The sequence below is a fragment of the Chrysosporum bergii ANA360D genome, from assembly GCF_029891735.1.
Lineage (GTDB): Bacteria > Cyanobacteriota > Cyanobacteriia > Cyanobacteriales > Nostocaceae > Umezakia > Umezakia bergii.
This window is the reverse complement of the sequence record NZ_JANQDH010000090.1, coordinates 57672-115342: the sequence shown is the minus strand read 5'-3', so window position 1 is coordinate 115342 and position 57671 is coordinate 57672. Positions and strand designations below refer to the sequence as shown.

Below are 57671 nucleotides of genomic sequence, written 5' to 3'. Positions count from 1 at the left end.
GGTCTATCACCTTGGAACCTGAAGGAATACGCTTAACCGGCATTTCTTGGCGTAATTCTCATAGTCAGCGTCTCTTGAAAGTGGAAAACAAAGCCGGGACAATGCAAAACCGCGTACCGGCGGACACCTTAATGATGCTGTCTGGCGGAAACTTAAAACAGTGGTGGGAAGACTATGTTTCCACATCACAAAAAAATCCCCTCTCCCCCATATCACCAGAACAGTTGCGAGGTGGGGTTAAGTCCCTGACTGAATTAGATTTAGATCGAGACTTTCTCAGTTGGATGCAAGGTGAATTTTCTGTCTCAGTGATTCCCAACACTGGGAATAATGATTCTGCCCAGGATTTTCGGGCCGGTTTGTTATTCCTGGTACAAGCCAAGGACTCATCCAACGGTAAAAGCCTACGTAGAAAAGCTGAAGCATCTTTGAAAAAGCTGGATGAGGTAATGAAAAACCAATACCAGTTTCAAATCCAACCCAGTAGGGTGGCTGGTCAACAGGTTGTTAACTGGATGACCCCCTTTAACACTTTAACCGCTAGCCGTGGTTGGTTAGATGATGATATTGCTTTTTTAGTAGTGGGGGCTCCCATCACAGATAAAATTCTCCCGAAACCTGATCAAACACTAGCTAGTACCTTGCCATTTCAACAAACCGTTCCCACAGAACCCAATCCCAGCAATGGGCAGTTTTTCTTAGACATGGAAACGGCTGTCAAAAACTTTACACTTAGTAGTTTATTTCCTAACCAACAAACTTTTCTAGATGCAACACGCTCCATCGGGGTAACGTCTGCTGTCAGCGATAATCGCAGTACTCGCTACAACATTTTTATAGTCCTCAAAAAAAGTAATAGTTCAGCAGTTGCACCTTTTCCTCCCTTGAGTGCTGAGTCAGTAATGCAGAAACTAAATTAAGAGCGTGTCTGATCAGTCTCTAAACAGATAGGATCAGAAGAGTCAGCATCGTTATTTTAATCAATCAATGGGAGAGAAAAGTTTATGAATCTGGTTGCACTCCAGAACTGGTTAGACAATGCCAGTTTTGCTGTACTATTTCTGACAATGCTGGTGTATTGGGGAGGAGCAGCTTTTCCCCATCTCCCTACCCTTGCTACTTTGGGTACTGGGGGAATGGCCATTGCTAACTTGTGCATAGCTACACTTTTAGGGGCGCGATGGATAGAAGCTGGCTATTTTCCCCTCAGTAATCTCTATGAATCTTTATTCTTCTTAGTTTGGGGTATTACCGCAGTACACCTATTTGCTGAGAACACTAGCCGGAGCCGACTAGTAGGAGTTGTTACCGCACCTGTAGCCATGGGTATAACTGCCTTTGCCGCCCTCACCCTACCCTCAGAAATGCAATCAGCAGAACCATTAGTACCCGCACTCAAGTCTAATTGGCTGATGATGCACGTCAGTGTAATGATGTTAAGTTATGCAGCTTTGATGGTGGGTTCACTGCTGGCCATCGCTTTTCTGATTGTTACTCGCGGTCAAGATATTCAACTACAGGGCAGTTCTGTGGGTAATGGCGGTTATCGTAGCAACGGCTACCGCCTGCACAAAGGAGAAAAATTAATTTCTCAGACTGCAACACCGCCAATGGAAAACAATGGTTTTTCTTCCTGGGAAACTAATCACAATGGCAAAGGTAATACTGCTGTTTTAAATCTAGTCACCACTGGTCAATCTTCCACAATAGTACCAGCCAATGAACCACTGTCACCACAGCGCCTGAGCTTGGCGGAAACCTTAGATAATATCAGCTATCGCATTATTGGATTAGGATTTCCCCTGATTACCATTGGCATTATTGCCGGTGCAGTGTGGGCTAACGAAGCCTGGGGTTCTTACTGGAGTTGGGACCCTAAAGAAACTTGGGCGTTAATTACTTGGTTAGTTTTCGCAGCCTACCTCCATGCCCGAATTACTCGCGGTTGGCAAGGTCGTCGTCCCGCAATTTTAGCTGCTAGTGGATTTGTGGTGGTGTGGATTTGCTATTTGGGTGTGAATCTTTTAGGTAAAGGTTTGCATTCCTATGGTTGGTTTTTATAAAATCCCACCCCTGGTATTTCCTCAATTCACCCTTAGCCTGTCTAGAGGAGAAGTATACCCGGAGAAAAGCCCTCCCGGTAACTTCTTTCTGCCACAAGGAGGGGAAAACAACCGATGGAAATTAAATATTATTTTCTGAGAAATAGAATTTGTCAATGGTATGGACTGTCTTACACGCCAAAATACATCGCACTATTCGCTCGCGCCACTTATTTGACCATGATCACAGGCTATTAGTGGCGGTATCTGGGGGTCAAGATTCTCTATGTTTAATTAAATTACTGTTAGACTTACAACCAAAATGGGGATGGTATTTAGGCATTGGCCATTGCGATCATCGCTGGCGTAGCGACTCGGCAGCTAATGCCCGTCATGTGCAACAATTAGCAGAAAGTTGGGGTATATCTTTTTATTTAGAAACAGCAACACAACCATTAAACAGTGAAGCAGCAGCCCGTAATTGGCGGTATCACGCTTTAATTGCCATGGCGCAAGCCAACAATTATCAGTATATCGTCACAGGACATACAGCAAGCGATCGCGCGGAAACTCTGTTGTACAACTTAATCAGGGGTACTGGGGCTGATGGGTTACAAGCACTAACTTGGAAAAGACCAATAACCAGAGATATTTTACTGATCCGCCCTTTATTAGAAATCACTCGTCAACAAACCGGAGAATTTTGTCAAGAGTTTGATCTTTCAGTTTGGGAAGATTCCACCAATCAAGATATAAAATATGCCCGCAACCGCATTCGCCAAGAATTAATCCCATACTTACAAGCCAACTTTAACCCCAAGGTGGAATCAGCCCTGGCTCAAACAGCAGAACTTTTACAAGCCGAAGTGGAATATTTAGAACAAGTAGCCCATCAGTTGAAACAAGAAGCCATAAACTGGGAATTAGAGAATGAGGGAAACTGGGCTAACTTGAGGTTAAATCGTCGGGTATTAAAAAAAGCACCACTGGCGCTGCAACGTCGCGTCATGCGACAGATATTACAACAGATATTAAATGATGCTCCCACTTTTGACCATATTGAAAAATTAACGGACTTAATTACAGCACCCAACCGTTCACAAACCGATCCATTTCCAGGGGGTATCATCGCCCAAGTCCATGGCGATGAGATATGGCTGACAAACTAGTCACTCTCACTGAGATATAAAACCATGGATAATGTGACGCATTTCATTAATAGTTTGGAGTTGCTGATCATGAGTTTCTTCAACTTGAGCCAAAGATTCGGCAATTCTTTGTATTGTATGCCGTAATTCATTTATACTATCCTGAATTGGTTGTAATACCTCTTGATAAAGACTTATACGACCCCAATATTCAGCAGTTGCTGTTCGTAAGGATAGCAAGTTAGTTTCTATGTCCTCACATTCTTGCTGCTTTTCATCTTGTTCTTGGCTTTGATTATTAATGATTCCTTGTTCCATCTCAATACCAGCAAGCATTTGGGAAATTTCAGCTTCTAACTTTTCTATTTCTTGGGAATGTTGTTGTCGCTGAGTTTTCATCTGTAACAAAATCGGTTCAAAATCAATTTTGTGAGTTTCTTCTATATTAGTAACAGGGTGTCCTTGTCTCCGTAGGAGTATATTTTCATGCTGCTTAATTAACTTTTCCCGTTCTAGCAAATTGCGGCGTTGTCCCACCAAAGTTTCATTTAACATTTGGTAAAGGTCTTGTTCATCCGCCAGTTCCATTTGCAAATTATTTTTTTCATAGTCCGGTGCTGCGTTGATTTGATTTTGCAGTTTTTCTATAGTTTCTTGTTTATATTTTAGTTCTTGCTCCTGATCCTGGACAAAGCTAGAATCTGTTTCCAACTTATGCCTCAAATCTTGTATTACTTTTTGTAGTTCTTCTAAAGACATCTTTTCTAAAGCTTGAAAATCAACTTGCTGCCCAAGTACGACATCACCAGAAGTTGCAGCTAAAGAACGAATTTTTTGGTGTAACATCTCTTGATGTTGCAATTGTTCTATGAAGATTTCCAGATAATCTTGCTTACTGGCAAGAGTAGCGGTTTTTACTTTTAATTGAGCCTTTTGCTGTTCCAACAAATCGCGTCCCTGTTGCCAGGCATTGCGGCGATCGCTTAAAGTTTGGCATAAGCTGTCAATTTCTGCTTGTTGTTGAGTAGCTAAAGTTTTTTGCCGCTCTACTTCTTGCCAATTCGAGTTTAAACCAGCTTGCTGGCTTTCCACCAATTCCAAAGCCAGATTCAAATCTTCCCTAACAATTTCCGTAGGTGCAACTCTATTACACAAGCGGTCAAGTAACTCCCCCATCACCCGACTGTGTTCCTGATCCAAGACCTGACCGGGTAGCGAATCTGCTTGCAACTCTTCTAAGCGGCGTTGCTCACCCCGCAAATGTTCCCAAGCCCCCCGTAGTTCCTGACGGTTACGCTCAATATCCGCCTGTAATTGGCAAATTTGCTCCCATTTAGTCTCAACTTCCTGTTTTTGTAACTCCAAACGTTGGACTTGTTCCTCCATTTGTTGTAACTGTTCTAAACGAGCCTCCATCTCCATTTCACGGCGATTCATCACCTGCGCCTGAAATGTCAGTGACTCTTTCCACTGATCAATTTCCTCTTCCTTGAGCTTAAATTTTTCCAACTGACGGGAAAGATTTTGCAAAATGTTAACCAATGGCCTTCCAGCCTCTTGAATGCGCAGCACTTGGCGATTGGGGTTAAGTTCCACCAGCACCAGTGCGCCATCACTCAACTTACTAGCATCCTCAGCCGCTATTAGTTCTTCCGACACAGTACCCCAATTCTGGTCGGTTCGCTGACAAGCTAGCAGTTTCAGTTCAGTTTTAGCTCCACCACCGAGCAAGCCGCCCTTTTGCCTTTGTACTTCTGCTAAATACAGCACACCGTTTGCCCTCTTGTATACTTCATGGCGATTTTTGGGTATACCCCCGGTTAATTTTGCTAATTTATTTTAATTTTACCTAATCTTAGCAATTGACACTCCTCCGCGTAAACCCACGGTGATTCTACATTCTACGTCAGAATTTGCCCTAGCAGGTTTTCACCAACCAGAATAGAGATTCCAACTCCTATAGCGTTACCAAGAAATAGTTAAAACGACTGAGGCGTTTACGCCTCAACTGGCCTTAATCCCTTGCCTAAAGGACGGTTAAGTTTTTCCGCCACCCTCCAAAACTCAACCTCAAGGGTTCTCAGCCTATTTTCTTATAAAGACAGACAAAACTATTTATAAACGTGATATGGGCCTTGATATTTGTAGCAATAATTGAGTGATACCCTTATATTTTGTGCTGATAGCAGCCATTATGGCTTCAGTGTTATTACTACCTTTTCCCCAAGTGGTTACAAAACTTTATAGTTTGTGATTAGACTTGTTATAAAGGAAATCAAATGTTGATTAGTAATACCTGATTAAACAAGCACAGTTAACAACAAAGTCAATACAATCATTAGGAGAAACTTTAAGCTAAATGCAGGGAAATTTAAATGAAATTGATATTCGCAGCATCCTGCAATTGATTTCGTTAGGACAGCGAACAGGACAACTTTTAGTGGAAGCCTGCTTTCACAATACTGACAGATACACAAATGATCAGACAGCCAGACATAAACAGTTTTGGTTCGTTTTTTTTATCAATGGTCAAATTATCTACTGTCAACAGGGCGAGACTAATTTGTCACGCATTGACGATTACTTACGATATTACCGCATTGAGACGCGACTTGATCAACAGCAACTTGCTTGCTTAGGGTTTCAGAATGTACCAGAATATGGCTATATATGGGCATTGTTAGAACGGAATCTCATTAACCCCAAGGTAGCTCATAGTATTATCCACAGCTTGGTGTATGAGACTCTGTTTGATTTGTTGAGTTTACATCACGGTAGTTTTACATTTCGGCAAGGTACCACCCTCACCCCGCAATTGACCAGCTGGGAAATTCCCCCTTTGATATACAAAGTTACTCAGGCCATACAAGAATGGAAGCAGCTTTATCCACATATTCAGTCTGCCGAACAATTACCCATCCTAGCTGAGTTAGTTCAACTACAATCCTCACTCCCCGCGGCGGCAATCAAAAAATTACAGCGATGGGCAGATGGTAAGACAACCCTGCGTCAACTAGCTCGCCATCTCAACCGAGATATTTTGACCGTTGCCAAGGCAATATATCCATATTTACAACAGGGTTGGCTACAACTAGTCGATTCAGGTAATAATAATTTTACCATACACAGAGAAGATTCCAGAAATGCTCACAAGTATAAAACACGAGTAGTATGTATTGACGACACCAGAACAGTTTGTGAAACTGTAGAGTCTATATTACAACCACAGGGATATGAAGCCATCGGCTTGACCAATCCCTTAGAGTCTATCAGTCTCATTTTTCAACTCCAGCCAAACTTAATCATATGTGACATTGCCATGCCAGAATTAGATGGTTACGAAATTTGCGCCATGTTACGCCACTCCACCGCATTTCAGGATACACCCATTATCATGCTAACTGGTAAAGATCAATTCATAGATCGAGTCAGGGCGACAATGGTGGGAGCAACAGATTATCTCACCAAGCCCTTTGGGGATGCTGAGTTACTCATGCTCATAGAAAAATATATCAACCCACAACCTTATCAGGGAACACCAATACAAAACTACACAGACTAATTTGAGAAAATCTTGGGCAAAACGTGTTATCAAATAATCAATTATCCTCAGCACCAGGTTATTATTATAAATACATCAGTGAAAAGATCAAATTAATTTATACAATTAACTATTTTCGGGGGATTAGGGAATGTTCCAACCAGGAACCTCTACATCAGGAGGCAGATAGGGATTTATGAGTACAGTTTTAATTGTGGAAGACAGTATTGCACAACGGGAGATGATTACAGACCTCCTGAAAGCAAGTGGTTTAATGGTTACCCATGCCAATGACGGAGTAGAGGCATTAGAGGCAATTCAAACTGCCCCTCCGGATTTAGTGGTATTGGATATTGTTATGCCCCGGATGAACGGCTATGAAGTTTGTCGTCGGTTAAAGTCTAACCCGACCACCCAAAATGTACCTGTGGTCATGTGTTCTTCTAAGGGTGAGGAATTTGACCGCTACTGGGGTATGAAGCAAGGTGCAGATGCTTACATAGCCAAACCGTTTCAACCAACCGAATTGGTGGGAACAGTCAAACAACTGCTGCGAGGATGAAAAGAATATGGTGAGCAAACCCAACTTTTTAAGTGGTAGCGGTGAAGATCAGTTTCGTCCGGAATTACAAGTAGAAAGCCCTGAAGGTGAGTTACACTTGCGGTTTTATATCCCCTCCCGTCAGGAATTTGCACTACCGGCCACCGGTATCCGAGAGGTAATGGAGCTAACGCCTGATAGAATTACCCCCATTCCTAATGCTTCTCCTTTACTTTTGGGTACTCTAAATTTACGGGGTCGAGTAATTTGGGTGGCTGACTTGGGTCAATTCCTGGGTGAACCAACCGGGCTAAACACAGATAGATCAGAAATTCCAGTGATTGCTATTGAAGACCAAGATACAATCATGGGTTTAGCCGTGGAAGAAATTGGTGGTATGGACTGGCTGGATATCCAGAATCTAATGCCACCAACTAATTTACCGGACACGATGACTCCGTTTTTACGTGGAGAGTGGTTAATAAATGCTAATAATCAACAGTGCTTAAGACTGATCGATCAAATGGCAATTTTGCAAAGCACAAGATGGGCAGGATGAAATTGGGAGGGAGCAAATGCCAGCTAGTTTAAATGATCATTTAGAGACATATAAGCAGGCTCGTACAGCCTATGCACAACAGAACTACGAAGTAGCAGCCAGGTTAGTGGATCAAGTGGTGCAAAATGTACCAGATGACCCTAACTGCCATTTATTACGGGGTCACGTCTACTATGTGTTGCAGCAGTACCATGTAGCACAAGAAGAGTACAAAAAAGTTTTGCAGTTGTCTGATGACCCAGAAATTATTGGTTTTGCCAATGATGGTTTAAAAAACATCAACCAATACCAAGAACCACAAGAGTCCAATATTGAGCCTGCTCCCGCGGAAGAAAATCAGCAGCAGGAGCAAGGCAATTTTGCAGAAACTGATAATCATCTGCAATCTGTTAACCCAGATTTAGAAAATTTGGCGTTGTTTGACAACTTAGATAACAATAGTTGGGAATTAAGTTCAATTAACGGGCTTGATGAATCTGTAAATATAGATGATCTATCTTTAACTAATCCATTTGAAGTACCCATAGACAGTATTTCCTTGGATGAAAACCCAGATTTCATCAAACCTTCCAGTAAAGATCCTTTTGCTTGGAATCAAACCCAAAGCGAGCAAGAATCTGATGGGAACACAGACAATGGGCAAATTGAATTAGAATTACCCCTGTTCTGGGAAGAAAAAATTGACCCAGCCAGCCCAGATGAGCCAGAAATTGACCATGATGAATCTCAGCAAACCACACTCACTTATAACACTAATCACAATATAGTAAAGCAAGCTATCGCAGAAGTAAATTTTGCCGAGGGTGATAATATTCGGGCATATCAACCCGAACAAGAGCAAAACATGGCAAACTTTGCCGGGGAAGAAAGTAACCAAGAATACAAAGATTTACTGGTAACTGGAGAAAATCCCGAAAATGCTTCTTCACTAACAAATTTGAGTGATAATTCCTCCGGATCTGAATCTAGTAATTGGTCAGATAAAATTAAAGTTCAAGAAAATTTAACAACACCATCGCCAAGCCTAGACAATCTATCCGCACCACAACCCCAGGAAATTCCCAGTGATGAAAATTTAGATATAAATCACTTTGGTAATGATGATGATTTTGATTTGGAGACATTTAAAGCTGCTTTTGGAGATGAAGATACAAACCACAAACCCAATGAAGACAATCATCACACTAATGTGGAGTTTTTAGATGACTTTGACGAATTTGATGATTTAGCCAACATTTCTGGGTTTGACGTAGAAGAAACATCAGCCAGTTTTAATGATGTGAGTATGATTTCCGGTTCCCTCAATTCCAGTGGGCAACTGCAAAGTAGCCATAAATACCACCAAGAAACTAGCGATAGTGAAACTCTGCTTTTCCGCGGACTTACTACGGAGGAAAACAATAGCGAAGATGAACTGTTTTCCATCACCGACTCACAAAATAGCCCTTTTACAGCAACAGATTTATCGGATCTGGAACCCAAAGTAGGCATTGAACAAGGCTGGTTAGCACCCTTAGAAAATGCCCCCCTGGATGTGAAACCCTGGTTCGTGGCTGGTACAGTGGGTATTTTTTCAGCCTTAGTTGTAGCTGCGGTAAGCTTTACAGCTACTAACTTTTCTCCAGCCGAACAACGAGAGTCAGTGCGAAATACAGGCTGGGCAATGTCACTAGCTGCCGGTATTGCTGGGTTCGGTACAGCAGCCTTTATGGGCAGCATAACACTCAAGCAAATTCGCCGCACCACAGAGGATCTGGAAGCTCAGTTTGAAGCAGTCCGTCAAGGTAATTTTAATGTGGAAGCCACTGTTTATTCCCAAGACGAACTGGGGCGCTTGGCCACCGGCTTTAATGAAATGGCTCAAGCAGTTTTAACAACTACCCATCAAGCCCAACGTAAAGCCAACGAACAAGAAGAAGCTAAAGAAAACCTGCAACGCCAAGTAATTCGCCTACTGGACGATGTAGAGGGCGCTGCCAGAGGTGATTTGACAGTCCAAGCCGAAGTAACTGCCGACGTACTAGGCGCAGTTGCCGATGCCTTTAACCTGACAATTCAAAACCTCCGGGACATTGTTCAACAGGTAACAGTGGCGGCAAAAGAGGTAACAAAAGGTGCAACTAATTCAGAAACATTTGCTAGAGCTTTATCTAGTGATGCCTTACGACAAGCAGAAGAGTTAAAAGTCACCTTAAATTCAGTCCAGGTGATGACTGACTGCATAAAAAGAATAGCAGAGGCAGCGCGAGAAGCGGAAATCGTTGCCGGTGATGCCAGTGCCATCGCTGTTAAAGGTGGTGAAGCAGTGGAAAATACCGTAGCAGGAATTTTAGAAATTCGGGAAACTGTAGCGGAAACCACCCGTAAGGTAAAGCGATTAGCTGAATCTTCTCAAGAAATTTCTAAAATTGTGGCGTTAATTTCTCAAATTGCCTCCCGCACCAACTTACTAGCACTTAATGCCAGTATTGAAGCAGCAAGGGCAGGTGAGGCAGGACGCGGTTTTGCTATCGTAGCAGATGAAGTGCGTCAGTTAGCAGATAAATCTGCCAAATCCTTAAAGGAAATTGAACAGATTGTTCTGCAAATCCAAAGCGAAACAGGCTCAGTCATGACCGCCATGGAAGAAGGTACACAACAGGTAATTAAAGGCACAAAATTGGCAGAAGAAGCCAAGCGATCGCTAGATAATATTATTCAAGTAGCGAACCGCATTGACACTCTCGTGCGTTCCATTACCAGTGACACCGTAGAACAAACGGAAACTTCTCGATCCGTAGCCCAGGTAATGCAATCTGTAGAACTTACAGCCCAAGAAACCTCCCAAGAGGCTCAACGGGTCTCAGGAGCTTTACAATTTTTAGTGGGTGTTTCCCGCGACTTGATCTCCTCCGTTGAGCGTTTCCGCGTGGAAACACCAGAATCTAAGTAATTAATTAGTCATTAACCAATGACCAAAGACCCAAGACCACTCAGAACTCAGCACTTAGAATTTGTATTATGCTGCAGGAACAACAACAGCGGATTTTAGGTTACTTCATAGAAGAAGCCAGAGACCATCTGAATACGATTGAGCAAGGCTTACTGAACCTCGAAAGTACCTTGAAAGACCCGGAAATGATCAACGAAGTTTTCCGGGCTGCTCATTCCATCAAAGGAGGTGCAGCTATGCTGGGGCTGGATAGCATTCAGCGTACCTCCCACCGTCTGGAAGATTGTTTTAAAGTTCTTAAAGAAAATCCGGTTCAGGTTGACCAACAATTAGAATCTTTATTTCTTGGTGTATCTGATACCCTCAAGGTCTTATTAGAACATTTGAGTGGTCCTTTAGGTCTATCACAAGAGGCTGCTAATACTCTGATGTTAGAAACTGAGCCAGTCTTTAAATGGTTAAATGAGCATCTGGAACTGCTGGTAGAACAAAACAGAAGTGGGGTAGCAACAAGAAATACAACAACACAAGCAGAATTAAATGAGCAGGATACTTTCAGCACACTAACTGAACTGTTCCTGCGGACAGATATTTCCCACTGGGAACAAGAAAAGGAAAATACATCAGTAAAACTCACAGAAAATTCCCTACCTGCGCTGACTCATCAAAATTGGGATGAATTTAAAACCGATGTTTTACAAACACTGCGGGAAATGTTGCAACTGTTTAAAACAAATACAACACCCGAATCTCGGCAAAATCTTCAGCAATGTTGTCAAAAGTTAGTCAAACTCGGACAAAAGCGGAATTTGCCACATTGGTGTAAATTATGTCAAGCAGCAGCAAATGCCATCAGTAATCCGGAAAATAATTATCTCAGCCTGGCTAAAATTGTCATTACTGAAATTAAACAAGCTCAAGAATTAGTTATTCAAGGACAAGAAACCAGCATAGGCATTAGTCAGCAATTAGCAGGATTTTTACCCGCGGACTACTTGTATCCTCTGACAGCAGATGAGGAATTACCTTCCACCACAGATAATTTTGCAAGTCAAACCGATATACAGCCAATAGACAGTATAACCAGCTTAAGTCAACTCTCAGACCAACTTCACCCCACGGAGGATACTTCAGCTTTTGGGGAAATATTCTCCCTGGGTCAGGAAGAAGAGGTAGATATTAGTAATAATGATTTATACTCAAATACCCCATTAGTAGGATTGTCTGAATTGAATACTCTGGCAGATTTATTTGCAGATGAAATGCCAGAATTAGATCAACATTGGGAACAACAGGAAGTTTTAAATGTTAGCGCCGCTAGTGAATTAGAAATAAATGTTAGTAAGCCTAATGTTGACGATATTGATAGCGATTTTGATGATTTATTATCAGCAACAAGTAATGCAAATAGTCGAGATATTCCCCTAGATAACTACAGAGAAGCCCAAGCTAGTACACTAGAGTCACAGTCTTTGAGTTTAGATGATTTGTTTGATGATTTTGCTGACCTTGAAGAGCAACCACATTTGTCTAACCATGATTCAGAAATAAGTGATTTATTTGATATAACTCCTACACAAATAATAGAGTTTACGCAGGCAGAAGAGGACTTTTGGAACCAGGAAAGCATAACAGCAGAACAAGGGGAAGTTGTTCCCGTAGTTGATCAAGATGTAGCAAAAGCCTTAGAGGAAAGTTTGTTGGCTTCCGTAGGTGGTGACGCTTGTAGCAACATTGAAGAGTATATACCCACTCTGACAACAAGTGTTAATAGAGAAAATGACGATGCGGATGATTTATTTGCAGATTTAGCAGCATCTAATTTTCTACTTTCTATCGATGACAATGATGAAAACCTGACTCTACAGAAAATGAGTAGCTTTTCCCAAGAGCCAGAAACTTTAGATGTAACACCAGAATTTACAAAAGAGTCATCAAAAACAGATAGTCTGGACCAAAATTCCCCAATCATATTAAATGAGGACATAACCTCTAGAGATAATTTAACTTATCTTCAAAGTCATGAAGATGATCAATTATTGGTTTTAGACACTGATACTTCTACCCTAGATGAATTTGCTGAGTTAGAAGCTATATTAGACAGGCAAATAGTAGTAGGTTCTGATGCCAGTTCCCTCCCAGAAGATGATTTTGCTGAACTGGAGGCTTTGCTAAATAGAACCGGACTGAACCAACTAACTCAACCATCCTACGCACCAGAATTTGAATCAATTATTAACCAAACTGCCGACTATACCATCACATCATCGGATGTGGATGATGAATTTAGCGATTTAGAGAAACTACTGGCACAAGCAGATAAAACTATATCCCAGTCATCACCAACCCAACCAAGAGCAAACACCAGCAAAATCTCCCCTAGTTCAGATCGTTATACTGCTAGATTTGAGGAAACAATGAAAGTCCCAGTTAAGCAACTGGACGAGATGAGCAATTTAGTTGGGGAGTTGGTGGTCAACCGGAACACCTTGGAACAGGATTATGAACGGCTACGGCAATCTTTAGATAACTTGCTGATTCAAGTCCAACATCTGTCCGACGTGGGAGCAAGGATGCAAGAATTGTATGAGCGATCGCTATTGGAAGCTTCTCTCTTAGCTAGTCGCAAAACCAAAGAACCTCAAGGACATCTAACAACTGACCAGAATAATGATGATTCCCATACAGACAGGGGATTTAGTGAGTTAGAAATGGATCGCTTCACTCCTTTTCACACCTTATCCCAAGAAATGATTGAATTTATTGTCCGGGTGCGCGAGTCAGCGAGTGATATTGATTTCGTCACAGAAGAAACAGAAACAGTAGCGCGACAGTTCCGCCAAGTGACAAACCAGCTGCAAGAAGGGCTAACAAGAGCGCGAATGGTTCCTTTTTCCCAAACTATTGATCGCTTGCGGCGAGGAGTGCGGGACAATGCCATCAAGTATGGTAAACAAGTAGAGTTGGTGATTTCAGGTGGAGATGTCTTGATTGACAAGATGATTTTAGATCATCTCACCGACCCATTTACCCATATGCTCAATAATGCCATCGCTCACGGTATTGAAACCCCAGAGATCAGGGAGAAACGCGGTAAACCCAGGGTGGGAAAAATTACGATTCGCGCCTTCCACCAAGGTAATCAAACGGTCATTTCTGTCGGTGATGACGGTGCTGGTATCGATCCAGAAAGAATCAAGGCAAAAGCGATGCAAATGGGGATGATTACACCAGCTCAGGCAAAATCCATTTCCCACAAGGAAATCTATGACCTGCTGTTCCGTCCTGGTTTTAGTATCAAAGACAAAGCAGATGAAATCGCCGGGCGTGGTGTCGGAATGGATATAGTCCGCTCCGCAATTAGCGAAATTCGCGGTACAGTCAGCACAGACTCTGCTGTACGTAAGGGAACTACTTTTACCATTCGTTTACCGTTGACTTTGAGTATTTGTAAAGCCTTATGCTGTGTTTCTGATAAAGGGCGGATTGCTTTCCCTATGGACGGGGTGGAAGATACTTTAGATATACCAGTAACTAGTATTCAGTATAACCAGGATGGACAATCATATATTTCTTGGCGTGATACAGTACTGCCTTTGCGACCTTTGAGAGAACTTTTAACTCTCAATCGCCAACTGAGTCGCGGTAATGTTTATGGTGGCAACCGAGATGATGATATGATTTCGGTGGTGGTAGTGCGATCCGGGAATACTTTAATTGGCCTTCAAATTGACATGGTGCTGAGTGAACAAGAAATTGTCATCAAGCAATTTGAACCACCCGCACCTAAACCCATTGGTGTTGCTGGTGCTACCATCTTGGGTGACGGTCATATTATGCCCATTGCTGATGTACTAGAAATTATTGACATCTTCCACGGACGGATTTCTAAACAGAATAGCAGTAATCTTTGGCTGCAACCAGAAACGGTAGAAAAAGTTGATCCTACAGTCCTAATTGTGGATGATTCCATTACAGTGAGGGAATTACTCTCACTGACATTTAATAAAGCTGGTTATCGAGTTGAACAAGCCCGCGACGGACAGGAAGCCTGGGAAAAACTGCGTTCTGGTTTACCTTGCGATATCGTATTTTGTGACATTGAAATGCCCCGTTGCGATGGACTGGAATTACTCTCCCGCATCCAAAAAGATGCTAACCTCAACCACCTTCCCATTGCCATGCTCACTTCCAGGGGTGCAGACAAACACAGACAAATGGCAATTCAACTCGGTGCTAGTGGTTACTTTACCAAGCCTTATCTGGAAGAAGTATTACTGGAAGCAGCAGTACGGATGCTGACAGGAGAAAAATTAGTTAGTTCTTAAACTGACAATACTCGACTGATCTTTTTTTACCATTTACTTGAGTAGGATGGATTCATAGCTCTTGTAACCCTGTCATACTTAAGTGTTTTTTCTACTGACAGGATACCGTTACCTAAGCTCTCTTACTTCTCAGACATCCTCTTAGCCCCTAACATTTGTAAAAGTTTATCTACATTATCTATATCGCCGACAATGCGCCGAATTGGTTGCGGCCAAACCTTAACAAGTGTGGGAGTTGCAGAAACTTGGTCAATTTCTGCTAGTTCGGGATTAGTTAAAACATCAATAACTTTCATAGTATAAGGATACCCCAGCGATCGCTCTAAAAGTTGGTGCAGATTCTCCAGGATCCGTTGAGTATTCATACTATGTCCAGCAACAAACAGGCGCAAAACATAGCATTCTGTGTTTAACTGTGACTTTTGTCCAGATATTACTTGTGGATGATGTTTAGGTTTGCTTTGCCATTGGTCTAAATTGACAATTAAATCATGGTCTTCCCACAGTTGGGGAAACGCAGCGCGATAGGTACTTAATACCATGCGATCGCACAACCCCTCTTGCCAAGGTGCTGTTTGCCAAACTACCTGAGTCCCAAAAATGGCATTAAGTATAGCCTGTTGTCGAATTACAGCTGGATAGGCTTCCGCAAAGGTTCGCACTTGGTGGCTATGTGGATCTAACCAGTGGTCAATGGTAGCAGTATAACAAGGAACTAAAAAGTGTGGTGCTTCTGGTAAATCTAAGATTTCCTGCAAAGCAGCACACAAATCTAAATGCCATCGACCCTGCTTGTTAGGGTCGATGCAGTAAATTAAATCTCCTCCTGGTGTAAAAAGAGCAACACCTTTGCACAACTGGGGTTGAGATAGTTTATCTGTGATCAATTGAGTTACAGGGGTAAAAAAACAATTTTTTTTACCCTATATTCTAACTAAACTCGTCCCCTGAGAAATTGTGCCATTTCGTTAGGAGTTGGTGACATTTCTAAAGCCGTTTCTTCGGTGATGCGACCTTCTTGGTAAAGATTGTACAAGGATTGATTCATGGTAATCATGCCGTCAAAACTGGCTTGCTTCATCAACTCAGTAATTTCATCATACTTACCATCTTTGATCCATTCTTTGATGGCCTCAGTATTAATCAAAATATCGTGGAATGCCGCCCGCTTTCCATCACTTGTGCGGCATAAACCTTGAGCAATTACCGCCACTAAAGACTCGGAAATTGCCACCCGCATTGCATCTTGTTCTTCACCAGAGTAAAGATTGAGAATCCGCTCAATGGTTTTCACCGCACTATTAGTATGTAGGGTTCCCATGACCAAGTGACCAGTTTGAGCGGCTTTCAGAGCAGTATTAACGGTTTCTTTATCACGCATTTCCCCCACTAGAATCAAATCTGGATCTTCCCGTAAAGCCGCCTTTAAAGCGTTATCAAATTTGCGGGTGTGCATTCCTACTTCCCGTTGCTTAACCAAAGATTTACGGCTTTGGTGGACAAACTCAATAGGGTCTTCAATAGTGATGATGTGTTTCGCCATCTCTCTATTGATATAGTCAATCATGGCGGCCATTGTGGTGGATTTACCAGAACCCGTTGGCCCAGTAACTAAAATTAATCCTTTGTGGTGATGGCAAATCTCCCGAAAAACTGTCGGTAATCTCAACTGCTCCATAGACAAGATTTTCAGGGGAATTAACCGCAGTACCATGGCAGAGCCTTTGAGAGAGTCAAAAACATTAATCCGCACCCTGGCAAAATCGTACTGAGTTGCGCCATCAAATTCCAGATGGTCTTGAAAACGCTGAATTTCTGACTCTGTTAATATCTCCCGCAACCAACTCATAAAGGTTTCTGAGTCTGTTTCTAGATAATCTGTGGGTTGAATTTCCCCACGGTTGCGGAAACGGGGGACTTCACCCACTCCCAAATGAATATCAGAATATCCTGAATCAAAAGCTTCCTTGATAATCTGCTCCAAAGTGATTTTAGGAACAGTTGCAGAACTAGGCATGGGTGGGGGACTACTCTGACGTTGGCTGGAATTTTGATGGGCTGACATCTCCAACTTTTGTTTAGAGTCCGGTGGCTTGACTAACGGTGGTGGAGGTGGTGGTACTGGCGGGACATCCAGGCGGGGAACAGGATTTGGATTGGGATGGGACGAAGCCCTTGATTCTGTCATATAAATTTACAATCTCCAATTGAACAGTTGAAAAGCTAATCTGAGTCCTATTGACGGTTGCAATACAGGTTTATTCATTTATTACACTTACATCCCCTCAATACCTACAGTAAATATAACTATATATTTCAGGTAAATGAACATTATTACTGTCCAGGATCAAGATAAATAAATTTTCACTCTTTTCTCAGAAATATGAGAACCGAAGAAACTTGTTATAAGAAATGTTAAGCATAACTGAGTTACAAGCTAAGAAATCCCCTGTGATGGCAAAGCCCTATTAATCTGTATTCCTGAAGATAGATGCCATAAACCATCTTGCCAATTAACTGTCAAGTTCAACTTACATCCATAATTATTAAAAATTAATTGTAAAGTTTAGTAAAAAAATGCTCATTTTATGAAAAACATTCTATATACTGAAATCTCATCAAACAATTCAGTCAACGCCCTGACGGGACGATATATGACTGAAATAACAACCTTATTGTATATTTTGGGGAGGAAAGTCATGGTGTCGGCTCAAACCTCTAATTTAGGAAAGACCTACTACCTAATGACGGTTAAAAGTTTTTTGATTTGGACTTTTACATTGGCAGTATGCTTGTTGGTTGTCGGTTTTCCATTGGTCTTTTTGATGGCCACTGTAGGATGCTTGTTGTCAATTGTGTTACAATCTGTAATGCCTGCCAGTGCTGTTTTGCTGGTATCAGGCGGTTTAATCTTGTTTAATGTCATGGCAGTAATTATCGCTGCGGGGGTATTGACTTTGAAGGGTGTACACCCAAACGAGGTTAAATGGTTGAACTGGTTACATGGAGAAGTTGAACAAACCCAGACTACTACATATGCAGCTTGTCCTTTAACTTGCGAGATCAAGTCATAGTTAATCCTGGGCAATTCGACAAACAGAGCATCTGCCCGGTTAATCCGGGTTTTTTCATAGTTAATTTTTGCTATTGTAAGCAGGGAGAATCTAATTCTTCTTGCTTCGGTTTTCAGAATTAAACCTATTGTATATTATAGCATTTCTTAAATACGTGAGATACAAATGTAAATGATCCTCTTGTCACACAAGCATCCTGCTTGTTAATCATGTACCTCACTAACCAGCGAAAACCGCTATAATGTATCAAAAAATGACTAGAAAAAAAATTAGCATTATTTTGGGTACGCGACCGGAAGCAATTAAACTAGCCCCGGTAGTTCAAGTATTTCAGCAGTCGGCAAAATTTGAGTCGCAAGTAATTTTAACTGGACAGCATCGGGAGATGGTTGAGCAAGTCATGCAGTTATTCCATCTCAAAGCTGATTATGATCTACAAATTATGCAGCCTCAGCAAAGTTTAAATGATATTACTTGCCGCAGCTTACAGGGACTAGAAGCATTATTTCAAAAAAGTAAACCGGATTTGGTCATAGTTCAGGGAGATACTACCACGGCTTTTGCCGCAGCTTTGGCGGCTTTTTATCAAAAAATCCCCGTTGGTCATGTGGAAGCTGGGTTAAGAACTGATGATTTATTTAATCCATATCCAGAAGAAGCAAATCGACGGCTAATTTCTCAACTCACTCAGTTACATTTTGCCCCCACTGTGTGGGCGGCTGAAAACTTACAACGTTCCGGGGTTTTGGGGGAAATTCACATCACAGGTAACACAGTAATTGATGCACTATTAAATGTAGCTGCAAGTCAACCGATTTGTAATATACCGGGTTTAAACTGGAACTCACATCGCATATTGTTGGCAACAGTCCACCGACGGGAAAATTGGGGAGAACCATTGCAAGCCATCGCCCAAGGATTTCTACAAATATTAGACAAATTCCCAGATACAGCCCTACTGTTACCTTTGCACCGTAACCCCACAGTGCGGGAACCATTACAAGCAGTTTTAGGCAATCATCCCCGAATTTTCTTGACAGAACCGCTAGACTATGCTCAATTGGTGGCAGTGATTGGGCGATCGCATTTTTTATTAACTGATTCTGGTGGTTTGCAAGAAGAAGCCCCTAGTCTGGGAAAACCAGTGTTAGTTCTCAGAGATACCACAGAAAGGCCAGAGGCTATAACTGCTGGTACTGCCAAACTGGTGGGAACTACCACTGAGAACATTGTTCAAGCTGCCGAGGAGTTACTTAGTAACTCCAAGGTTTATGCAGCCATGGCAAATGCCATTAATCCTTATGGTGATGGTCATGCAGCCGAGCGCATCTTAGAAATTGTGGAAAATTATTTTCAACTCCCTTAGATTAAGTTCTAAATATAGCACTGCGGGTTTGGGGTCCGACAATGCCATCAACAGCTAAATTATTCCGCGACTGAAATTCTCGCACTAGGCGATAAGTGGTGCGTCCATAATACCCAGTGGGTTGCACACCTAATGCTTTTTGAATTTCCTTGACTTCCGAACCGCGGGAACCTAAGCTCAAATTAACTAACCCGGCAGTACCAGGACTAGTAACATTGCTGACATTAGACATCTTCGGTTTACCATCAATCCACTTAGCAAAAACAAATCTCTTGGGAGACAGACGAGCAAAACCATTGATAATTTCTGTAGTTGTTATTTTCGTACCATTAGGAATACATCCCACAATGGGCGATTGGAGGTTAGCATCTTCACGGATACGTAAACAACTACCGTTAGTTCTCACGTATGATGTTGATGTTGATATCGAAGCTGTCTGAGCGTGGGTAATTGTAGCAAACAGTACAGTAATACCAGCCAAGGCTAACCAAGCAGAAGATTTGAGAAAACTTATCCAGTGGAATTGCAACCTGGGCTGATGGTCTGCTGTCGATGTAATTAGCGTCCTGGTTTGGAAAAGTTTTTTCCACTCAAATTGAAAGTCAGGAAAATTGTATTCAGTGTTTTCATTCGCTTCTTCATTGGCCATATATATATGCGAGTAAGCCATGTAATCCATAATGCACTCCATGATCAGGATACTTGATTTTATTGTATTTTAAATTACAGTTATGATTTATTTTTAGCTAGTAACAAAAGTTTATATTACGGTTTTCTGACCTATTCCACAGACTCACCCGAAAGTAAATGTAAGCTGCTCTACTTTTTAGCTCCCGTGCGACATACTCACCGACCTTCTAGGTCGGTGATTCTTGACGCTTCACCGCAACTTGCTACCAAAGCAGTCTGACACTCGCTCCCCATCCGTTTAAAGTCCTACCCATGTCCCATGCAGACCACTTGTATACATAACACATAAAAAAAGCAGTTTTAGAAGTACAAGCTTCCCATCCCATTCTTTTGGTCATGAACTTGGGGCTGATTGAGAATTTGGGTTGCTTATTACTCCTTGAGTAGCTGTTCTTCTTCACCTGGTAAACCGAAAATAGATTGATATAACCTTACATACTGCTTGGCTGACTCATACCAACTGAAATTCTGGCTCATACCACGTTTTTGTAATTCCTGCCATTGAGGTTGGAAACGGAAACCTTCCCAAGCTCGAATCATACAGGTAAATAGGTCTAGTGGTTCATAGCGGTCAAAGCAATAACCAGTCCCTGCGGCGTTCATGGGGTCGTGGTGTAATACCGTGTCCACTAATCCACCTGTACGGCGGACAATGGGGGGACAACCATAACGCAAAGCCATCATTTGACTGATACCGCAGGGTTCAAATCGGCTAGGCATCAGGAAGCTATCAGCGCCAGCATAAATCCGCCGAGATAAGGCATCGTTATACAGCAGATAAGTTGCCATACGTCCGGGATAACGGGATGCTAACTGCCACATTTGGGTTTCGTAGTAGCGATCGCCTGTTCCCAATAGCACAAATTGAGCATCTGTGTATGCCATGAAGCGGTCAAGGATCTGCAAGACTAAATCAATACCTTTTTGCTCTACTAAGCGTGTCACCATACCAATTAAAAAGGCTTGGCTGTTAACTTCTAAACCCACTTCTTCTTGCAGCGCAATTTTGTTGGCCTTACGTTTATCCAGAGTGTCAATGGTAAAGCTTTGGCTAATAGCTTTATCTGTCGCCGGGTCGTAAACATCAATATCTATCCCATTGATAATCCCCGATAACTTACCACTGATGAAAGACAGTAAACCTTCGATGCTTTCACCGTAGGCTGGGGTTTTAATTTGTTCGGCATAGGTGGGAGAAACCGTATTTACCCGGTCGGCATATTGTACCGCAGCTGCCATGGTGTTATGTCCTTGCATATACCAAGGACACCAAGTGATTTTTTCTAAGTACCATTTCCACGGGCCTTGATAGGCCAGGTTATGAATGGTAAAAACAGTGGTGATATCCGGGTCTTGGTGCATCCACACCGGAATCATTCCTGTGTGCCAATCATGACAATGTATAATTTCGGGCTTCCAATAGTTCCAGCAAAATTCAGCTGCTCCGTTGGCAAAAAAAGTGAACCGCCAATCTTCATCATCACCGCCATAAATCTTGCGGGGTAAAAAGGCAGAATGTCCAAATAAGTACAAAGGAACATCAGTACCAGGTAAAACGGTTTCGTAAACGTCAAAGTCCTGGAACATGGCATATCCTTTCCAAATAGGTGCTTCTGGAACCTGCATTTTATCTGGTAAGAAGCCGTAATAAGGTAAGAATATGCGGACATCATGCCCCATTTTTCTCAATATTTTGGGTAATGCTCCCACAACATCCCCCATTCCTCCCACTTTCGCCACGGGAGCGGCCTCTGCTGCTACGAATAGAATCCGCATGGTAGTTTTTATTTCCCTGGTTCCGCTGATTTGTTTTCAGTTTGTAATTGACAAACAGTAAATAATTAATTTTTCACTGCTTACTGCTTACTTATCTAATCACATCTGCCTACCCAATAGATGAGGAAACCCGTTGAATTTCAGTAAATATTTCCGCTAAAATTTCATTTGCCCCTTGTTCTCTGAGCAATTGTGCTAGGTCTGCGCCTAATTTCTCCGCATCTTCAGCCGCACCAGTCACAGAATCTTTCACCAGCTTTTGACCATCCACGCTGGCAACTATGCCAGTCAGCGTTAAAGTATCACCATTAATCTCTGTATTTACCCCTATCGGTACTTGACAACCACCTTCCAGAACCCTCAAAAATGCTCTTTCTGCTAAACAGCGATCGCGGGTTTCGCTGTGTTCAATGGCTTTGAGCATGGTGATCATTTCCTCGTCATCAGCACGACATTCTATGCCTAAAGCTCCTTGTCCCACCGCGTGCAGGGAAATTTCTGGAGGGATAATTTGATGAATGCGGTCCCCCATGCCCAGCCGTTGTAGTCCGGCTGCTGCTAAAATTAAAGCATCATATTCCCCTGCATCCAGTTTGGCTAGGCGTGTATTTAAGTTTCCACGTACATCTTTAAATGTAAAGTGAGGAAATTTGTGCCTTAACTGTGCTAATCTTCTCAGGGAAGATGTGCCAATTACCGCACCTGCTGGCAGGGTTTCAATTTGCTGGTCTTTATATTTTTCATGTACTACCAGGGCATCTGCTGGGTTTTCCCGTTCTGTAATCACTGCCAGAGTTAACCCTGGTGGTAAATTGGTTGGTAAATCCTTCAAAGAGTGAACAGCAAAGTCAATGTCATGATTGAGCATTCCCAATTCTAATTCTTTAGTAAATAGTCCTTTATCCCCAATTTTGGCTAGTGCTACATCCAGGATTTTGTCGCCTTGGGTAGACATGGTATGGACTTCAAAATTAATCTGAGGAAAGCGTGTCTGGAGTTGTTCTCGTACCCAGTAAGTTTGAACCAGGGCAAGTTGACTTTTACGAGAACCGATGCGGATGGTGCGAGCAGGACTAGAAATAACTGAAGTCATAGAACAATTAGGTCAAACCAGGCGAGCAACTTATTTTCATCTAGACTACCCCAGTGGGTGAGCCTCCGGATCGCTATTTTCTAATTTAGGTAAACTTTATTTCGCTTTTTTAACATTTATTTACATTTCTTTTGCATAGGAAAACAGTTAATACAGATAAAAGTAAGCATAAAATACACAAATGCCGAGTCAACAAATAAGCCAGAAAAAAGGCAAACTAGCCACCAGATAGAACCGATATTTTTACAGTTATGTTATGAATAAATTGATATGTTATTGACTAAAATTTAACTTTTTGACTTTATGAACCGTTCCGCTTGCCTAATCTTTAATCCAGTTGCGGGTCAGGGTAACCCGGAATTAGAATTGGAAATGATTAGGTCATTATTAGAGCCGGAAATTGACTTGGATATTTATCTGACCAGCGCAGAAGTTGACGCTGATCAACTGGCTCAAGCAGCTGTAAAACGGGGTGTAGAAGCGATTATTGCTTGCGGAGGAGATGGAACTTTGTCTGCGGCGGCCAGTGCGATAATAGGTACGGGTATCCCCTTTGGGATCATTGCCCGAGGAACAGCCAACGCCTTTGCTGCTGCTTTGAGAATACCTAACACAATTGATGCTGCTTGTATGACAATTGTGCAGGGAGAAACTCGATATGTGGATGCAGCTTATTGTAATGGTAAGCCTATGGTACTACTAGCAGGTATCGGTTTTGAAGCCGAAACTGTAGAAATGGCAGACCGGGAGGCGAAAAAACGCCTGGGAATGATGGCTTATATTTTAGCAGGGGTACAACAACTAGGCAATTTACAGAGTTTTCAGGTGGAAATAGAAACTGAAGATAAGATTATTAAAACCAAAGCTTCAGCAATAACCGTGGCTAATGCAGCCCCTCCTAGTTCGGTTTTGGCTCAAGGTCCAGCCGGGATTATTTATGATGATGGACTACTAGACTTAACTATTGTGGCTCCAAATAGCAAGGCTGGAGCGATCGCCGCTACAATTCATTTATTACAAACAGCTTCCATGAGTAGCGCAGTGGAACGAGACGATATTGGCTATCTGCGAGCAAATCAGTTTAAAATAAAGGCTGAACCACCCCAAAAAGTGGTTTTAGATGGTGAAATGATCGGCAAAACTCCCATTGAGGTTTATTGTGTCCCAGCAGGGTTGAAAGTTTTTGTACCTTTTGATCAGGCTCTTAGTCCTACGGAAAAACTAGAGGGACTTCCTAATTTAACTGTGGAAACGAAGCAATTATAGGTGACTGTCAAGGGAGTAAGTAATATTGAAACTCGTTTCTGATCCAGCGATCGCTAAAAAAATTAGCAAAATGCAGCAAAGGGTAAAATGGCAAGACCCGTTGATTTTAAACCGGGGTATTGACCAAACTCGGCTGGTTATGGCGGATGATCACCCTGATGATGGCAAGTTTTCTTTTTTGGTTGTGGGTGATAGTGGTACTGGTAGCCATTGGGGATATAATCCCCAGCGACAGGTTGCAGAACAAATGCTACCCCATCAGACGGAATGTAGTTTTATGTTACACACGGGTGATGTAATTTATTTGGTGGGTTCGAGTGAGTATTACCAAAAAAACTTTATTCAACCTTACCGGGAGTTTCTGGTGGGTGGAAAACATCCAGAGCAGATTAATTACGACAAGATGGTGTTTAACTTCCCGATTTTGCCAGTACCGGGAAATCATGATTATTATGACTTACCATTGGTGTTAAGTTTGCTTTCTTTAACCACTTTACCCCTACGTCGTTTATTGCGATCGCAACTAGAATTAGATGTAGGCTTACATGGCTCCGGTAAGGGTAGAGCCTATGCTAAGGCATTTTTAGACTATCTCAAAGCCTTTCATATTCCAGGGGATTTAGCCCAACATTTAGATACTTATTACACTGCTCATACAGATACAGGGCGCTGTCTTTTGTACCAGCCAGGGCGCTTTACCCGCTTACCTAATCGCTATTACACTTTTTGTTATAAAGGAATTGACTTTTTTGCTTTGGACTCCAATACATTTAATCAACCCCCACCATTACCGAAAACAAGGGACGGTAGGGAACAGCGTCAAGTTTTGCAAAAACGCCGTCAACATTTTGAGGAGGAAAAGCAGGAAATTATGGAAACCTCAGCCGGGCTAAATCCTGACAACCCCAGTGAAGCAGAAAAACTAGATGATTTACAAAATCAGATATCACAAATTGAAGAATTGATTGTGGATATCGACAAGCAGTTAAACCCAGTGGAAAAAACTGTAACTGATGTTGAACAGTTGGAATGGTTAAAACAAAGACTTATTAAATCCTGGAATACCGCAGATGTGCGAGGTAGGGTGATTTACTTTCACCATCCGCCTTATGTGACTGAGGCGACAAAATGGCAACAAGCACAAACTTTAGCAGTCCGTCATCGTCTCCGTCGTGTACTAGATGCAGTGAAGGTATCTGTAGGTGATTTGACCCGCGGACGGCCTGTGGTAGATTTAGTTTTAAATGGTCACGCCCACTGCTTAGAACACCTGCAAACTGTGGATACAGGACACGCCGACTCTCATATTCACTGGGTAATTTGTGGCGGTAGTGGGTATAGTCTACGTCGCCAAAGAACCGAGGGAGCAGATTTAATGGAAACTGTGGGAGATAAAAGTCAATTAGTGGCGCGATCACATTTGTTTGTTGGTCGTCATGGTCAGGGTTCTCAAAAGAAACGACCTTATTCTAGTTTACGCATTGATGTTACAGACCATGCCCATCCTCAATTTATTCTCCGTCCCTTAGTGGCCGAATGGTATCAAGGGCAATGGCATAATTACGAAATGGCTTCTTTTGTTATTTGAGCATAGTTGTAATAATTGACTATTAGTTATAGCATTTCTTAAACACGTGAGATACAAATGTAAATGATCGTCTTGTAACACAAGCATCCTGCTTGTTAATGATGTACCTCACCAAGCATGAAAACCGCCATAAAATAATATTTCCTAAATAATATCTCCTAAATCAGGAAAATATTTATTCAAAACAGTAATTATTGTGAGTGTAAAATCATGTTGTAGTATTTGCATCAAAAATATTACCCTGTATCACATCCAAATTGAATTTTTTACTATTTTTATTTTTGACATGATGATTTTTCTGCGGTGGTAAAAGTTTTTCTCCCTTATATTCTGGGAATTCTAAAACCCTTCTCAAGCCAATTTTTAGATATTCTTCTTGTAATTCAATACTGATAGATTTTCTACCTAAACGTTTGGCTACTGCAGCAGTTGTAAAAGTGCCTGCAAACGGATCAAGTACTAAATTTCCTTCATTACTACTTCCTAAAATAATTCTTTCTAGCAATGACTCGGGTTTTTGTGAAGGATGATTTTCATATTCTGCCATTCGATATCTCACACGGGGAAAATACCAAGCATTACCGGGTACTTTTTGTGTATTATAAGGAGTAGGTATAGATTTTCTATAATCTATTAATTTACGTTCTGCGCCTGTTTTTGCGGCAATTTTAATATCATCGGCATTAAAAATATAATTGTTTTTATTTTTGACACAATGAAGAATTGGTTCATAAATTGAACCAAAGTATTTTGTTGCTTGTACTCCGGAACTATCATAATGCCATATTATGCGACTGAGAATAGTTAATTTTTTTCTCAGGTAAATGTCAAAATAAGGCATTGCTTGAGTGCTTGTCATAACATAAATTGTGCCATTTGGTTTGAGAATGCGGATACATTCATCCAGCCATTTATATGACCAATTTAAATATTCCGCTTCCGATTCCCATTGATCATGAAAATCACTAAATTTTTTACCTATATTATAAGGAGGATCAATAAAAATTAAATCAACTGAATCAGAAGAAATATATTTTGATAAAGTGCTGATAGCATCACCATAAAATATAGTATGTTCTTGATTATCATATTGTTCAATCATTGTTTTTCATGGTGGTGTATATAAAACACTGAAAGTGTGACAAATTAGACTATGACCCTTGTTGTTTCAGTTCATCACTATTGGCACAAAATTAAAGTTCACCATTTTTCTTTTCTTGCTTGGCTGCTTGCAAATTTTGGGAAATTTCCTCCTGGCGTTCTTCTCTTAAGTATTCTTGTAAAAATAATTGAATGTGTAACTTTTCTTTAGTTGAAAAACATTTTATTGCTTCAACTAAATCACTAAAGGTCATAATTGTCAATACCTTTCATTACTATATTTAACATTTTATCCTAGACTAAAACCCCTCTTCCTCCTCTGGATCGCCTGGTGCGCCCGGTGCTTGAAGCAAAAAAAACGGCAGAGAACGGAAATTCCCCACCGCTTATTAAACTTTTACTTTTACAAGTGATTAACTACTACTCAACGCCTTGAGTTAATAATTCTCGACGCTCTTGGGTAGTAACTTGGACAACGCCATTTTCATCAATATCAACTAAGGCAACATCGCCATCTTTGATACGACCTGAGAGAATTTCTTCCGCTAGGCTATCTTCTAGCAGACGCATAATTGCTCGACGTAATGGCCTTGCGCCGTAGCTGGGGCTGTAACCTTCTTCAATCAAGCGATCTTTGAAGCGATCGCTCACTTCCAAAGTGATACCCTTTTCAGTGAGGCGACCAAATACTTCTTTGAGCATGATGTCAGCAATTTCTGTTACTTCTGCCTTACTCAACTGACGGAAGACGATAATTTCATCTAGACGGTTGAGGAATTCCGGACGGAAGTATTGCTTGAGTTCTTCGTTCACTAAGGAGCGAATGCGGTTGTACTGAGTCTCCGTCGCATCATCTGCGAATTCAAAGCCAATACCGCCGCCGCCTTTTTCAATTACCTTAGAACCAATGTTAGAGGTCAAAATCAGCAGGGTGTTCTTAAAGTCCACGGTGCGACCTTTTGCATCAGTTAACCGACCATCTTCTAAAATTTGCAGCAGCATATTGAAGACATCGGGGTGGGCTTTTTCGATTTCATCGAACAGCACCACGGTGTAAGGACGGCGACGCACCGCTTCAGTTAACTGACCGCCTTCGTTATAACCCACATAACCAGGAGGCGAACCAATCAGCTTGCTGACGGTGTGGCGTTCCATGTATTCAGACATATCCAGGCGAATCATAGCTTCTTCCGATCCGAAGAAGTAGGAAGCCAAAGATTTCGCCAACTCAGTTTTACCCACCCCTGTGGGACCGGAAAACACAAAACTAGCGATGGGTCGATTGGGATTTTTCAAACCGACACGAGCGCGGCGAATTGCCCGTGAAACTGCCTTCACAGCGTCTTCTTGACCTATTAAGCGCTGATGCAAGGTGTCTTCCATGTGCAGCAGCTTTTCCGATTCTGACTCTGTGAGCTTGTTTACTGGTACCCCTGTCCAGGAAGCGACAATGTGGGCAATATCTTCTTCAGTGACTACGGGTTCTTCACCTTGGTTGTGAGAAGCATTGGTTTTGCTTTGGGCGATGGCGCGAATTTCCGCTTTAATTTCCATTTCCCGGTCGCGGAGTTCCCCTGCTTTATCAAAGTCTTGGGAGCGTACAGCGTCGTCTTTTTCTTTTAAGATTTGACGTAGTTCTTTGTCTAACTCCTTGGCTGCTGGTGGCAATTGGGAGTTAATCAAACGCACCCTAGAACCAGCCTCATCGATTAAGTCAATGGCTTTGTCTGGGAGGTAGCGATCGCTGATGTACCGGTCTGACAGTTTAGCCGCAGCCACCAAAGCTTCATCAGAGATTTTCAGTTTGTGGTGTTGTTCATAGCGTTCCCGCAGCCCGTGTAAGATTTCAATTGTCTCATCAACTGAGGGTTCACCCACCATTACTGGTTGAAAGCGTCGCTCTAGGGCTGCATCTCGTTCGATGTGCTTGCGGTACTCATCCAGAGTTGTGGCCCCAATACATTGTAATTCTCCTCTAGCCAAAGCTGGTTTGAGGATATTTGCTGCATCAATGGCACCTTCTGCCGCACCCGCACCGATGAGGGTGTGTACCTCGTCAATCACCAGGATGACATTACCCGCCGAGCGGATTTCATCCATGATTTTTTTGAGGCGTTCTTCAAATTCACCCCGGTACTTAGTACCTGCTACCAGCAAGCCTATATCTAGAGTGACTACCCGCTTATCTTCTAGGATGTCGGGAACGTCTTTATTGGCAATTCGTGACGCTAAACCCTCGGCGATCGCTGTTTTCCCCACTCCTGGTTCACCAATCAGCACGGGATTATTTTTTGTCCGGCGACCCAGAATTTGGATCACCCGTTCTATTTCTTTAGCGCGTCCTACAACTGGGTCTAGCTTGTTGTCTGTCGCCATTTGGGTTAGGTTAGAACCAAATTCATCCAAGGTTGGTGTTTTGGTGCGTCCCGATGGCCCTGTGGCTGAAACCTCTGCTGTTTCTCCCAGCATACGAATTACTTGGGTTCGTACTTTCGATAAATCCACCCCTAGGTTTTCTAGCACCCTGGCTGCCACACCTTCCCCTTCCCGGATCAGGCCCAACAGCAGATGCTCGGTGCCAATGTAGTTATGCCCTAATTGGCGCGCTTCTTCTAAGGATAGTTCTAAGACTCGCTTTGCCCGTGGCGTAAAAGGAATTTCCACGGCCACAAAGCCCGAACCCCGGCCTATGATTTTTTCTACTTCAATGCGGGCATCTTTGAGATTGACACCCATTGATTTCAACACTTTAGCCGCAACTCCCGTGCCTTCCCCGATCAGACCCAGGAGGATCTGTTCGGTTCCAACGAAGTTGTGACCTAAGCGGCGGGCCTCTTCTTGGGCCAGCATGATTACTTTAATGGCTTTTTCTGTGAAGCGTTCAAACATGGCATTTTTCCCATCACCTGCGTCGTGCCGGTATGCTGATTTTAGCACAGGCTCTGCTTTTGGATGCCTGTATAAAGATTATACGCTACCAAAAACTTTAGACTCACATAATGGGGTAAATATTAATATTTATTACTTTTTATCTGGCTGCTGTACTGAAGAGCTTTAGTCTATCAAGCTTTCTGGGCTTGACTACTGGGCAACATCCCGCTATTTTTTATGCTTTATTTAGGTGTTTTTACATAATAAATTATAGCACATTTATTGTCCTGTAGTCAAGAATATTGTTAATTGATAATTTTTTTAAATTTCATTTTTTGATTAATTAAATATTTAAATCTAGGAATTTTTGCTCATTAGAACTTTTTGAGGATTTTTCCCCATATCCAGGATATTTACAAATCTTAATCATGAAAAGACTGTTTTAAGCGCTGGCTCACAGTACTATGCCAACTTGCCAGAGTTTTGGTAAATTGAGGATGTTGCAAATCGGAAAGCCACAGCACTAAAGCATCTTCGCCGTTATCTTGGTAATAAAGCCTACGCCGCCCGGCTATTTTAAAGCCAAATTTTTCATACAAAGATATAGCCGCCACATTAGAGGCGCGGACTTCCAGAGTGGCTCGTTCTAGCCCGCGATCGCTAGCGGTTTTGAGTAGGGAATATAATAGAGCTTGTCCCAAGCCTTGACGTTGATATTGGGGATGAATAGCTAGGATAGTAATGTGAGCTTCCTCTAGAATCGCCCAAAAGCAACCCATTCCTATTAATTTTGGCAAAGCAAAACGAGAAGACAAACCCAGTAATTCACTGTTAGGACTGTTTAACTCTCTTTGGTAACCTTCCATTGTCCATAGACCGCCAAAACAGGCTTGATCTAGTTCTAAAATGGCATTGATATCCTCTAAGGTCAAAGATTTAAGCTTTAAGTCTAATAAAGTCATGATCAAAAGAAGACATAAAGAAAAGCCGTGCTTTGAGGACGGGGCTGTAAACCCATCCCTTTGGTAAACTGAGAATCGGGACAACTCACGCCAAACCCAAAACATTTTCAACTTTGAGCAAGGACAATTTATAAAAACTATGGTATCGACTCACCCCACTGGGGTTCAATATACTGGTACTCAGTATTTACCTGAAAAACGCACCCCAAAAGCAAATGTTTCTCCCAATCAAGAACTTTTGCCTTTGACTGCTAAGGTTAATAGTCAAGACATCCTAGAAATTGGTGGGTGTGATGTCACAACCCTAGTCCAGCAGTTTGGTTCACCTTTGTATATCTTAGACGAAGCAACCCTGCGTTTAGCTTGTCAGCAATACCGAGAGGCATTTAAGCAATATTACCAGGGTGAATCTCAGGTACTATACGCTTCAAAAGCCTGGAGTTGCTTGGCTGTTTGCGCCATTGCTGCATCTGAAGGTTTAGGAATAGATGTAGTTTCCGGAGGCGAACTCTACACAGCTGTGACTGCGGGTGTTAGCCCAGATAAACTTTACCTCCACGGTAACAATAAATCTCGTCAAGAACTAGTTTTAGCCATAGATTCTGGTTGCACTATTGTGGCGGATAACTGGGAAGAACTGCATACCTTAGTGAAAATAGCCGAACCAGAAGGAGAATCATCTGCTCCCATACGGATTATGTTGCGGTTAACACCAGGAATTGAATGTCATACCCACGAATACATCCGCACGGGACATTTAGATAGTAAGTTTGGCTTTGATCCCAATGATTTGGACGAAGTATTTACTTTTGTTAGTCAGCAACCTTCCTTAAACTGTGTGGGGTTACACGCTCACATTGGTTCACAAATTTTTGAACGCCAACCCCATCAGGATTTAGCTGCTGTTATGGTGGAGTGGTTACAAAAAGCCGCAAACTATGGTTTAAGTCTGACGGAATTAAACGTTGGCGGTGGTTTAGGAATTAAATACACGGAATCTGACGATCCCCCCACTATTGAAGCATGGGTTAAGGCTATTTGTGATGTGATTCAAGCAGCCTGCACGTCAAAAAATCTACCCTTGCCAAAATTGCTCTGTGAACCAGGGCGATCGCTCATTGCCACAGCCTGCATCACAGCCTATACTGTTGGATCATCAAAAGTTGTACCCGACATTCGTACCTACGTGACAGTTGATGGTGGTATGTCTGATAATCCCCGACCAATTACCTACCAATCAGTTTATCGGGCAGTGGTTGCTAATAAACTATCTGCTCCTCTGACAGAAACTGTGACAATCGCCGGTAAACATTGTGAATCTGGGGATATTTTGATTAAAAATGCCCAACTGCCAAAAACTGAACCGGGGGACATTCTGGTGGTTATGGCAACCGGCGCGTACAATTACAGTATGGCATCCAACTATAATCGCTTACCCAAGCCCGCAGCTGTTTTAGTAGCCAATGGCGAGGCTAACTTAATTTCACGCCGGGAAACTTATCAGGACTTGATTCGACAGGATTGTCTACCAGATAGATTAAACCTGGACTAGTCACCAGCTTAAAGGTTGAAATTGGCCAGTTTCCCCACTTGTCGCCATTTGGCATTTTTCCAGGGTAACGACTACCTTGAAGTTAGAAGCTAAAAAAGCCTATTTTTTCCTGAACCCTTTCTTGACTCAAGGTTTGTTGTATACGCATCTCCAAAATTTACCTAGTTTTTGAGTAATTGCATCACTAGTGTGTACTTGCTCTTTCAGGAGAGAAAGGGCGGGAGAAATAGGCTAGTACAGTCACTGTCCGAGGAATTTGTTACCAAGGTCTAACGTAAACCTTTGAGGCATAACAACCACAGCGAAATGGCAGAATATTATTGAGGCATAACAAAGAGTAATCCAGATGTCATGAAAGATTTACCGCAGCAATGGCTGACAAACCTGGGATGGTCGCAGTCCTTGCTGCTGGGAATGCTGGATATCTTGTTAGTGTTGGTGCTGACATACATGATACTAGTTATTATTAGTGAGCGCCGAACACTCTGGATGGTGCGGGGCTTTATTATCTTGATGTTAGCCTCGGCAATTAGTGGCAGAATGGGTCTACTACTGCTTAATTTTGTCCTGGAAAAGTTGGTGATTGGCTGTGCTGTGGCCATGGCCGTTGCTCTCCAGTCAGAGTTTCGCCGCTTTTTGGAACAAGTTGGGCGTGGTGAATTCCAGCAGTTATTTAAGCCATCCAGTTTAACAATCCCTAAGTCTGATAGTGTAATTGATGAAATTGTGGATGCGGTGAAAGAACTTTCTAAAAACCGCATAGGAGCTTTGTTGATTGTGGAAACAACCGCTCCAATTCACGAGCGGGATTTTTCCGTACCTGGAGTTAAGCTAAATGCTGATGTTTCTAAAGAACTTATACAAACAATTTTTCAACCAAAAACCTTACTACATGATGGGGCTACTTTGATCCGTGGCTCGCGTATTGTTTCTTCAGGTATAATATTACCACTTTCGGGACGTACAGCCTCCCGCCAGTTAGGAACACGCCACCGGGCAGCTATGGGAATTACTGAGCGGGTGGAAAATTGTATCTGTGTCGTAGTATCAGAAGAAACGGGTTCTATTTCCATAGCGGAACGAGGAACTCTCAATCGACCACTGACTATTAGAACACTCAAAGAGTGTTTAGAGGCTCGATTATCCCCAAATGTAGACCGGGAAGCAGTTGCTCCTAGTATATTAGGTTTGGGTGTTCAGATGGGTCGTAAGGCTATCATACTAGTTTCACGTTTACTCGGATTACCATCGACCGCTTCTCGCAATAAAAAATGACAGCACAACCAACTAAACTGCAATTTTTACCCCCTGACTTAAAACGAGAACTACTGCCAAAACACGTTGCAGTGATTATGGATGGCAATGGTCGATGGGCTAAACGTCAAGGTCTGCCCAGAATTATGGGACATAAGCGAGGAGTGGATACCCTCAAGGATTTGCTGCGCTGTTGCAAAGACTGGGGAATTGCAGCCCTCACAGCTTATGCTTTTTCTACTGAAAACTGGAAAAGACCCCAGGAAGAAGTAGATTTTTTGATGACTCTGTTCCAAAAAGTTTTACGCCAAGAACTACGGGAAATGATGGAGGAGAATGTACAAATCCAGTTTGTGGGGAATTTACAGGCTTTACCGCCATCGCTCCAAGCTGAAATCTCCCGATCAATGGCAGAAACTCGCCATAATCAGGCTATTCGGTTTACAGTAGCTACTAACTATGGCGGAAGGCAGGAAATTTTACAAGCTTGCCGAGCGATCGCGGAAAAAGTGCAGCAAGGCCTGCTTAAACCTGATCAAATTGATGAAGAATTATTTGAGAGTCACCTTTACACCGCGGGGATTACTGACCCAGACTTATTAATTCGCACTAGTGGGGAAATGCGGCTTTCCAATTTTCTCCTTTGGCAAATGGCCTATGGGGAAATTTATATCACTGATGCTCTTTGGCCTGACTTTGACCGGCATGAGTTTCACCGCGCCTTATCTGCCTACCAGAAACGAGAGCGGAGATTCGGTAAAGTCTAAATTAATATCGTATATTCCATACTTATTTACACACACAATTTTACCAGACCATCCCTAGTTTTTCTTCTATCAAATCACCATAATCTTATGGTGATTTTCTTGCTATTTGATTTATTGATCTGTAATATTCATGACTAAAGGTAAAATACTAAAACTTGATTGGTTAACTGTAGATTAAAATTGAGGAGCCTGCAAGTCTCTATGTGGCTGGATAATTGGAATCAATGGAAAGGTAAGTCTTTAAAAAGCTGGATATGGCTGTTTCTAGTGGTAGTTAGCTTAAGTAGTGTTATCAGTGCCTGTTCTGGTTATGGTGGTAGCAGTTCAAAAAAAGAACTGACCTTTGTCAGCTATGCCGTCACCCGGTCTGCATATAAAAAAATTATTCCTCTCTTTGTAGAACAGTGGCGAGAAAAAACCGGACAGACCGTTACCTTTGGTCAAAGCTACGGAGGCTCAGGCTCCCAAACTCGTGCTGTAATTGACGGGTTAGAAGCAGACATAGTAGCCTTAGCATTATCAGCAGACACCCTACAAATCCAGAATGCTGGATTGATTAAACCCGGATGGGAGAAAAAAACACCCAACGGCGACGGCATTGTTCACCGTTCTGTGGGGGTAATTATTACCCGCCAAGGCAACCCCAAAAATATCAAAACCTGGAATGATTTAGCCAGGGATGATGTTAGCGTAGTTACTGCCAACCCTAAAACCTCCGGTGGCGCTCGTTGGAACTACATGGCATTGTGGGGGAACGTCACCCAAACAGGAGGCACGGAAAAACAAGCCCAAGACTTTGTAACTAAAGTTTACAGCAACGCCAGAGTACTCCCCAGAGATGCACGCGAAGCCACAGACGCATTCTTTGTGCAAAAACAAGGAGACGCGCTGATCAATTATGAAAATGAAGTGATTTTAGCTCAACAACAGGGACAAAATTTACCTTACCTAGTTCCTGACATTAACATTTCTATTGATAGCCCCATTGCCGTAGTAGATAGTTATGTTGACCAGCGAGGAACCCGCGAAGTGGCAGAAGCCTTTGTGCAGTTTCTTTTTACTCCCCAAGCCCAGAGAGAATTTGCCAAGGCGGGATTTCGCCCTGTAATACCGGAAATAGCCGCAGAATTTGCCGACACTTACCCGCAAATCTCCACCCTATTTACTATCCAAAATTTTGGCGGTTGGAATCAAGTTACTCCCCAATTCTTCGGTGATGGGGGAATTTTTGACAACACCCAAGCCAATATTACTCGACGTTAGACTTAATTATCTGCAAAATTATCTGCAAACAATGACAGTTGCCAACACACAGTCAACCATCCCCCCCGCCCCTAAGAAAAACTGGCAGCGCTTTTCTTTGCCCTGGGGAATTACCATCACCTATCTTTCTATTATCCTACTTTTGCCCGTGTCTGCCTTAGTGCTGCGGGCTGCAACTTTGACACCAGGAGAGTTTTGGCGACTGGCTACTGATCCCGTTGCCCTGTCAACTTATAACATCACCTTTGGCACTGCTTTTGTTGCCGCGGCTATTAACTGCATGGCTGGAACTGCTACGGCGTGGGTGCTGGTGCGCTATGACTTTCCTTTCAAGCGAGTTTTAGATGCCGTGATTGACCTGCCTTTTGCCCTGCCTACGGCGGTAGCAGGTATTACCCTGACTACTATTTACAGTGAGCAGGGGTGGATTGGTGCATTGCTTGCCCCTTTAGGCTTAAGGGTGGCTTTTACTCGCCTAGGGGTGGCAGTGGCTATGGTGTTTATTTCTGTTCCTTTTGTAGTGCGTAGTGTCCAGCCAGTACTGCAAGAGTTAGACCACAGCATTGAAGAGGCCGCTTGGTCTTTAGGGGCTTCCCATTGGGAAACAACTTGGCGGGTGGTGTTACCCCCCCTTATACCTGCTATCCTCACAGGTACAACCCAAGCTTTTGCCAGGGCTGTGGGGGAATATGGATCCGTAGTTTTAATTGCTGCTAATATTCCTTATCAAGATTTGATTGCCCCTATTTTAGTATTTCAGCGCCTTGAACAAAACGATATGGCCGGGGCTACGGCTATTGCCACAGTATTACTGGTGATTTCCCTGGTATTGTTGCTGATGGTGAATTTATTGCAGGCTTGGAGGCAACGTTATGAGGGTTAAACCTAAATCTACTCAATTTCATCAGGGTAGAGAGTGGGGCAAAGTTGCTTTGATTGCAGCAGTGGTTATATATTTGGCTTTGGTGTTACTTCTTCCTACTCTTTACGTATTCATTGGAGCTTTTAGCCGGGGTATCAGCCCGTTTTTTGCTACTCTTACTAGTTTTGATTTTACTCAAGCTGTGCGCCTTACCGCATTGGCTGTAGGGGTGGCTGTACCCCTAAATGTAGTCTTTGGGCTATGTGCGGCTTGGGTAATTGCCCGCCGTCGGTTTCGGGGACGTACTTTGTTATTAAGTATTATTGATTTGCCTTTTTCCATTTCCCCTATTGTGGCTGGTTTAATGCTAGTCTCCCTTTATGGACGCAATGGGCTACTAAGCAACATACTACAATTTTTAGACATCAAGATTATTTTTTCTTTCCCTGGTATTGCTCTGGCCACTATGATGGGGGGAATGCCTTTTGTGGCTCGTGAAGTGATTCCCATCTTAGAAGAGGTGGGTACTCAGGAAGAAGAAGCAGCTAAAACTCTAGGGGCTGGAGAATGGGAAATTTTCTGGCGGGTGACACTACCTTCTATTCGTTGGGGATTGTTTTATGGTGTTGTTCTCACCACAGCCCGGGCAATGGGTGAGTATGGTGCTATTGCTGTAGTTTCCAGCAATTTAATTGGCCGTAGCCAGACCCTGACTCTATATGTAGAAGAGGCTTATCGCAATTATGATTCTCAAAGTGCCTTTGCAGCTGCGGTGGTGTTAGCTGCTCTTGCTGGTGCAACTTTAGTGATTAAAGAGTTTTTTGAGCGTCGCACCCGGATTAAAAATGAAGAGTCTTTAGAGGAATAAGGTAATATTTAGCTTAAATTTTTTAAACCCTCCTTTGCCAAAGCCAGATTATGCGGCTAGATAAATACAACCTTGGCGACTATACTCCCGGCGCTCCCTATTGGAAACAGCTGTTATGGTACTTTATTGGTTCTCCTTTAGTGGAGAGTTATTGGCTTCCTATTTCATCTGCTAAGGTGAAAATACTACGAATGTTCGGAGCTACCGTTGGTGATGGTGTCCGCATTAAACCGGGAGTGCGGGTCAAGTTTCCCTGGCGGTTAACTCTGGGTGATTATGTCTGGGTTGGTGAAAATGCTTGGATAGATAATTTGGCTGATATAACTATAGGCAGTCATGCCTGCATATCTCAAGGGGTGTATCTCTGTACTGGTAATCATAATTGGAATGATCTTAACTTTGAGTTAAAAATTGCTCCTATTGACATTGAGGCGGGTTGTTGGATTGGAGCTAAATCAGTTATTGGACCTGGAGTTACTGTTGCTAGAGGTGCTGTATTAACTATGGGGGGAGTGGCTGTTAAATCATTAGAACCCATGACTATTTATGGGGGAAATCCCGCCCAAGCAATTAAACCAAGAAAAATATACGGCCAGTAGCCAAAATCATGGAAGATAATAAAGTGGTAATTAAACTGTAAAGTAAATAATTTGCTTATGTCTCCTGTAGTGAAAGCCGTGACAAAGCCACTCTGGCCAATGATTACTTTTGTTATGTTCCTGACGTTGATCAGTGGTTTAATATTTTCCGCTCCCACCTGGGCTGAGTCCTTTAATTTGGGAGTTAATAACGGTTATCTGAGTTCTTGTCCTCCTAGTAATAATTGTGTTGTTAGCCAAAGGGCTGATGCTAAACACGCCATTGAACCGATTACTTATCATGTGGACAGGGACACAGCACGGGGAATTTTACTGCAAGTTATCAATGTTGTTCCCCGTACAGAGGTGATAGAACAAACAGATAATTATATTCATGCTTTGTCTAAAAGCCGCATTTTTAAATTTGTGGATGATGTGGAGTTTTATCTACCTGCTCATGAGTCTGTGATTCATGTCCGTTCAGCATCTCGCATTGGAGAATCAGATCTGGGTGTTAACCGGAGACGTGTAGAGCAAATTCGTCTGGCTTTGCGGGACTTAAATATTTAACTAACTTCTATTAATTAGGGAAGTTGAGAGTATGTCTCACCTGAAGCGAAAATTTTGGCAATATTGCCAGTGTTGGGCTTTATTCATTGTTGTAGCTTTGAGTTTTGGCGGATGGGATGTACAATCAGCCCAGGCGGTACTGCGACAACATCATGATGCCCCTGGTGTTTTGCGCTACCACTCCCAAGTATCAATTAAAGATGAAAAAGGCTATTCTTGGCAGGTGGTGCTGTTTAAACAAAATTACAACCTCCCAATTCAAGAATTAAAATTACGCCTAGTGGGGTTTCCTGGTGTTGTAGAAGTGGCGCACCCCCAAACATTAGAAATTGAAACGGTATCAGGAAAGCTGCTGGCTGCATCTGATGTATATGCTTTGGCAGCACCTGCACCTAATGTGGGGGAGTATGATTTGACAAATATTTTACCACAGTTGCCAACCACTGATGCACTAAAACTTTATCTGCCAATTAAAGGCGGAAAAACATTAATTCTCAAGATTCCTAATAATGTAGTAACTGAGTGGCAATGGTTAACAACGGAAATTGATTGAGTGATGGTTTGCTAATGTTTGCTTAACAACGGTGTAAAATAACTCATCTAGAGGTATACCTTTTGCTTTAGCCATGGTGGAAATCACACTTTTAGGGGCAAAGGAACAGTATAACCCAGCTTCTAAAAACCAAGGTTGTCCCTCCGGGTCGATGCGGAAGTCAAATAAACTGTAGTGGCGACACCCCAAAGCTTGATGACAGTTTTTAGCTACTTCCTGAACTTTGGCCGTAATGGGGTCGGTAATATCTACAATCCAAGATTTTTGATGATCTTTGGCGCTAAAAGTTAAATTACCATCATCTGTTTCTTTGAGTTTATCAGCATAGCTGCGGATGGGTTTGTGGTGAGGATCTAATTTATATTCTTCCAAGGGTAAACCTACTAACTCCCCATCTTGAACCAGGACTCCACACCTCACTTCTCGACCGAGTTGAATAAATTTTTCCACAATGACCTCATCTGCATATTTAAATGCTGTCTGTAAGGCTGGTTGGTAGTCACTGGCTTGTTTGACTAGTGTTACCCCTAAAGAATTGTCAGATTTGCTGGGTTTGATAATTACTGGTGGTGTAATTGTGGGTACATCTCCAGGGCGTAGCAATTCTCCCTGGGGTACTTTTACCCCTGCTCCGGCTACTATTGCTTTGGTTGTGGCTTTGTGGCTGGCTATTGCCATTACATCTGCTGTGTTACCTATGTAAGGAATGTTCAGCAGGTCGAATAAGGCGCGGTAGTGGGTCATTCCGGGAATACAAAACATTTGTGGTAGTACCAGGTCAATGTTTTGTTCACTGATAAACTTGATAGCATCAACCACAGACATGGGTTTGGTTGCAGCGATATCTTCTCGACTGACAGAAGGAGGAAAACGCCACAGCCCATCTGGTGTAATGTATGCTATGTAAAAATCATACCGCGATCGCTCTGCTGTTGCTTCTAAGCAGTCTTGGGCATAAAGGCGGGACAAATTGCAGTAAAAATCATTGTGTGCGGAGCCAACTAAATGAAGAATACGAAGTATGGGCATGATTTATGTGTAGTAAGCGTAATAATTGTGTGTTTCACCAAATAAGATTGGTTCTGGTCCGGAAAGATAATTTACTAATCTCCGCCTAACTCCACCAGTTTTCCAATGTTGAAATCTATTTTTACCCATCCTTTGAGTTGTTGCAGATTTTTGAGTAAAAGTAAGGGAATCTGCCAATGGTGTAGAGTTAAAAATGGTATGGGGTCATGGAGGCGGAAAATGGCATCAGTGCCGCGCAGTAAGGTATGTAGGGATGTTTGTAATTGTTGCCAAGAACGGATACCAGTTAACCGCCAAATTTCGTGATATAACCAGTAAGTTGGCTTGCTGTTGGCTAAAGGTTCTAGGGGGGCCGGTTGGGGGGTTTTACCAAGATAGGCATCAGCCACACCAGGATGATTATAAAACATGGTAATGGCTGAATGGGTACGGGGGTTACATTCAATGGCGTAAACTGTACCGTCTGAAGCTTGGATAAAGTCAAAGGAAACTTGTCCAGTTAGTCCTAAACTGTTGACGAAGCGTTCCACCCATTCACGAATTTGGGTATTTTCTAGATTTTCGTAGTTGATTTGAAATGCGGAAGAGTTAGAACAGCAATGCAGTCTTAATTCTCCATTCCGCACCGTGCTGTGTGTGCATAACTCCCGACCAGGAATAAACTCTTGCATAATCCAAGGGTTTTCTGGACTGATGGGTAAACTATTGACAAATGCTGCTGTTTGTTCTGTTGTCTCACAAGGTAGTTTGGTTAAGTTTAGCCGACGAACTGAGTCGTAAGCAATATTTTTCAAGATATACTTGCGAGTTTCTTGACTAAAGTCAAAGTTAATTACTTGTTGGGGATCTGTGATTTTAAAAGATTTAGGTACAGATAAACCAAGCGATCGCGCCAATTCAGTAAAGGCAAACTTATCATCTAGCATTTTGGTAACATCTGCATCAAAGTGAAAAACTTCGCAGTATTGTGATAATGCAGGTTTTGCTAGAGAGTCGTAGTAACTAGCCACGGGACTGCACACAGGCACATAAACATCAACCTTTTCTTTTTTAACGATGTCTACTAACGCCTGAATGTAGCTTTCTGGGTCTGTTTCTGGTGCGGGTACTGTATAAAAAGCACTGACAGCCTGAGAAAATCTATGTCCAGATAACCAGTATTTGTGAGTTTCAATTAAAATAACTCGGTGTCCCGCAGCATGGAAGGAGCGGGCAAGTTGCAGTGCTTTAGTCATCTTAGCCCCACTCACCATGATAGTTTGAGGATGAGCGGCTACAACTTTTTTCTTAAACGGCCACAGCACAACACCCCACAGTAAAGACAGCAATACTATCAAGGCGTTGAAGGGCAAGGCTATTAATAATAATATCAGAGTAGCGAGAGTTTGAAACAAAGTTACTAACTTTACCTTGACACTGGTTGATGAGGTTTTGGATTTTGCCAGAGATAAAGAAATTGATTGTGCCATAAATTTTGGTAACTAAGGAAAATAGAAGCTACTGTGTAGCCACAAATGATGTAGGGTGTGTTGCTTTGATAACCCACCCTACTTAAAATTACGCCACCCGTCTAATTAAAGTGATACCGTCTCGCACAGGTAACAAAACTTGCTCTACACGAGGATCAGCAGCAACAACACGGTTAAACTGGGCGATGGCTTCACCGTTGGCGCTGCGTTGTTCTGGCGGTAAATAAACCTGTCCTTGCAACAAGGTGTTATCCACACAGATTAACCCATCGGTGGTGAGTAGGTCATGGTCTAAAATGGTTTGGAAGTATTGCACATACTCTTTTTTATCAGCATCAATGAAAATCAAATCAAATGATTCTTTCTTGGCTGCTAATTTCTGGAGTGTGTCTAAAGCTGGTGCTACTTCCACTAGGATTTTTTGACCGTGGGGAGACTCACTAAAGCAATTTTGAGCAAACTGCGCCACATAAGGGTCAACTTCGCAGGCTATCAGCTGTCCGTCCTTAGGTAGTGCTTCCGCCATAGCCAAAGCTGAGTATCCAGTGAACATTCCTACTTCCAAAATGCGCCTGGCTTTAGTCATGTGAACAAACATTTTTAATGTCTGTCCTTCCAGATGTCCTGAGAGCATTTCTTGCTCTAGTTGACGTACTGTTTCATGATCATTAAAGCGTTTACCCCAATCTTCTTGACTGGTTTTTTGCGCCAACGCTGTTAATGCGCCAGATTCAGGGGTAGTGTAATCATCCAAATAAGGATCTAAACCCTTCGCTAATTCAAAGCTTTGGCCTAGAGAATCTAATATTTCTGGGGAAATATGATTTTCTTCAGCTAACTTCAGGGCTTTTTGTAGCAAAGCTACTAAAATGCCATGTGGGGTTATGGGTCTGGCTGTTGGTTTTTCTACAACATTTGTCATGGCTTTACACCCCTAACAGTTGGGCTTCTTGACCGTGAATGTATGCGTCAACCCCTTCTCCACCGCGAGGATATTTAGCACAAAGAAGTTTGTGTTCACCTAAAGCCTCAGTCAGTTCTTCACGAGTTAAGTCATTGGCAAAGAAGCATTCACCGATGGGGCGAGGCATGGCAGCGCGTTGTTTACCATCGCGTGTTAGGGTGATAGATTGGGTAGCATCCCACAGCAAGTTTTCCTCTAACAGGGGATGATCTAGTGATAAACCTATGCGACTCATTAAGTCTAAAATGCGATCGCGCTCTGTGGTGGGAATGTAGCCGCGTTTGGCTGCAATGGTTGCAGATAAAGCCATATCTATATTCACCGCATGACCGTGATAGAGGGGTACACGAGGAGCTAATTCTAAAGTAGGACTCCAACTGTGACCGTAGGCAATAACGCGATCAAGGTCTATTTCATGCAGGTTAGGAGTCTCCAACTCTAGCATGGTTTTGATGGCTTTGTAGTTTACCTTATGGGCAATCTCTTTGATTTCAGGTGTAGCATTGACGTGTCCAAAGTGTGTATAAAGCAGTTCTTCCCCATATTTGTATAGGAGTTCAAACACTTCTGAGTTAGAAACTACAGCAATTTTCACCAACTCTGCCATACCATTGCGAACTTGAGAAGTTGGCAAGGTTTTCAAAAATGAGAAATCCAGAATTACTTTTAAAGGTGCGTGATATGCTCCCAGGCGGTTTTTCAACTTGCGGTGATTAACTGCTACCTTAATTGCTACCCCCGCATCAATTAAACCAATCAGAGTAGTAGGAATGCGGATATAATTACTCTTACGACGATAAGCAGCGCAGGCAAACCCAGCTACATCAGTAATTAGACCACCACCAACAACTAAAACTGGTTCTTTGCGAACTAAGCCAAAGTCAGCAAAAGCATCAACAATTTTTTCAAAAGTTGCTAAGGTTTTATCTGGCTCCGTGATGATGATGGGAAACACTGTCAGATCAATACCATAGTGCTTAAAGTATGATCTGATTTCCTCGCCATACAGTTCATAGACATTGGCATCAATTACGGTTAAGCAACGTCCGAATTTGCTGTAAGTGTCCGCAAGTTCGTTGTTTTCAACGTTAAATGCACCATTGACATAGACAAGACTAAAGTCTATTTTTTCGTAACCTTGCACATGAAATGCGGTTTCTGTAGCGGCGAAGGATGCTTGCACGTTGTTCATTTTAGTTCACCTTATTTTCAGTAAAAAAACTGTCAGATTTGCTGATATTTGCGATTTACTTCCATACTTTTTTTTATCTGGAAGTCAAACTTCAGATAAAAGGCATGAAAAAACAGGCTTTTGGTCAAAAAGCTAAAGTTTATTGCTGACTGGTATTGTCATTTAACAACACCATTCATTTGAATAAATTCTGTAGACGGGTTTACCTCAAATTGGAGGCTACTTCTGAACTAGTCAACTAGTCCCACTAGCAATATATTGCCATCATACTCGCACTTGTCCTTTAGGGATTGTTGACCTGGACTGTGGAAAGATCATCTGAAATCAGATGTATTCCCCTAAGTTTAACCTAGAGGCTTCCCCATAGTAAGGTTCCGTAAAAGTCCTATATTGAAAAAATCTTTGTAGACCTGATCTCCAATCTTTAATTTAAGATTAGAACCTTGATTAACCTTTAGTTCGCTGTTTCTTAGCATTACTATCAAACCCTATGTCGCTAAATTCGTCTATTCTATTTTGCTGAGAATCACAGTGGACTTATAGGAAGTTTACCTGCTATCTAAAACCTAGACAAAGCTAGACTTTACTTCTTACTTCAACGGGAGCATGGGAGCAGTTATCCCTCCGTAAGCTTTCACGCCTTAGCCAAACGCGATAAATCAATTGCGGTATTTAGATCCCTGTCCGTCTCATAACTGCAATTCTCGCAGTGATAAGTTTTTTCTGGGAAGATAACTTACGCAAGTTAAAAATTTGGCTTTTTCGTTACTCCAGGCTTGGAGGATATTGCTTGTGTATCAGGGAACTATGTTCGCCCAAGACTTTTTCCACACCCTTTCAGTGGCTCCTGAAAACTGGGTGGGCATATTAAAAGTACAACACAACACACAACATTAAGATAATACAAACAATAACATATGTAAAGCTATAAATTAATTTTTTTACAATTTTTTTTACAAATTAACGTAATCATAGGGGTTTCAGCCGTTAGAGATGATAAAATAAGTAACGTTTGGTTAACTTTGTTTAATTCCTTCATGATATATTCCCGGTGGTGTGCTGACAGTAGCCAGCATTTAAGCTCACAGGTGTAGGTTTATTTGGCGTTGTTGATTTTTAATGATGATTTTGTCGCACCCAGGTTTATAGTATCGGGCTTTCTACGTACTGCTTTTATCCTCAAAGGGAATAGCCCCAAAGCGAGTTTTTAATTTTTCGGCGTATTTTTTCGCCTGTGCTAAACCTTCTGTATCCGGTAAATCGGGTTTTTTAGCTTCGTTGAGAGATAATCCAAGCAATAATATATTCTGTTTTTTTACCAGAAATTCCCGCAGATACTAAAATATTAGTATCTATAACTATTTTCATTCCCCTCTCCTATAAGCATCAATTTATTCTGCAATTAAAAGATTTCTATAGAAATGTTTTCAATATTAAAATCTAATTTCTCACATAATTTACAGCAGAAAGCGACAATATAATTAGAACTTCCATGACTTTCCACAAAATATAAATCTGTAAATTCTATGGGTGATCTTAATTTTGAATTGTCTTTCTGATTGGAAAAGTATCGACTTAGTTCTGCACTAGTCATGATTGACTTAAATTCTGTTGGAGATTCATTGAACAAAATTTCACAGATTTTTTTCACTACCTCTCGCCAGGTTTTGATTTTATATTTATCCTCTCCTACAACTAAAGTTTTAGGCTTAGTCCCACGAAAGTCTATTTCTTTATTCAAGTCATAAATTTTATCTTCCTCAACATCTTTAGTAAAACTTGATTCTGGATACTTCCATATTTTAACTGCTTTTTCTGCTAGTACATTAGCCCGGTTGACAATAGAGTTTTCATTCCACTCTTCAATATTTTTTAATTCACAACTTAAACTTATCTTACTGGTTTCATAGTCAATTTTCTGTTTACTCTTAAAGTCTTTATTAGATAAGCTACTATTTTTTGCTGTTAAACTCAAATTACCCAGAGTATGTAAATATTTGCCATGAATTTCTGAATACTTATCTCCTAAAACCTGTTTCCATTTAGGAGTGAGTTTCTGGGGCATAATATGTTCAATTGTCAAGTCCTGAATATTAATATAAGGAGCGTCATAATGCTCTAGGCTTTCAAAGAGAAAGTCTCTGTTCTTAGGAGTTAACTTATAAACTTCTTTATAGATAAGTGTTTCTTTAAATTCTTTGTCAGATGGGAATTTGAGACTAGCAGACTTGTTTTTAATGATAAAGGACATAATATCAAAATATTTTTTTTCCCAAGTAGGTTCTTTCTTAATTTCTTTCGATAATGTGAGAAAGAATTTATTTAGTCCTTGGGTTGAATTGTTCACTAAGATTTTTCTAAAAGCATAACTTTCTATTAGTTGAATGATAGCCTGGACATCAGACGCACCTAGAACACCTTGATTAAATAAGTCAAATACATCCATGAGAAAGGGATGACATACTGTAAACTCTAGGCAATGTAACCGATGGAGAGCCTTATTGATGTCTTTATGAGGATGCTGGGAGGTATTGACAAAGTAGCTATAAATTTGAGCATACTTGAGGAGATGTTGGAGGATACTAGAACTATCTCGGGAAAATTGATTTTTAGAATATTGCTTAAATTCATTATAAACAGCCCTTTTACTTTGTGTAATATCTTTGTGCAAAGTGTATATCAAGAATACACGAATAAAATCGGCTACATTACCAGAAAGCTGTTCGATTTTTGTCCAATAGTTATTATAAAGCTGTTCTTGGTCTGATTGACTTAAACCCATGAGAATATAATTTCTGATTAAATCTCCATCTGTTAAATCAACTCCAGTGGAATTTAAGCTCTCAAAAATTAATTGGGGGTCATCAATATCCTTCTCAAGCTCAATATGGACAATTTCTAATTTTTTGAACAGTTCAAATATATCATGTACTGAAATAGGGCAACTAGATATTTTATCATAAAAAAATAGATAGTTTTGAATAATATTTGAATCATTCTTTTGAATATCTAAGTTATCAAATAAGCTTTGAAAGTAAGATTTATCTTTCGTGTTAGGCTTTAACCTAATCCGTTGTGACTTGTCTGTACATCTTTTGTTAATTAAGTAGTCATTTAAGATATCTTCTTGTAAATCTGCTTCTGATGATGTTTGATTTTGTGTGTCTTTCAAGTAATTGGCTAAAGCCAACAATAGTAAGGAAATGGTAGTTAGTCTTTGCTGTCCATCGATCACCATCCATTCGTCTTGATGGTTGTATATGTTAACTAAAGCTCCTAGAAAATGACTGCGCTTACCAGAATCTTGCAAATAGATAATATCTTCCCACAGCTTTTTACAGTTGTTGACTTTCCAGGCATAATCTCTTTGATATACAGGGATGACAAAACTTTTATTTCTGCCTTCTAGGAACTGATAAATGGGTTGTCTTTTAACTTGCATAGTCCAAAAAATAACAAGGGAGCAAATTCCAGAATATCAGACAATGGGACAAAGTGATCGCCCCACCTAGTCTCCACATTGGATAGAGGTACTTTCAGAGTTTTAAATGTGAAGTTAGAGGTATTATAAAATACATAACCTGATTTTATTGGCAGTTCTCGAGCGATCGCATTTAGTCCAAAATCTCCCGCCTTTAATTGTTGATAAAGCTTAAGTACCTCATCTTTACTGGGTTCTAGTAAACAATCCAACCGCCGCAGTACAGTTATAGATAAAATAACATCTCTGTATGTTCACCGTACATAGACATCTCTTAGCACATCGTCAGCAATGCCCCAGATAAAATTAACTATAGCGTTATGTGTGGTGTAATTCATATTGCCAGCACAGTAGATAAATTAGGCGATAGTTGCCAATATGATTGACAGTAAGATTTACTGATATCATTTTACAACACTATTTGCAAGTTTTTAATATAAATGATACTATGTAGTTGTGGGTGAACGTCGGCTTCATGCCGTGTGTTTGAGTGGCTTGTGTACTTAAACCTAGCCCACAAACCATTTAAGTTTATCCAATGATAATGGGTTAGAATCGGTGTACCACTCTCCATAGTTCTTATTTCTCCGATCATCTAAATCCATAATCATTCTGTATTTTTGAGCAATTGGAATAAAATACTTATCTTCATGACGCTCATATTTATTGGGTATAGGTGAGAATGCGGCTTGCTTTGAATGAGCTTTTGTTCTCCAGATTTAGGCATAATGCGGATAAATATATGATTTATTTTTGAACAGTGCGATAAGTCTGATGAGGATCATTTGGGTTTTCAGGATTAGTATATTCAAGCAAACCATCATCAATTAAAGGTTTTAAATATTTATCTAATAAATATTTTTTATTTCTGTTTAATAAAGATGCTAATTCATTGGATGAGCGAGGTTGTATTTCACACAATTCAAGGATTAAATTTTTAATTTCTTGTGGTTGAGTTCTTGCACCTATTTTTGCTAATCTGTCTTGTAAAGATTCCTTTTTTGTAGGAGAAAATAAATCAAGGCTCAGTTGTTCATGTGTAAGTTTACTACTGTCCAGATTAGGAGTTGAGGACTGTCCAGACAAGATTTCTTCCTCAACTGTACTACTGTCCAGATTAGGAGTTGAGGACTGTCCAGATAAGATTTCTTCCTCAACTGTACTACTGTCTAGATTAAAGTTATCTACCTCTGATTTTTCTGTTGATAGAAACTGAGGGTTAAGGGTGTAGTAAGTGGCTGATCCTTTGCGTTCTTGTACCAGTAATCCGCTATCCCGTAAGCGTCTCAGATGGTCACTGGCGGTGAGAGTATCACAATCATTGCTTTTACGGTAAATTAAATTATTAATCATTCCCATTTGTCTTAAGACGACGAGTGCTTTGGCTTCATCATTACTTAATCCATAGTTTTTAAATTGTGTCAGCCATTCAAGATCATTTCCGTCTAGGAGATGATGGGTAAAAAGGGTAACATGAAAATCATCTCTATCCCGATTAGAAACAAATAAAGGCAGGGTTAAGTTGGCTTCTCGCATTTTCTCTAACATAACGTTACCTCCAGATCCTTTTGTCTCTGCCAAATTTATTTCATGGAGAACTGCGGCAATTTGTTCGTTACGAGTTTTTGATCCTGGTTGGTCAAATTCATCTGTCGGTTTGAGAGAATAACCAGGATTACGAATTTCTAAACGATCAGAGAAGCGGATAATCTGGATGGGACTCCGTTCTCGATAGTTACGGTGCATGACAGCGTTAACTATCGCCTCTCGGATTACTTTACGGGGAATAAGTGGGGTTTCTCTGCGGTGAATTTCGTTTTCTGCGAGGCCAAAGGCTTTGGGGATATCGTTAAGAACAAGTGTGATTAATTTGGGAATGGCTAATAATAGGGGTTCACGGATTTCGATACTTTGATAACGCTTATCAGGATCTGAAACCCATTCCTTACCTTCTACAAGGATGTAATCTATACGGTGCATCGGAAAGTAACGTCGTAGGGTGATCGCATTTCCGAATAAGATTAATCCGGCAAAGGTGAGGCAGTATTCTCCTTTTTGGTTAGGATTTTTGGTGATCGCATTGAGGGCAAAAAGTAATCTCTGATCATCGTAATTGAGTTCGCTGGCGTTGGGGTTTACGTCTTGTCTTTGTCTGCGGTAAGCGGCGATCGCTTCTGGATCTACATCATCAAGGGTAGCATCTGGGATAGTTGTAGTGTCGTAGGTTTGGGCGTTGCGTTCTTTATAAAACAGTTCCATATCTCTCTCAGTGCATTTTTGATCGCTTGAAGCGGTGCGTCTAAATGCGCCCTTGGGAAGTCCTCTGCTAGTAATATAAACAGGTTTTTCAGAGGGTTGAACTTCAGGAATAAAAGCAACAATTACAATTTTTCCTTCCTTGGTAGCAGTTTCTATCTGGGGACGAATAGTAATATTAAAGATTTGTGTGCATTGGGTAGCTAATTGTTGTTTTATTTTGTCAGGATCTGCTATTCCTTCAATTTCATAGTTATTAGTTTTACTTTCGTTTGGTGATTTGATCCCCAGTATCAGATAACCCCCTCCTAGACTGGGTTCATTAGAAAATGCGCTGATGGTTTCCCAGCAACTTTTACTCACTTCTGAGCCTTTTTTTGCTTCTATTTTTACGCCTTCATCTTCAGTAATGAGGATGTCCCAGAGTTCATCAAGAGATGTCATCGCCTACGGCACTGGCGAAGCCAATCGCCATCTTCCAAACAAATCGGGATGACTGGATTTGAACCAGCGGCCCCTTCGTCCCGAACGAAGTGCGCTACCAAGCTGCGCTACATCCCGTTAAAATTACCCTCCTGTGATTATATCATAAATAATCAAAATTCATCAACTCACAGGTTTACTTGCTACCATGAGACTTGCATCATATTATCAAAATCAAAGTAAATGGTGAGTGTTAAACCCAAGTGGTTGCGAGTAAAAGCCCCCCAGTGGGAGCGAGTTGGCGCAGTTAAAGAGGTTCTGCGGGATTTGGGACTGAATACAGTTTGTGAGGAAGCCTCTTGTCCTAATATAGGTGAGTGCTTCCAAGCAGGCACTGCTACATTTTTAATTATGGGTCCGGCTTGTACCCGTGCCTGCCCTTACTGTGATATTGACTTTGAAAAAAAACCCCAACCCCTAGACCCCAAAGAACCAACCCGACTGGCGGAAGCTGTGCGCCGGATGAAACTTAATCATGTAGTAATTACATCTGTTAATCGGGATGATTTACCAGATGGTGGTGCTAGTCAGTTTGTCAAGTGTATTGAAGCAGTACGCAGTGTTTCACCCCAAACCACAGTAGAAGTGTTGATTCCTGACTTGTGCGGTAATTGGAATGCTTTAGAAATTATTTTACAAGCCGCCCCAGAAGTACTTAACCATAATACAGAAACTATTGAGCGCTTATATCGTCGGGTGCGTCCCCAAGGCAATTACCAGCGCAGTCTAGAATTACTCAAGCGATCGCGCCAAATTGCTCCCCATGTATACACCAAATCAGGTATAATGGCGGGCTTAGGTGAGACTGACGACGAAATCCGTCAAGTTATGCAAGACCTAAGAAGTGTAGATTGTGATATTTTGACGATTGGGCAGTACCTGCAACCAAGTCAAAAGCACTTACAAGTTAATAACTTTATCACCCCAGAACAGTTTGCCACTTGGCAGGTATTTGGTGAACAAATCGGATTTTTACAAGTTGTTTCTTCACCATTAACTCGCAGTTCCTATCATGCAGAAGAAGTCAGAGCATTAATGGAACGCTACCCCCGCCAGATACCTGATACTATCTGATTGATATTAACCAACTATGATCGCGGTGCAAAAAACTACCATAGCAATTTTGGGTGCAGGGGCTTGGGGTGTAGCTTTAGCCAATTTAGCCACAGCAAATGGTCATCAAGTGCGGTTGTGGTCGCGTCGGGGAGGGCAAACTTTACAAACAGTTTTACAAAATGCCCAAATATTGTTATCAGCCATCTCTATGCAAGGGGTGAGGGAAGTAGCCTCTCAAGTACAATCATTTCCCCTGTCGCCAACCACAATTTTTGTCACGGCTACAAAAGGCTTAGATCCTCAAACTACCTTGACACCCTCCCAAATTTGGCAAACAGCTTTCCCCCATCATCCGGTAGTGGTTTTATCAGGTCCTAATCTATCAAAAGAAATTGAACAATCATTACCAGCAGCAACTGTAGTGGCCAGTCAAAACCAAGCAGCGGCAGAACTTGTGCAGATGGTATTTTCTTCTCCTTGTTTCCGGGTATACACAAATCCCGACCCCATAGGGGTAGAACTAGGGGGGACATTAAAAAATATTATGGCGATCGCTGCTGGTGTTTGTGACGGCTTACATCTAGGCACTAATGCCAAAGCCGCCTTAGTTACCCGTGGACTCACAGAAATAATTCGTATTGGCAGAAGTTGGGGGGCAAATACAGAAACATTTTATGGTTTATCCGGTCTAGGGGACTTGTTAGCAACTTGCAACAGTCCTCTCAGTCGTAACTACCAGGTGGGTTATCAAATGGCTAGTGGTAAAACCCTAACAGAAGTTCTTGCTGACTTACCAGGAACAGCCGAAGGTGTGAACACTTGCCGAGTCTTATTAAGACACGCCCAGCACCACAGTATTACCGTGCCCATCACTGAGCAAGTTTATCGCTTACTGCAAGGAGAAATTACCCCCCGACAAGCATTAGAGGAATTAATGTTACGAGATATCAAGCCGGAGTATAACTAAGTATTAAATCTCAATGAAAGTAATTTATTTTGACATTTTTTCTAAGTAAATATTAGTAAATGAATCACCACAGATGATAACTTGTGATTATTCGCCAATATTCCTGAGAAAAAAATCAGAAATTTTCTGGATATTACTTTTATGCCCTTGTAGATGTGACTATACCAATGATAACCATCATTTTTACAAAGTAGTCATCAATAATGATCAATCTCGTTAAATAATATGAAAATGCTGAGTTAGTAATTTTTCATATAAACCCTAGATATAGATTTGAATAGCTATTGGTTCAATTCTAACGTTAAACCAACAAAACCTGGTATTAGTGTTAGAAAACATCAGTATGTTTTTTTTGAAAACTTTACTGAAAAACTCTACCGTGTTAGTTCATATTGAATCACGGGAACAATAGCAACAGTTAATTATCTGACCGTAATCTATTGTTACCTGGAGCCATTGAGACGACCTTATGTCAGCAACATCTTTTCACACAGATAGCGGTTTGAAAGCCAAAAAGTACCGCCAGGCTTGGGACACAGAATTAACGGTTGATGATGGTGAGTTATCCCTAGATGATATTCAGGAGTTAGAAACAGCTGCCATTGATAGCCCAAACAGTAACCGTAGAAGTACTGATTTAGTACGTTTATATCTTCAGGAAATTGGGCGAGTTCGACTTTTAGGACGAGATGAAGAAGTTGCCGAAGCACAAAAAGTACAGCGATATTTGCGGATGCGGAATATACTAGCCCAAGCCGCAAAGCGAGGTGATGAAATCGTTACCCCATTTTTAAAATTAATTGAAGTTCAAGAGCGTTTAACATCAGAACTAGGACACCGCCCTTCTTTAGAAAGGTGGGCTACTACTGCTGGGGTCAATTTACCGGATCTGAAACCAACCTTAGCTCATGGTAAGCGACGCTGGGCAGAAATTGCCAAGTTAACACTAGAAGAACTAGAGCAAGTACAGAGCCAAGGACTTCAAGCCAAAGCACATATGATTAAAGCCAATTTGCGCTTGGTAGTCTCCATTGCTAAAAAATATCAAAATCGTGGTTTAGAACTATTAGATTTAGTTCAAGAAGGGACTTTGGGTTTAGAAAGAGCAGTAGAAAAATTCGACCCCACTAAAGGATATCGCTTTAGTACTTACGCTTACTGGTGGATTCGTCAGGGAATTACCCGGGCGATCGCTACTTCCAGTCGGACAATTCGCCTACCTGTTCACATAACAGAAAAGCTGAACAAAATTAAAAAAGCTCAACGCAAAATTGCTCAAGAAAAAGGCTACACTCCCACCCTGGAAGACCTAGCAGTTGAGTTAGAAATGACACCAATTCAGGTGCGGGAGGTCTTGCTTAAAGTACCCCGTTCTGTTTCTTTAGACACAAAAGTTGGCAAAGATAAAGATACAGAGTTAGGAGAATTGCTAGAAACTGACAGCGTTAGCCCAGAAGATGTGTTGATGCGAGAATCCTTACAAAAAGATTTGTATCGTTTGTTGTTAGATTTAACCAGCCGCGAACGGGATGTGATTCTCATGCGTTTTGGTTTGTCCGATGGTCATTCTTACTCATTAGCGGAAATTGGTCGCGCTCTTGACTTGTCGAGAGAAAGAGTCCGACAAATTGAATCTAAAGCATTGCAGAAACTCCGCCAGCCCAAACGCCGCAATATGGTCCGCGATTATTTAGAATCTTTAACTTAACCAGGGGATCTCCGGCTAAGTCAGATCATTGCTCAGAAGCCCTGAATTTAATAAATATTCGCAATAAGATATGATTGTTGCAAATTGTCCCCAACATTTGCTATATTCTCAATTAATGAGCTTTGTTGAGAAAAACTAGTATGGCTGTTTACACATCTACTTCACTCAAGGCAGAACTAAACGATCGCGGTTGGCGTTTAACTCCCCAACGAGAAACAATTTTACACATTTTCCAGGAACTTCCGCAAGGTGAACACCTCAGCGCCGAGGATCTTTATCAGCGCTTAGAAAGTGAAGGGGAAGGGATCAGTCTTTCAACCATCTATCGGACCTTGAAACTGATGGCACGTATGGGTATTTTACGGGAGTTAGAATTAGGGGAAGGTCATAAACATTACGAAATTAACCAGCCCTACCCCCATCATCACCACCATCTCATTTGCGTTAAATGTAACGCTACCATTGAATTTAAAAACGATTCTATTTTAAAAATAGGCGCAAAAACTGCTCAAAAAGAGGGGTTTCACCTGCTAGACTGTCAAATGACAATCCATGCAGTATGTCCTAGATGCCAACGGGCACTAATGCCTTTGTAGCAACTGGATAAAACCAAAAAAAAACACCTAAAACTCCCCCCCAACATCACTAATACTGATGCCATAAAACTCCTGAGCCTGGTGAATAGCTTTCTTAGTTTCACCAGTCAGCACACCATTAACACTACCCTGATAAAAACCCTTATTTTGTAATCGCCTTTGAATTTCCATCACCCCCAACTCACCACAAGGAGCAGTATTGATTAAACTATACAATTGAGCAATAGTGGCAGGAGTGGCAATACCACTAACAGGCAAATCATGATCCCCTTGAAACCGACGTACAGCATTAGCAGTATATGCCCCAAAATACCCGTTTACTGTTCCATGCAAATACCCGGCCTGGATCAAATATTTTTGCAGCAACCTAACAGCCTCACCCCGATGGCCAATAGTTAGATAATCATCCTTAACAGTTTCTGTCCCAGAAGTGACTTCCCCACCCACACCCACGGGAGGTAATTTCCTGAGTGTGGCTAAACCAACCACGCCATCAACCTCTAATTGATGAGCTTTTTGGAACCGTTTCACAGCTTCTTCTGTAATAGGTCCGAACACTCCTGTGGCGTTACCAGAGTAAAAACCTGCGACTCTTAGCCGTTCTTGTAAAACCCTCACTTGTTCCCCCTCATCTCCCTTAACAAACGAGTGGGGATTTTGACGTATGGTTTTAGTTACCACAGCAGACACTTTTCCCTCACTGCCAGTTATTGCTTGTGGACTGTTATCTTTAACATGGGCAAAAGGTGTACTGGCTCTGGTGAGTTGGGGAACCTCCAAACCACTACTATTAACAGTGGGAAAAGTTTTTTCAGCTAAAGGAGGCTTAATACTTTGTTGTGTGAGGAGGTTTTCTAATGTTTGCTGTGTTTTTATCCCCACAATGCCATCAATCATTAAACCATGAGCTTTTTGGAAACGTCGGACGGCATTTTCTGTATGAAAATCATATACTCCTGTGATGTCGGCTGGGAAAAAACCCACTTGTCGCAGTTGCGCTTGCAGATGCTTCACAGAAGGTCCCTGATCTCCTCGTTCTAAGGCTGATACGCTGCTGACTGAACCGAAAATAGACAAAGCCAGAACTACAGGCAATATATACTGCCAAGTTCCACCAGAAAAGCTTTTCCAGTCTGGTGCTGTAGTCTTATTCAATAAAGAACTAAAACAAACCGGTTCACCAGAAAAGCTGTTTTCATAAGCATCAGCTAGGTGTAAATAAGCCAAATTATCCATATCTGTTTCCCCAAGCAACTATTTTTCTTCAATAGTAGCCTCAGCCTCATGCACCAGATTTCGCAGAGTTTCTAATGTCTGTGTCTTAACATCTTGCCACAATTTACGCTGGTGTGCTTCCAGTAATTTCTCGGCAATATCACGCATAGCCCAAGGATTTTTATCTTGTATAAACTGGCTAACTACAGGATCTAATAAATAAGCCCGCATTACACCTTCATACATATGGTCTTCCACACATTGAGCGGTTGCATCATAAGCAAACAAAAAATCTACCGTCGCCGCCATCTCAAAAGCTCCTTTATAACCGTGGCGCATCATTCCTTTAATCCATTTAGGATTAACCACACGAGAACGATACACCCTGGCAATTTCTTGTTTTAATGGGCGAACAAGTGGTTGAGCAGGACAGGAATTATCGCCAAAATAAATCTGGGGATTTTTGTTTTGGAGCGATCGCACAGCAGCTGTTAAACCACCTTGAAATTGATAATAATCATCAGAGTCAAGCAGATCATGTTCCCGGTTATCTTGGTTATGTAAAACTACCTGCATTTGTGTTAGGCGTTGCTTAAAAGCTTCAGGAGCAGAAATACCCACTAAATCCCCCGAATCTGTGGGAGAATTAGCGCTAGAGTAGGCGTAGCAACTCCAATTAATGTAAGCACGGGCTAGGTCTTGATCATCCTCCCAGTTTTGGGAAGCCATAAGTCCTTGCAGTCCCGCCCCATAAGCACCAGGTTGAGAACCAAAAACCCGGTATAGCGATCGCATTTTTGCCACATCCTCACTGTCACCCTGGTTCAACCAAAAAATAGTATCTTCTTTAACCCTTGCAGCCAAGGGATTATACTCACAAGATTCCTCCAAAGACCCCACAGCCTCCACAGCTTGCTGAAATAAATCAATTAAATTGCTAAAAGCATCCCTAAAAAAGCCAGAAACTCGCAAAGTAACATCCACCCTAGGGCGACCCAAAAAACTCAAAGGCAAAATTTCAAAATCCACCACCCGTCGGGCTGCACCATCCCACACCGGACGAACCCCCAGCAGGGCTAAAGCTTCAGCAATATCATCACCACCAGTCCGCATGGTAGCAGTCCCCCACAAAGATAAACCCAAAGTTTGGGGATATTCTCCATGTTCTTGGGTGTAGCACTCAATCAGGTTTTCTGCTGCTTTCCTTCCCACATCCCAAGCAGTTTCTGTGGGGATAGCGCGAATGTCAACAGCATAAAAGTTTCTTCCCGTGGGTAGAACTTCCAGTCTTCCCCTTGTAGGTGCGCCTGATGGAGCGCTGGGAATATAATCACCATCAAGCCCGTGGAGTAAATTAGTAATTTCTGCTTCAGTTTGCTGTATAGCCGGGAGGAGTTTGTATTTAACCCAGTCTAGAGACGGAGGGGCTGGGGTGTCGCTGGTGAGGAGTTGTTCTACTAATTGGGCTGCGTGTATTTCTAGGATTTCCACAGCATCCCCCACAGTGCGACAGATGTTTTCAGTTTTGGTAGCTAAAATCTGTTTGTGGTTTTGTGATAGTTGAGTTTTAAAGTCTGTTGTCAAGGGGTCGAAGTCTAAACCCCATTGTGTGGCGAGAGTTTGGGTAATTCCTGCACCATAGCGGTTAGGAAGGCGAGCGATGGCGACAATTAAATCTCGTAATTGTGTTGTTTGGGGAACCTGACCAAAAATATGTAACCCGTCGCGAATTTGTGCTTCTTTTAACTCACAAAGATAGCCGCCGATAAAATTTAAAATCACCGATTCAAATTTTAAAATATCAGCTTCTTGATCAATTCCCAAATCTTGGTAAAGATTTTCTTGGATGACTAATTCACGAATGCGCTCACGAATAGCCGGTAAACGTCCTGGATCTAAACTTTCCGCCTCATAATATTCATCAACTAAGTTTTCTAGTTGTTGTAGAGGTCCATAAAGTTCCGCCCTCGTCATGGGTGGAGTGAGATGATCTATAATCACAGCTTGAGCGCGACGCTTGGCTTGAGACCCTTCCCCGGGGTCATTCACTATAAAAGGGTAAAAATGGGGAATAGCTCCCAGAGCTATTTCCGGATAACAAGTATTAGAC

The 57671-nt window shown here is 41.8% G+C and carries 43 protein-coding genes, 1 tRNA gene and 2 pseudogenes (2 of these 46 cut by a window edge); 25 read left to right on the top strand and 21 right to left on the bottom strand.

The window, feature by feature from the left end; genetic code table 11:
• From NWP17_RS13625 to tilS, 3 genes are all read left to right on the top strand, one after another.
• Positions 1 to 920, top strand: the 3' portion of a protein-coding gene (locus tag NWP17_RS13625; RefSeq protein WP_280655432.1) for a DUF3352 domain-containing protein. It extends 856 nt beyond the left edge of the window; 920 of the gene's 1776 nt are visible here — the last part of the coding sequence; its start codon lies beyond the left edge, outside the window; the stop codon is at positions 918 to 920.
• An 84-nt stretch (positions 921 to 1004) separates the two neighbouring features.
• Positions 1005 to 2063, top strand: coding sequence for a c-type cytochrome biogenesis protein CcsB (ccsB, locus tag NWP17_RS13620; protein ID WP_280655431.1), 1059 nt, complete (start codon positions 1005 to 1007; stop codon positions 2061 to 2063).
• Positions 2064 to 2218: 155 nt separating this feature from the next.
• The gene (gene tilS, locus NWP17_RS13615; RefSeq protein ID WP_280655430.1) at positions 2219 to 3211 is read left to right on the top strand and encodes a tRNA lysidine(34) synthetase TilS; all 993 of its coding nucleotides are present in this window, start codon (positions 2219 to 2221) and stop codon (positions 3209 to 3211) included.
• Positions 3212 to 3217: 6 nt separating this feature from the next.
• Here the strand turns inward: tilS and hmpF are convergent, their stop codons facing one another.
• Entirely contained in the window at positions 3218 to 4960 is a 1743-nt protein-coding gene (hmpF, locus tag NWP17_RS13610) for a pilus motility taxis protein HmpF (RefSeq protein ID WP_280655429.1), read from the bottom strand.
• 589 nt (positions 4961 to 5549) lie between these two features.
• Between hmpF and NWP17_RS13605 the strand changes: the two genes are divergently transcribed.
• The 5 genes from NWP17_RS13605 (at position 5550) to NWP17_RS13585 (ending at position 15091) form a co-directional block, all read left to right on the top strand.
• Entirely contained in the window at positions 5550 to 6752 is a 1203-nt protein-coding gene (locus NWP17_RS13605) for a response regulator (RefSeq protein WP_280655428.1), read from the top strand.
• 175 nt (positions 6753 to 6927) lie between these two features.
• Positions 6928 to 7293: a response regulator transcription factor gene (locus tag NWP17_RS13600; RefSeq protein WP_280655427.1), complete on the top strand. Its 366-nt coding sequence runs from the start codon at positions 6928 to 6930 to the stop codon at positions 7291 to 7293.
• A 7-nt stretch (positions 7294 to 7300) separates the two neighbouring features.
• Positions 7301 to 7831: a chemotaxis protein CheW gene (locus tag NWP17_RS13595; RefSeq protein WP_280655426.1), complete on the top strand. Its 531-nt coding sequence runs from the start codon at positions 7301 to 7303 to the stop codon at positions 7829 to 7831.
• 16 nt (positions 7832 to 7847) lie between these two features.
• Positions 7848 to 10763 carry a methyl-accepting chemotaxis protein gene (locus tag NWP17_RS13590; protein WP_280655425.1) on the top strand — a complete coding sequence of 972 codons (2916 nt, stop codon included), beginning with the start codon at positions 7848 to 7850 and terminating at the stop codon, positions 10761 to 10763.
• 68 nt (positions 10764 to 10831) lie between these two features.
• Positions 10832 to 15091 (top strand): hybrid sensor histidine kinase/response regulator, encoded by a 4260-nt coding sequence (locus NWP17_RS13585; RefSeq protein WP_280655424.1) that lies wholly within the window; start codon positions 10832 to 10834, stop codon positions 15089 to 15091.
• Positions 15092 to 15213: 122 nt separating this feature from the next.
• Here the strand turns inward: NWP17_RS13585 and NWP17_RS13580 are convergent, their stop codons facing one another.
• Together NWP17_RS13580 and NWP17_RS13575 are read right to left on the bottom strand one after the other, a co-directional pair.
• Positions 15214 to 15978, bottom strand: a complete 765-nt coding sequence (locus NWP17_RS13580) for a circadian clock KaiB family protein (RefSeq protein WP_280655423.1) — start codon at positions 15976 to 15978, stop codon at positions 15214 to 15216.
• Between the two features lie 47 nt (positions 15979 to 16025).
• Positions 16026 to 17279 (bottom strand): type IV pilus twitching motility protein PilT, encoded by a 1254-nt coding sequence (locus tag NWP17_RS13575; RefSeq protein ID WP_280655422.1) that lies wholly within the window; start codon positions 17277 to 17279, stop codon positions 16026 to 16028.
• A 511-nt stretch (positions 17280 to 17790) separates the two neighbouring features.
• On the opposite strand from NWP17_RS13575, the gene NWP17_RS13570 reads away from it, so the two are divergent.
• Together NWP17_RS13570 and wecB are read left to right on the top strand one after the other, a co-directional pair.
• On the top strand, positions 17791 to 18165 hold the full coding sequence (locus tag NWP17_RS13570) for a hypothetical protein (RefSeq protein ID WP_280655458.1): 375 nt from the start codon (positions 17791 to 17793) through the stop codon (positions 18163 to 18165).
• A gap of 253 nt (positions 18166 to 18418) precedes the next feature.
• Positions 18419 to 19531 carry a non-hydrolyzing UDP-N-acetylglucosamine 2-epimerase gene (gene wecB / locus NWP17_RS13565; RefSeq protein ID WP_280655421.1) on the top strand — a complete coding sequence of 371 codons (1113 nt, stop codon included), beginning with the start codon at positions 18419 to 18421 and terminating at the stop codon, positions 19529 to 19531.
• A 1-nt stretch (position 19532) separates the two neighbouring features.
• Here the strand turns inward: wecB and NWP17_RS13560 are convergent, their stop codons facing one another.
• From NWP17_RS13560 to hemC, 3 genes are all read right to left on the bottom strand, one after another.
• The gene (locus NWP17_RS13560; protein WP_280655420.1) at positions 19533 to 20180 is read right to left on the bottom strand and encodes a peptidoglycan-binding protein; all 648 of its coding nucleotides are present in this window, start codon (positions 20178 to 20180) and stop codon (positions 19533 to 19535) included.
• A 413-nt stretch (positions 20181 to 20593) separates the two neighbouring features.
• Entirely contained in the window at positions 20594 to 21997 is a 1404-nt protein-coding gene (gene glgA, locus NWP17_RS13555) for a glycogen synthase GlgA (RefSeq protein ID WP_280655419.1), read from the bottom strand.
• Positions 21998 to 22106: 109 nt separating this feature from the next.
• The gene (gene hemC, locus NWP17_RS13550; protein ID WP_280655418.1) at positions 22107 to 23090 is read right to left on the bottom strand and encodes a hydroxymethylbilane synthase; all 984 of its coding nucleotides are present in this window, start codon (positions 23088 to 23090) and stop codon (positions 22107 to 22109) included.
• A 303-nt stretch (positions 23091 to 23393) separates the two neighbouring features.
• Between hemC and NWP17_RS13545 the strand changes: the two genes are divergently transcribed.
• Together NWP17_RS13545 and NWP17_RS13540 are read left to right on the top strand one after the other, a co-directional pair.
• Complete coding sequence (locus NWP17_RS13545) at positions 23394 to 24356, top strand: YegS/Rv2252/BmrU family lipid kinase (protein ID WP_280655417.1); 963 nt, start codon at positions 23394 to 23396, stop codon at positions 24354 to 24356.
• A gap of 25 nt (positions 24357 to 24381) precedes the next feature.
• Complete coding sequence (locus NWP17_RS13540) at positions 24382 to 25944, top strand: metallophosphoesterase family protein (RefSeq protein ID WP_280655416.1); 1563 nt, start codon at positions 24382 to 24384, stop codon at positions 25942 to 25944.
• A gap of 208 nt (positions 25945 to 26152) precedes the next feature.
• Here the strand turns inward: NWP17_RS13540 and yhdJ are convergent, their stop codons facing one another.
• From yhdJ to rimI, 4 genes are all read right to left on the bottom strand, one after another.
• A complete protein-coding gene (yhdJ, locus tag NWP17_RS13535) occupies positions 26153 to 27046 on the bottom strand; it encodes an adenine-specific DNA-methyltransferase (RefSeq protein ID WP_280655415.1) in 894 nt (297 codons plus the stop codon).
• A gap of 91 nt (positions 27047 to 27137) precedes the next feature.
• On the bottom strand, positions 27138 to 27299 hold the full coding sequence (locus NWP17_RS13530) for a hypothetical protein (protein ID WP_280655414.1): 162 nt from the start codon (positions 27297 to 27299) through the stop codon (positions 27138 to 27140).
• 166 nt (positions 27300 to 27465) lie between these two features.
• On the bottom strand, positions 27466 to 29934 hold the full coding sequence (locus NWP17_RS13525; protein ID WP_280655457.1) for an ATP-dependent Clp protease ATP-binding subunit: 2469 nt from the start codon (positions 29932 to 29934) through the stop codon (positions 27466 to 27468).
• Positions 29935 to 30338: 404 nt separating this feature from the next.
• The gene (gene rimI, locus NWP17_RS13520) at positions 30339 to 30878 is read right to left on the bottom strand and encodes a ribosomal protein S18-alanine N-acetyltransferase (protein WP_280655413.1); all 540 of its coding nucleotides are present in this window, start codon (positions 30876 to 30878) and stop codon (positions 30339 to 30341) included.
• A gap of 139 nt (positions 30879 to 31017) precedes the next feature.
• On the opposite strand from rimI, the gene lysA reads away from it, so the two are divergent.
• The 9 genes from lysA (at position 31018) to NWP17_RS13475 (ending at position 39145) form a co-directional block, all read left to right on the top strand.
• Positions 31018 to 32430: a diaminopimelate decarboxylase gene (gene lysA / locus NWP17_RS13515; RefSeq protein ID WP_280655412.1), complete on the top strand. Its 1413-nt coding sequence runs from the start codon at positions 31018 to 31020 to the stop codon at positions 32428 to 32430.
• A 351-nt stretch (positions 32431 to 32781) separates the two neighbouring features.
• On the top strand, positions 32782 to 33705 hold the full coding sequence (gene cdaA, locus NWP17_RS13510; RefSeq protein WP_280655411.1) for a diadenylate cyclase CdaA: 924 nt from the start codon (positions 32782 to 32784) through the stop codon (positions 33703 to 33705).
• Positions 33702 to 34451 carry a polyprenyl diphosphate synthase gene (gene uppS, locus NWP17_RS13505; RefSeq protein WP_280655410.1) on the top strand — a complete coding sequence of 250 codons (750 nt, stop codon included), beginning with the start codon at positions 33702 to 33704 and terminating at the stop codon, positions 34449 to 34451. The genes cdaA and uppS overlap by 4 nt, the downstream gene beginning before the upstream one ends.
• Positions 34452 to 34652: 201 nt before the next feature.
• Entirely contained in the window at positions 34653 to 35714 is a 1062-nt protein-coding gene (locus NWP17_RS13500) for a sulfate ABC transporter substrate-binding protein (protein WP_280655409.1), read from the top strand.
• Positions 35715 to 35745: 31 nt separating this feature from the next.
• On the top strand, positions 35746 to 36597 hold the full coding sequence (gene cysT / locus NWP17_RS13495; RefSeq protein ID WP_280655408.1) for a sulfate ABC transporter permease subunit CysT: 852 nt from the start codon (positions 35746 to 35748) through the stop codon (positions 36595 to 36597).
• A complete protein-coding gene (cysW, locus tag NWP17_RS13490; RefSeq protein WP_280655407.1) occupies positions 36587 to 37444 on the top strand; it encodes a sulfate ABC transporter permease subunit CysW in 858 nt (285 codons plus the stop codon). The genes cysT and cysW overlap by 11 nt, the downstream gene beginning before the upstream one ends.
• A gap of 50 nt (positions 37445 to 37494) precedes the next feature.
• Entirely contained in the window at positions 37495 to 38043 is a 549-nt protein-coding gene (locus NWP17_RS13485) for a WcaF family extracellular polysaccharide biosynthesis acetyltransferase (RefSeq protein ID WP_280655406.1), read from the top strand.
• A 57-nt stretch (positions 38044 to 38100) separates the two neighbouring features.
• Positions 38101 to 38592: a DUF1499 domain-containing protein gene (locus tag NWP17_RS13480; protein WP_280655405.1), complete on the top strand. Its 492-nt coding sequence runs from the start codon at positions 38101 to 38103 to the stop codon at positions 38590 to 38592.
• 31 nt (positions 38593 to 38623) lie between these two features.
• Positions 38624 to 39145 (top strand): DUF3122 domain-containing protein, encoded by a 522-nt coding sequence (locus NWP17_RS13475; RefSeq protein ID WP_280655404.1) that lies wholly within the window; start codon positions 38624 to 38626, stop codon positions 39143 to 39145.
• On the opposite strand, the gene NWP17_RS13470 is transcribed toward NWP17_RS13475, so the two are convergent.
• The 9 genes and pseudogenes from NWP17_RS13470 to NWP17_RS13430 form a co-directional block, all read right to left on the bottom strand.
• Positions 39125 to 40174, bottom strand: a complete 1050-nt coding sequence (locus tag NWP17_RS13470; protein WP_280655403.1) for a D-alanine--D-alanine ligase family protein — start codon at positions 40172 to 40174, stop codon at positions 39125 to 39127. The two genes, NWP17_RS13475 and NWP17_RS13470, sit on opposite strands and share 21 nt — an antisense overlap.
• Positions 40175 to 40248: 74 nt before the next feature.
• Positions 40249 to 41643 (bottom strand): ATP-grasp domain-containing protein, encoded by a 1395-nt coding sequence (locus NWP17_RS13465; RefSeq protein ID WP_280655402.1) that lies wholly within the window; start codon positions 41641 to 41643, stop codon positions 40249 to 40251.
• 88 nt (positions 41644 to 41731) lie between these two features.
• The gene (locus tag NWP17_RS13460; protein WP_280655401.1) at positions 41732 to 42565 is read right to left on the bottom strand and encodes an O-methyltransferase; all 834 of its coding nucleotides are present in this window, start codon (positions 42563 to 42565) and stop codon (positions 41732 to 41734) included.
• A gap of 4 nt (positions 42566 to 42569) precedes the next feature.
• Positions 42570 to 43799 carry a sedoheptulose 7-phosphate cyclase gene (locus NWP17_RS13455; protein WP_280655400.1) on the bottom strand — a complete coding sequence of 410 codons (1230 nt, stop codon included), beginning with the start codon at positions 43797 to 43799 and terminating at the stop codon, positions 42570 to 42572.
• Positions 43800 to 44995: 1196 nt separating this feature from the next.
• A pseudogene (locus NWP17_RS13450) lies at positions 44996 to 45088 on the bottom strand (type I restriction endonuclease subunit R); the annotation flags it as partial.
• Between the two features lie 113 nt (positions 45089 to 45201).
• Positions 45202 to 47241: a DUF262 domain-containing protein gene (locus NWP17_RS13445; RefSeq protein WP_280655398.1), complete on the bottom strand. Its 2040-nt coding sequence runs from the start codon at positions 47239 to 47241 to the stop codon at positions 45202 to 45204.
• Positions 47205 to 47522, bottom strand: a pseudogene (locus NWP17_RS13440) (type I restriction-modification system subunit M N-terminal domain-containing protein); the annotation flags it as partial. The gene NWP17_RS13445 and the pseudogene NWP17_RS13440, both read right to left, overlap by 37 nt.
• A gap of 505 nt (positions 47523 to 48027) precedes the next feature.
• A complete protein-coding gene (locus tag NWP17_RS13435; protein WP_280655397.1) occupies positions 48028 to 49980 on the bottom strand; it encodes an ATP-binding protein in 1953 nt (650 codons plus the stop codon).
• 43 nt (positions 49981 to 50023) lie between these two features.
• Positions 50024 to 50097: transfer RNA gene (locus NWP17_RS13430), tRNA-Pro, on the bottom strand.
• A gap of 108 nt (positions 50098 to 50205) precedes the next feature.
• Here NWP17_RS13430 and lipA point away from each other — a divergent pair.
• From lipA to NWP17_RS13410, 4 genes are all read left to right on the top strand, one after another.
• The gene (gene lipA, locus NWP17_RS13425) at positions 50206 to 51093 is read left to right on the top strand and encodes a lipoyl synthase (protein WP_280655455.1); all 888 of its coding nucleotides are present in this window, start codon (positions 50206 to 50208) and stop codon (positions 51091 to 51093) included.
• Positions 51094 to 51118: 25 nt separating this feature from the next.
• Positions 51119 to 52042, top strand: coding sequence for an NAD(P)H-dependent glycerol-3-phosphate dehydrogenase (locus tag NWP17_RS13420; protein ID WP_280655454.1), 924 nt, complete (start codon positions 51119 to 51121; stop codon positions 52040 to 52042).
• Between the two features lie 469 nt (positions 52043 to 52511).
• On the top strand, positions 52512 to 53750 hold the full coding sequence (gene sigC, locus NWP17_RS13415; RefSeq protein ID WP_280655396.1) for an RNA polymerase sigma factor SigC: 1239 nt from the start codon (positions 52512 to 52514) through the stop codon (positions 53748 to 53750).
• Between the two features lie 140 nt (positions 53751 to 53890).
• The gene (locus tag NWP17_RS13410) at positions 53891 to 54346 is read left to right on the top strand and encodes a ferric uptake regulation protein (RefSeq protein ID WP_280655395.1); all 456 of its coding nucleotides are present in this window, start codon (positions 53891 to 53893) and stop codon (positions 54344 to 54346) included.
• 27 nt (positions 54347 to 54373) lie between these two features.
• Here the strand turns inward: NWP17_RS13410 and NWP17_RS13405 are convergent, their stop codons facing one another.
• Together NWP17_RS13405 and cobN are read right to left on the bottom strand one after the other, a co-directional pair.
• Positions 54374 to 55582: a peptidoglycan-binding protein gene (locus NWP17_RS13405; RefSeq protein WP_280655394.1), complete on the bottom strand. Its 1209-nt coding sequence runs from the start codon at positions 55580 to 55582 to the stop codon at positions 54374 to 54376.
• Between the two features lie 18 nt (positions 55583 to 55600).
• A protein-coding gene (cobN, locus tag NWP17_RS13400; RefSeq protein ID WP_280655393.1) for a cobaltochelatase subunit CobN crosses the window boundary here: on the bottom strand, positions 55601 to 57671 show its 3' portion. Its footprint extends 1667 nt past the window's final position; 2071 of the gene's 3738 nt are visible here — the last part of the coding sequence; its start codon lies off the right edge, out of view; its stop codon occupies positions 55601 to 55603.

What these genes read in the sequence shown, in the direction of transcription:
- lysA (WP_280655412.1), top strand. Translation starts at nt 31,018, where the DNA reads ATGGTATCGACTCACCCCACTGGGGTTCAATATACTGGTACTCAGTAT.
- uppS (WP_280655410.1), top strand. Translation starts at nt 33,702, where the DNA reads ATGACAGCACAACCAACTAAACTGCAATTTTTACCCCCTGACTTAAAA.
- sigC (WP_280655396.1), top strand. Translation starts at nt 52,512, where the DNA reads ATGTCAGCAACATCTTTTCACACAGATAGCGGTTTGAAAGCCAAAAAG.
- glgA (WP_280655419.1), bottom strand. Translation starts at nt 21,997, where the DNA reads ATGCGGATTCTATTCGTAGCAGCAGAGGCCGCTCCCGTGGCGAAAGTG.
- NWP17_RS13590 (WP_280655425.1), top strand. Translation starts at nt 7,848, where the DNA reads ATGCCAGCTAGTTTAAATGATCATTTAGAGACATATAAGCAGGCTCGT.
- cysW (WP_280655407.1), top strand. Translation starts at nt 36,587, where the DNA reads ATGAGGGTTAAACCTAAATCTACTCAATTTCATCAGGGTAGAGAGTGG.
- NWP17_RS13475 (WP_280655404.1), top strand. Translation starts at nt 38,624, where the DNA reads ATGTCTCACCTGAAGCGAAAATTTTGGCAATATTGCCAGTGTTGGGCT.
- cdaA (WP_280655411.1), top strand. Translation starts at nt 32,782, where the DNA reads ATGAAAGATTTACCGCAGCAATGGCTGACAAACCTGGGATGGTCGCAG.
- NWP17_RS13585 (WP_280655424.1), top strand. Translation starts at nt 10,832, where the DNA reads ATGCTGCAGGAACAACAACAGCGGATTTTAGGTTACTTCATAGAAGAA.
- NWP17_RS13500 (WP_280655409.1), top strand. Translation starts at nt 34,653, where the DNA reads ATGTGGCTGGATAATTGGAATCAATGGAAAGGTAAGTCTTTAAAAAGC.
- NWP17_RS13545 (WP_280655417.1), top strand. Translation starts at nt 23,394, where the DNA reads ATGAACCGTTCCGCTTGCCTAATCTTTAATCCAGTTGCGGGTCAGGGT.
- yhdJ (WP_280655415.1), bottom strand. Translation starts at nt 27,046, where the DNA reads ATGATTGAACAATATGATAATCAAGAACATACTATATTTTATGGTGAT.
- NWP17_RS13460 (WP_280655401.1), bottom strand. Translation starts at nt 42,565, where the DNA reads ATGACAAATGTTGTAGAAAAACCAACAGCCAGACCCATAACCCCACAT.
- NWP17_RS13575 (WP_280655422.1), bottom strand. Translation starts at nt 17,279, where the DNA reads ATGACAGAATCAAGGGCTTCGTCCCATCCCAATCCAAATCCTGTTCCC.
- NWP17_RS13410 (WP_280655395.1), top strand. Translation starts at nt 53,891, where the DNA reads ATGGCTGTTTACACATCTACTTCACTCAAGGCAGAACTAAACGATCGC.
- ccsB (WP_280655431.1), top strand. Translation starts at nt 1,005, where the DNA reads ATGAATCTGGTTGCACTCCAGAACTGGTTAGACAATGCCAGTTTTGCT.
- NWP17_RS13595 (WP_280655426.1), top strand. Translation starts at nt 7,301, where the DNA reads ATGGTGAGCAAACCCAACTTTTTAAGTGGTAGCGGTGAAGATCAGTTT.
- cysT (WP_280655408.1), top strand. Translation starts at nt 35,746, where the DNA reads ATGACAGTTGCCAACACACAGTCAACCATCCCCCCCGCCCCTAAGAAA.
- hemC (WP_280655418.1), bottom strand. Translation starts at nt 23,090, where the DNA reads ATGACTTCAGTTATTTCTAGTCCTGCTCGCACCATCCGCATCGGTTCT.
- NWP17_RS13470 (WP_280655403.1), bottom strand. Translation starts at nt 40,174, where the DNA reads ATGCCCATACTTCGTATTCTTCATTTAGTTGGCTCCGCACACAATGAT.
- NWP17_RS13600 (WP_280655427.1), top strand. Translation starts at nt 6,928, where the DNA reads ATGAGTACAGTTTTAATTGTGGAAGACAGTATTGCACAACGGGAGATG.
- NWP17_RS13480 (WP_280655405.1), top strand. Translation starts at nt 38,101, where the DNA reads ATGTCTCCTGTAGTGAAAGCCGTGACAAAGCCACTCTGGCCAATGATT.
- NWP17_RS13455 (WP_280655400.1), bottom strand. Translation starts at nt 43,799, where the DNA reads ATGAACAACGTGCAAGCATCCTTCGCCGCTACAGAAACCGCATTTCAT.
- NWP17_RS13530 (WP_280655414.1), bottom strand. Translation starts at nt 27,299, where the DNA reads ATGACCTTTAGTGATTTAGTTGAAGCAATAAAATGTTTTTCAACTAAA.
- NWP17_RS13465 (WP_280655402.1), bottom strand. Translation starts at nt 41,643, where the DNA reads ATGGCACAATCAATTTCTTTATCTCTGGCAAAATCCAAAACCTCATCA.
- tilS (WP_280655430.1), top strand. Translation starts at nt 2,219, where the DNA reads ATGGTATGGACTGTCTTACACGCCAAAATACATCGCACTATTCGCTCG.
- wecB (WP_280655421.1), top strand. Translation starts at nt 18,419, where the DNA reads ATGACTAGAAAAAAAATTAGCATTATTTTGGGTACGCGACCGGAAGCA.
- NWP17_RS13405 (WP_280655394.1), bottom strand. Translation starts at nt 55,582, where the DNA reads ATGGATAATTTGGCTTATTTACACCTAGCTGATGCTTATGAAAACAGC.
- rimI (WP_280655413.1), bottom strand. Translation starts at nt 30,878, where the DNA reads ATGACTTTATTAGACTTAAAGCTTAAATCTTTGACCTTAGAGGATATC.
- NWP17_RS13485 (WP_280655406.1), top strand. Translation starts at nt 37,495, where the DNA reads ATGCGGCTAGATAAATACAACCTTGGCGACTATACTCCCGGCGCTCCC.
- NWP17_RS13605 (WP_280655428.1), top strand. Translation starts at nt 5,550, where the DNA reads ATGCAGGGAAATTTAAATGAAATTGATATTCGCAGCATCCTGCAATTG.
- NWP17_RS13445 (WP_280655398.1), bottom strand. Translation starts at nt 47,241, where the DNA reads ATGCAAGTTAAAAGACAACCCATTTATCAGTTCCTAGAAGGCAGAAAT.
- NWP17_RS13525 (WP_280655457.1), bottom strand. Translation starts at nt 29,934, where the DNA reads ATGTTTGAACGCTTCACAGAAAAAGCCATTAAAGTAATCATGCTGGCC.
- NWP17_RS13570 (WP_280655458.1), top strand. Translation starts at nt 17,791, where the DNA reads ATGGTGTCGGCTCAAACCTCTAATTTAGGAAAGACCTACTACCTAATG.
- NWP17_RS13560 (WP_280655420.1), bottom strand. Translation starts at nt 20,180, where the DNA reads ATGGCCAATGAAGAAGCGAATGAAAACACTGAATACAATTTTCCTGAC.
- NWP17_RS13435 (WP_280655397.1), bottom strand. Translation starts at nt 49,980, where the DNA reads ATGACATCTCTTGATGAACTCTGGGACATCCTCATTACTGAAGATGAA.